This is a genomic window from Streptomyces sp. NPDC002309 (assembly GCF_053593375.1).
In genome coordinates this window covers 28,205-83,411 of the sequence record NZ_JBSFCI010000032.1, presented here as the reverse complement: position 1 = coordinate 83,411, position 55,207 = coordinate 28,205, and the positions used below count along the sequence as shown (strand labels likewise).

Annotated in this window: 52 protein-coding genes and 3 pseudogenes (1 of these 55 only partly in view); 24 read left to right on the top strand and 31 right to left on the bottom strand. The window is 72.0% G+C overall.

The window, feature by feature from the left end; genetic code table 11:
• Together ACWCPM_RS25250 and ACWCPM_RS25245 are read left to right on the top strand one after the other, a co-directional pair.
• A protein-coding gene (locus tag ACWCPM_RS25250; RefSeq protein ID WP_450978532.1) for an ATP-binding protein crosses the window boundary here: on the top strand, positions 1-479 show its 3' portion. The gene continues 982 nt to the left of window position 1, outside the view; the window shows 479 of its 1,461 coding nt (coding positions 983-1,461); its start codon lies beyond the left edge, outside the window; its stop codon occupies positions 477-479.
• Positions 476-832 carry a UBP-type zinc finger domain-containing protein gene (locus ACWCPM_RS25245; protein ID WP_450978531.1) on the top strand — a complete coding sequence of 119 codons (357 nt, stop codon included), beginning with the start codon at positions 476-478 and terminating at the stop codon, positions 830-832. The genes ACWCPM_RS25250 and ACWCPM_RS25245 overlap by 4 nt, the downstream gene beginning before the upstream one ends.
• 17 nt (positions 833-849) lie before the next feature.
• Here ACWCPM_RS25245 and ACWCPM_RS25240 read toward each other — a convergent pair whose 3' ends face one another.
• From ACWCPM_RS25240 to ACWCPM_RS25225, 4 genes are read right to left on the bottom strand one after another with little or no spacing between them, the layout of a single operon-like run.
• The gene (locus ACWCPM_RS25240; protein ID WP_450978552.1) at positions 850-2,037 is read right to left on the bottom strand and encodes an SGNH/GDSL hydrolase family protein; all 1,188 of its coding nucleotides are present in this window, start codon (positions 2,035-2,037) and stop codon (positions 850-852) included.
• A 44-nt stretch (positions 2,038-2,081) separates the two neighbouring features.
• Complete coding sequence (locus ACWCPM_RS25235; RefSeq protein ID WP_450978530.1) at positions 2,082-4,466, bottom strand: glycosyl hydrolase family 95 catalytic domain-containing protein; 2,385 nt, start codon at positions 4,464-4,466, stop codon at positions 2,082-2,084.
• A gap of 59 nt (positions 4,467-4,525) precedes the next feature.
• Positions 4,526-6,364 carry an alpha-galactosidase D gene (locus ACWCPM_RS25230; protein WP_450978529.1) on the bottom strand — a complete coding sequence of 613 codons (1,839 nt, stop codon included), beginning with the start codon at positions 6,362-6,364 and terminating at the stop codon, positions 4,526-4,528.
• 44 nt (positions 6,365-6,408) lie between these two features.
• On the bottom strand, positions 6,409-7,584 hold the full coding sequence (locus ACWCPM_RS25225; protein ID WP_450978528.1) for an ROK family protein: 1,176 nt from the start codon (positions 7,582-7,584) through the stop codon (positions 6,409-6,411).
• A gap of 249 nt (positions 7,585-7,833) precedes the next feature.
• On the opposite strand from ACWCPM_RS25225, the gene ACWCPM_RS25220 reads away from it, so the two are divergent.
• The 3 genes from ACWCPM_RS25220 (at position 7,834) to ACWCPM_RS25210 (ending at position 11,173) form a co-directional block, all read left to right on the top strand.
• Positions 7,834-8,511, top strand: coding sequence for an AIM24 family protein (locus ACWCPM_RS25220; protein WP_450978527.1), 678 nt, complete (start codon positions 7,834-7,836; stop codon positions 8,509-8,511).
• 211 nt (positions 8,512-8,722) lie between these two features.
• Positions 8,723-10,339: a serine/threonine protein kinase gene (locus tag ACWCPM_RS25215; RefSeq protein WP_450978526.1), complete on the top strand. Its 1,617-nt coding sequence runs from the start codon at positions 8,723-8,725 to the stop codon at positions 10,337-10,339.
• 168 nt (positions 10,340-10,507) lie between these two features.
• Positions 10,508-11,173, top strand: a complete 666-nt coding sequence (locus tag ACWCPM_RS25210) for a DUF2238 domain-containing protein (protein ID WP_450978525.1) — start codon at positions 10,508-10,510, stop codon at positions 11,171-11,173.
• A 4-nt stretch (positions 11,174-11,177) separates the two neighbouring features.
• On the opposite strand, the gene ACWCPM_RS25205 is transcribed toward ACWCPM_RS25210, so the two are convergent.
• From ACWCPM_RS25205 to ACWCPM_RS25195, 3 genes are all read right to left on the bottom strand, one after another.
• Positions 11,178-11,681 (bottom strand): DUF6328 family protein, encoded by a 504-nt coding sequence (locus ACWCPM_RS25205; RefSeq protein WP_450978524.1) that lies wholly within the window; start codon positions 11,679-11,681, stop codon positions 11,178-11,180.
• A 64-nt stretch (positions 11,682-11,745) separates the two neighbouring features.
• Positions 11,746-12,729: an aldo/keto reductase gene (locus tag ACWCPM_RS25200; RefSeq protein WP_450978523.1), complete on the bottom strand. Its 984-nt coding sequence runs from the start codon at positions 12,727-12,729 to the stop codon at positions 11,746-11,748.
• A 204-nt stretch (positions 12,730-12,933) separates the two neighbouring features.
• Complete coding sequence (locus ACWCPM_RS25195) at positions 12,934-14,136, bottom strand: FAD-dependent monooxygenase (protein ID WP_450978522.1); 1,203 nt, start codon at positions 14,134-14,136, stop codon at positions 12,934-12,936.
• A gap of 370 nt (positions 14,137-14,506) precedes the next feature.
• On the opposite strand from ACWCPM_RS25195, the gene melC1 reads away from it, so the two are divergent.
• Together melC1 and melC2 are read left to right on the top strand one after the other, a co-directional pair.
• A complete protein-coding gene (melC1, locus tag ACWCPM_RS25190) occupies positions 14,507-14,917 on the top strand; it encodes an apotyrosinase chaperone MelC1 (RefSeq protein ID WP_450978521.1) in 411 nt (136 codons plus the stop codon).
• Positions 14,918-14,949: 32 nt separating this feature from the next.
• Entirely contained in the window at positions 14,950-15,777 is an 828-nt protein-coding gene (melC2, locus tag ACWCPM_RS25185) for a tyrosinase MelC2 (protein WP_450978520.1), read from the top strand.
• A 55-nt stretch (positions 15,778-15,832) separates the two neighbouring features.
• Here melC2 and ACWCPM_RS25180 read toward each other — a convergent pair whose 3' ends face one another.
• Positions 15,833-17,824 (bottom strand): N-acetylmuramoyl-L-alanine amidase, encoded by a 1,992-nt coding sequence (locus tag ACWCPM_RS25180; protein WP_450978519.1) that lies wholly within the window; start codon positions 17,822-17,824, stop codon positions 15,833-15,835.
• A gap of 228 nt (positions 17,825-18,052) precedes the next feature.
• Entirely contained in the window at positions 18,053-19,618 is a 1,566-nt protein-coding gene (locus tag ACWCPM_RS25175) for a M1 family metallopeptidase (protein WP_450978518.1), read from the bottom strand.
• A 545-nt stretch (positions 19,619-20,163) separates the two neighbouring features.
• On the opposite strand from ACWCPM_RS25175, the gene ACWCPM_RS25170 reads away from it, so the two are divergent.
• Together ACWCPM_RS25170 and ACWCPM_RS25165 are read left to right on the top strand one after the other, a co-directional pair.
• Positions 20,164-20,862, top strand: a complete 699-nt coding sequence (locus ACWCPM_RS25170) for a CAP domain-containing protein (RefSeq protein WP_450978517.1) — start codon at positions 20,164-20,166, stop codon at positions 20,860-20,862.
• Positions 20,863-21,438: 576 nt separating this feature from the next.
• Positions 21,439-21,747 carry a hypothetical protein gene (locus ACWCPM_RS25165; protein WP_450978516.1) on the top strand — a complete coding sequence of 103 codons (309 nt, stop codon included), beginning with the start codon at positions 21,439-21,441 and terminating at the stop codon, positions 21,745-21,747.
• 78 nt (positions 21,748-21,825) lie between these two features.
• On the opposite strand, the gene ACWCPM_RS25160 is transcribed toward ACWCPM_RS25165, so the two are convergent.
• Positions 21,826-22,527 carry a ribonuclease H family protein gene (locus ACWCPM_RS25160; RefSeq protein WP_450978515.1) on the bottom strand — a complete coding sequence of 234 codons (702 nt, stop codon included), beginning with the start codon at positions 22,525-22,527 and terminating at the stop codon, positions 21,826-21,828.
• A 49-nt stretch (positions 22,528-22,576) separates the two neighbouring features.
• A complete protein-coding gene (locus ACWCPM_RS25155; RefSeq protein ID WP_450978514.1) occupies positions 22,577-23,377 on the bottom strand; it encodes a VOC family protein in 801 nt (266 codons plus the stop codon).
• 198 nt (positions 23,378-23,575) lie between these two features.
• Here ACWCPM_RS25155 and ACWCPM_RS25150 point away from each other — a divergent pair.
• Positions 23,576-23,773 (top strand): annotated as a pseudogene (locus ACWCPM_RS25150) (alcohol dehydrogenase catalytic domain-containing protein); the annotation flags it as partial.
• A gap of 168 nt (positions 23,774-23,941) precedes the next feature.
• Positions 23,942-24,889 carry an SGNH/GDSL hydrolase family protein gene (locus ACWCPM_RS25145; protein ID WP_450978551.1) on the top strand — a complete coding sequence of 316 codons (948 nt, stop codon included), beginning with the start codon at positions 23,942-23,944 and terminating at the stop codon, positions 24,887-24,889.
• 56 nt (positions 24,890-24,945) lie between these two features.
• Here ACWCPM_RS25145 and ACWCPM_RS25140 read toward each other — a convergent pair whose 3' ends face one another.
• Positions 24,946-25,428 (bottom strand): VOC family protein, encoded by a 483-nt coding sequence (locus ACWCPM_RS25140; RefSeq protein ID WP_450978513.1) that lies wholly within the window; start codon positions 25,426-25,428, stop codon positions 24,946-24,948.
• Between the two features lie 154 nt (positions 25,429-25,582).
• Here ACWCPM_RS25140 and ACWCPM_RS25135 point away from each other — a divergent pair, with 154 nt between their 5' ends.
• From ACWCPM_RS25135 to ACWCPM_RS25125, 3 genes are all read left to right on the top strand, one after another.
• On the top strand, positions 25,583-26,797 hold the full coding sequence (locus ACWCPM_RS25135; protein ID WP_450978512.1) for an epoxide hydrolase family protein: 1,215 nt from the start codon (positions 25,583-25,585) through the stop codon (positions 26,795-26,797).
• Between the two features lie 164 nt (positions 26,798-26,961).
• Entirely contained in the window at positions 26,962-27,603 is a 642-nt protein-coding gene (locus ACWCPM_RS25130) for an ATP-dependent Clp protease proteolytic subunit (RefSeq protein ID WP_450978511.1), read from the top strand.
• A gap of 2 nt (positions 27,604-27,605) precedes the next feature.
• The gene (locus ACWCPM_RS25125; protein ID WP_450978510.1) at positions 27,606-28,208 is read left to right on the top strand and encodes a ClpP family protease; all 603 of its coding nucleotides are present in this window, start codon (positions 27,606-27,608) and stop codon (positions 28,206-28,208) included.
• A 15-nt stretch (positions 28,209-28,223) separates the two neighbouring features.
• On the opposite strand, the gene ACWCPM_RS25120 is transcribed toward ACWCPM_RS25125, so the two are convergent.
• The gene (locus ACWCPM_RS25120; protein WP_450978509.1) at positions 28,224-28,601 is read right to left on the bottom strand and encodes a helix-turn-helix domain-containing protein; all 378 of its coding nucleotides are present in this window, start codon (positions 28,599-28,601) and stop codon (positions 28,224-28,226) included.
• A gap of 303 nt (positions 28,602-28,904) precedes the next feature.
• Here ACWCPM_RS25120 and ACWCPM_RS25115 point away from each other — a divergent pair, with 303 nt between their 5' ends.
• Positions 28,905-29,792: an RNA polymerase sigma factor SigF gene (locus ACWCPM_RS25115; protein ID WP_450978550.1), complete on the top strand. Its 888-nt coding sequence runs from the start codon at positions 28,905-28,907 to the stop codon at positions 29,790-29,792.
• Between the two features lie 61 nt (positions 29,793-29,853).
• Here ACWCPM_RS25115 and ACWCPM_RS25110 read toward each other — a convergent pair whose 3' ends face one another.
• On the bottom strand, positions 29,854-30,312 hold the full coding sequence (locus tag ACWCPM_RS25110; RefSeq protein WP_450978508.1) for an ATP-binding protein: 459 nt from the start codon (positions 30,310-30,312) through the stop codon (positions 29,854-29,856).
• A 276-nt stretch (positions 30,313-30,588) separates the two neighbouring features.
• On the opposite strand from ACWCPM_RS25110, the gene ACWCPM_RS25105 reads away from it, so the two are divergent.
• On the top strand, positions 30,589-31,848 hold the full coding sequence (locus ACWCPM_RS25105; protein ID WP_450978507.1) for a streptophobe family protein: 1,260 nt from the start codon (positions 30,589-30,591) through the stop codon (positions 31,846-31,848).
• Positions 31,849-31,972: 124 nt separating this feature from the next.
• On the opposite strand, the gene ACWCPM_RS25100 is transcribed toward ACWCPM_RS25105, so the two are convergent.
• Together ACWCPM_RS25100 and ACWCPM_RS25095 are read right to left on the bottom strand one after the other, a co-directional pair.
• Positions 31,973-33,901: a glycoside hydrolase family 5 protein gene (locus ACWCPM_RS25100; protein ID WP_450978506.1), complete on the bottom strand. Its 1,929-nt coding sequence runs from the start codon at positions 33,899-33,901 to the stop codon at positions 31,973-31,975.
• Between the two features lie 89 nt (positions 33,902-33,990).
• Positions 33,991-34,401 carry a hypothetical protein gene (locus ACWCPM_RS25095; RefSeq protein ID WP_450978505.1) on the bottom strand — a complete coding sequence of 137 codons (411 nt, stop codon included), beginning with the start codon at positions 34,399-34,401 and terminating at the stop codon, positions 33,991-33,993.
• A gap of 305 nt (positions 34,402-34,706) precedes the next feature.
• On the opposite strand from ACWCPM_RS25095, the gene ACWCPM_RS25090 reads away from it, so the two are divergent.
• On the top strand, positions 34,707-34,994 hold the full coding sequence (locus ACWCPM_RS25090; protein ID WP_450978504.1) for a DUF1905 domain-containing protein: 288 nt from the start codon (positions 34,707-34,709) through the stop codon (positions 34,992-34,994).
• Here the strand turns inward: ACWCPM_RS25090 and ACWCPM_RS25085 are convergent.
• Positions 34,971-35,618, bottom strand: a complete 648-nt coding sequence (locus tag ACWCPM_RS25085; protein ID WP_450978503.1) for a dihydrofolate reductase family protein — start codon at positions 35,616-35,618, stop codon at positions 34,971-34,973. The genes ACWCPM_RS25090 and ACWCPM_RS25085 overlap by 24 nt on opposite strands.
• A gap of 298 nt (positions 35,619-35,916) precedes the next feature.
• Complete coding sequence (gene mgrA / locus ACWCPM_RS25080; RefSeq protein ID WP_450978502.1) at positions 35,917-36,906, bottom strand: L-glyceraldehyde 3-phosphate reductase; 990 nt, start codon at positions 36,904-36,906, stop codon at positions 35,917-35,919.
• A 111-nt stretch (positions 36,907-37,017) separates the two neighbouring features.
• On the opposite strand from mgrA, the gene ACWCPM_RS25075 reads away from it, so the two are divergent.
• A complete protein-coding gene (locus ACWCPM_RS25075; RefSeq protein ID WP_450978501.1) occupies positions 37,018-37,905 on the top strand; it encodes a LysR substrate-binding domain-containing protein in 888 nt (295 codons plus the stop codon).
• Between the two features lie 186 nt (positions 37,906-38,091).
• Entirely contained in the window at positions 38,092-38,601 is a 510-nt protein-coding gene (locus ACWCPM_RS25070; RefSeq protein ID WP_450978549.1) for a mycothiol transferase, read from the top strand.
• On the opposite strand, the gene ACWCPM_RS25065 is transcribed toward ACWCPM_RS25070, so the two are convergent.
• The 7 genes from ACWCPM_RS25065 to ACWCPM_RS25035 form a co-directional block, all read right to left on the bottom strand.
• Positions 38,589-39,662 (bottom strand): adenosine deaminase, encoded by a 1,074-nt coding sequence (locus tag ACWCPM_RS25065; RefSeq protein WP_450978500.1) that lies wholly within the window; start codon positions 39,660-39,662, stop codon positions 38,589-38,591. The genes ACWCPM_RS25070 and ACWCPM_RS25065 overlap by 13 nt on opposite strands.
• Before the next feature lie 195 nt (positions 39,663-39,857).
• Positions 39,858-40,250, bottom strand: a complete 393-nt coding sequence (locus ACWCPM_RS25060) for a VOC family protein (RefSeq protein ID WP_450978499.1) — start codon at positions 40,248-40,250, stop codon at positions 39,858-39,860.
• Between the two features lie 96 nt (positions 40,251-40,346).
• Entirely contained in the window at positions 40,347-42,134 is a 1,788-nt protein-coding gene (locus tag ACWCPM_RS25055; RefSeq protein WP_450978498.1) for a SpoIIE family protein phosphatase, read from the bottom strand.
• 73 nt (positions 42,135-42,207) lie between these two features.
• Positions 42,208-44,442: a xanthine dehydrogenase family protein molybdopterin-binding subunit gene (locus ACWCPM_RS25050; RefSeq protein ID WP_450978497.1), complete on the bottom strand. Its 2,235-nt coding sequence runs from the start codon at positions 44,440-44,442 to the stop codon at positions 42,208-42,210.
• Positions 44,439-45,467, bottom strand: a complete 1,029-nt coding sequence (locus tag ACWCPM_RS25045) for an FAD binding domain-containing protein (protein WP_450978496.1) — start codon at positions 45,465-45,467, stop codon at positions 44,439-44,441. Before ACWCPM_RS25045 ends, ACWCPM_RS25050 begins: the two co-directional genes overlap by 4 nt.
• A gap of 34 nt (positions 45,468-45,501) precedes the next feature.
• Positions 45,502-46,026, bottom strand: coding sequence for a (2Fe-2S)-binding protein (locus tag ACWCPM_RS25040; RefSeq protein WP_450978495.1), 525 nt, complete (start codon positions 46,024-46,026; stop codon positions 45,502-45,504).
• 141 nt (positions 46,027-46,167) lie between these two features.
• Complete coding sequence (locus tag ACWCPM_RS25035; RefSeq protein WP_450978494.1) at positions 46,168-46,998, bottom strand: alpha/beta fold hydrolase; 831 nt, start codon at positions 46,996-46,998, stop codon at positions 46,168-46,170.
• Between the two features lie 268 nt (positions 46,999-47,266).
• On the opposite strand from ACWCPM_RS25035, the pseudogene ACWCPM_RS25030 reads away from it, so the two are divergent.
• Positions 47,267-47,395: pseudogene (locus ACWCPM_RS25030) on the top strand (sphingomyelin phosphodiesterase); the annotation flags it as partial.
• 84 nt (positions 47,396-47,479) lie between these two features.
• Here the strand turns inward: ACWCPM_RS25030 and ACWCPM_RS25025 are convergent.
• Both ACWCPM_RS25025 and ACWCPM_RS25020 read right to left on the bottom strand, forming a co-directional pair.
• On the bottom strand, positions 47,480-48,853 hold the full coding sequence (locus ACWCPM_RS25025; RefSeq protein ID WP_450978493.1) for a phospholipase: 1,374 nt from the start codon (positions 48,851-48,853) through the stop codon (positions 47,480-47,482).
• A gap of 74 nt (positions 48,854-48,927) precedes the next feature.
• Positions 48,928-49,623: a chitinase gene (locus ACWCPM_RS25020; protein WP_450978492.1), complete on the bottom strand. Its 696-nt coding sequence runs from the start codon at positions 49,621-49,623 to the stop codon at positions 48,928-48,930.
• 242 nt (positions 49,624-49,865) lie between these two features.
• Here ACWCPM_RS25020 and ACWCPM_RS25015 point away from each other — a divergent pair.
• A pseudogene (locus ACWCPM_RS25015) lies at positions 49,866-49,985 on the top strand (urea ABC transporter permease subunit UrtB); the annotation flags it as partial.
• Between the two features lie 82 nt (positions 49,986-50,067).
• On the top strand, positions 50,068-51,099 hold the full coding sequence (locus tag ACWCPM_RS25010) for an acyl-CoA dehydrogenase family protein (protein WP_450978491.1): 1,032 nt from the start codon (positions 50,068-50,070) through the stop codon (positions 51,097-51,099).
• 94 nt (positions 51,100-51,193) lie between these two features.
• On the opposite strand, the gene ssuE is transcribed toward ACWCPM_RS25010, so the two are convergent.
• The 3 genes from ssuE to ACWCPM_RS24995 form a co-directional block, all read right to left on the bottom strand.
• Positions 51,194-51,748, bottom strand: a complete 555-nt coding sequence (gene ssuE, locus ACWCPM_RS25005; protein WP_450978490.1) for an NADPH-dependent FMN reductase — start codon at positions 51,746-51,748, stop codon at positions 51,194-51,196.
• Positions 51,749-52,087: 339 nt separating this feature from the next.
• A complete protein-coding gene (locus ACWCPM_RS25000) occupies positions 52,088-52,165 on the bottom strand; it encodes a putative leader peptide (protein WP_351405193.1) in 78 nt (25 codons plus the stop codon).
• A gap of 305 nt (positions 52,166-52,470) precedes the next feature.
• Positions 52,471-52,638 (bottom strand): hypothetical protein, encoded by a 168-nt coding sequence (locus ACWCPM_RS24995; protein WP_399900578.1) that lies wholly within the window; start codon positions 52,636-52,638, stop codon positions 52,471-52,473.
• Positions 52,639-53,100: 462 nt separating this feature from the next.
• Between ACWCPM_RS24995 and ACWCPM_RS24990 the strand changes: the two genes are divergently transcribed.
• Entirely contained in the window at positions 53,101-53,541 is a 441-nt protein-coding gene (locus ACWCPM_RS24990) for an SPW repeat protein (protein ID WP_450978489.1), read from the top strand.
• Between the two features lie 79 nt (positions 53,542-53,620).
• On the opposite strand, the gene ACWCPM_RS24985 is transcribed toward ACWCPM_RS24990, so the two are convergent.
• The gene (locus ACWCPM_RS24985) at positions 53,621-54,388 is read right to left on the bottom strand and encodes an ArsR/SmtB family transcription factor (protein WP_450978548.1); all 768 of its coding nucleotides are present in this window, start codon (positions 54,386-54,388) and stop codon (positions 53,621-53,623) included.
• A 158-nt stretch (positions 54,389-54,546) separates the two neighbouring features.
• On the opposite strand from ACWCPM_RS24985, the gene ACWCPM_RS24980 reads away from it, so the two are divergent.
• A complete protein-coding gene (locus ACWCPM_RS24980) occupies positions 54,547-55,029 on the top strand; it encodes a nucleoside deaminase (protein ID WP_450978488.1) in 483 nt (160 codons plus the stop codon).
• Positions 55,030-55,207 lie beyond the last annotated feature (178 nt).

Below are 55,207 nucleotides of genomic sequence, written 5' to 3'. Positions count from 1 at the left end.
CCGACGTGCACGAACTGCTCGACAGCACACTGCTGATGCTGTCGGGCAAGATCGGCCCGCAGATCAAGGTCGTCAAGGACTACGACCGTGCGCTCCCGACGGTCCCCGCCTATCCGGCCGAGCTCAACCAGGTGTGGACCAACCTGATCGACAACGCGGTCGCCGCGATCAACGGGGAGGGTGGCGAAGGGGCGTTGACGGTGCGGACGGCGCGCGACCACGACCGTCTGCTGGTGGAGTTCCGGGACACCGGTCCAGGGGTGCCGCCGGAGATCCGGGACCGTATCTTCGACCCCTTCTTCACCACCAAGCCCGTCGGCGAGGGCACCGGGCTCGGCCTGGACATCTCCTGGAGGATCGTGGTCAACAAGCACCACGGCACGCTCCGGGTGGAGTCCGTACCGGGCGACACCCGGTTCCAGGTGCTGCTTCCGCTCACCGCCACAGAGGACGAGACGGCCCCCGAGGAGTCGGCATGACCAGTGACATCAGCGGCATCGACCCGAGTGTCCCGCCCAGCGGAACGGGGTGCGGGGAGTGCGACGAGGTCGGGGGGTGGTGGTTCCATCTGCGGCGCTGCGCGCAGTGCGGGCACATCGGCTGCTGCGACTCCTCTCCCGCCCAGCACGCCACCGCCCACTACGAGGCGACGGGGCACCCGGTGATGCGCAGCTTCGAACCGGGCGAGGCGTGGTTCTGGAACTTCGCGACGGAGGAGGCGTACGACGCCGGGCCCGAGCTGGCGCCTCCGGTGAGCCATCCCGCCGACCAGCCGACGCCGGGCCCCGCCGGGCGGGTGCCCGCGGACTGGGCAGGCGCGTTGCGGCAGTAGGGGCCCGGCCCCGGTCGTCACCTCTCGGTCGTCGAGGCCCCCTTGCCTGGCCCCGCGGCGCATTCGAGGCTCTTGAGGTCCACGGCGTCGGCGAGCGCCTGCATTCCCTTGTCGTTGGGGTGCAGATGGTCGCCGTTGTCGAAGAACGGCATGATCCGCTCGGGATCGTAGGGGTTGCGCAGGATGCGGTCGAAGTCGGTGACGGCGTCGAACGTGCCGCTGTCCCTGATGAAGGCGTTGACCTCCTGCCGTACGGCCTCGGCCTCGGGATCCCACTCCGACCAGCCCTTGAAGGGGCCCACGGTGGCGCCGACGACGCACTTGCCCGCCGCGTGCGCCCGCTCGGCGATCTCCCGGTAGCCGGTGATGAGGTCCCCGGCCGTGACGCCGGTGTGGGCCTTGATGTCGTTGACGCCCTCGAACACGAGGACGGTACGGACACCCGGATGGGACAGCACGTCCCGCTCCAGCCGGTTCAGGGCGCTCTGCCCGGCCCCGTCGGCCAGCACCTTGTTGCCCGAGATGCCCTCGTTGGCCACGCCCCGCACCGTCGCCCCGGGGGCCGCCGCGAGCCTGCGGGCGAGGTAGTCGGGCCAGCGGCGGTTCAGGTCGGTGCTGGACTCCCAGCCGTCGGTGATGGAGTCACCGAGGGCCGCCACGGCGCCTGTCGCGGCGGACGTGCGCACGGTGACGGCGTCGAGATAGAACCAGGAGCCGACGGTGCCGGTGAAGGCGCCGGCGCTCTCCTCGGCCGCGTGGTCGCCCTCAGCCGTGTACGACGTCTGCATGGCCATGCCGTGGCCGGTCGCGGGACCCGCCGCGTCGGGACTGTGCAGGCTGATCACGAGGTTCAGGCCGGCGGCGGCCCTGCCGGGCAGCGGGTCGCTCAGGACCGTGGCGCCCGCGGGGACGGTGACGGACCGCGCGCCGCCGAAGGTGAGCGGGCGGTTGCTGCCGGGGACCAGCGCGGCACCCACCCGCTGGACGCCGGCGTGCACGCTGTCGAAGGTCACCGGCCGGTCGCCGAAGGCGTTGGAGAGTCTGATCCGCAGGTTGTCTCCCCCGACGCTGGTGCGCACCACCAGCCGGTGGCTGCGGTCGGCGACTGCCTCGCCCACGCGGTCGGCGCTCGCGCCCCACGTGACGACGTCGTGCCTGGCCGGCGCCGCCTGTGCCGTCAGAGGGACCTGCGGCACCGACGCCATCAGCAGGACGCCGATCACGCGCCCCAGCCGTGCGGTACGGCGGCTCACCCGCCGAGGTCCTTCAGCGTGACGGACTCGCCCGGCTTCAGCGTGACCGTCCGGGAGGTGCCCCCGAACGCCACGGCCGTGGCCCGGCCGCCGACGCTGCGCAGCCGGACCGACGTCGGCTTCCCGTCGCGCCAGTGGAGGTCCACGACGAAGCCGCCGCGCGCGGCGACGCCCTTGACGTGGCCGGACGCGGCCCAGGCGGCGGGCAGGGCCGGGAGGACCTCCAGGTGGCCGGGGCGGGAGTAGAGCAGCATCTCGCTCAGGGCGGCCGGGGTGCCGAAGTTCGCGTCGATCTGGAAGATGCCCCTGCCCTGCTCGACCTCGTAGATGTCGAACAGGTTGAAGGCGGTGCCGTTGGTACCGCCGGTGGACGGACGCAGATTGTTCACAATGAGCTGGTAGGCCTTATCGGCGTTCTTCAAACGGGCCCAGCACAGCGCGCGCCAGGCGTTGGCCCAGCCGAAGCTGTTCATACCGCGCGCGGTGAGCTGCGCGGTGGCGCCGTCGACGACGTCCTTCGGGGTGGAGCCGTCGGGGCGGATGCGGTCGCCCGGGAACAGCCCGACCAGTCCGGACAGGTGCCGGTGGGTCGTCTCGCCCAGGTTGTCCGGGGACATCCACTCCTGCAGCCAGCCGGTCTTCGGGCTGACCTCGGGCAGGTACAGCTTCCTGCGCAGGCCCGCGACGGTCTCGGCGTAGCCGGAGTCCTTGTCCAGCCGGGCGGACGCGGCGCAGTAGTTCCCGAAGAGCGCCCAGACCAGCTCCTGGGCGTAGGTGATGCCCTTGGCGTCGAGCGGTCCGTGCTCGGGCGACCAGTCGCTGTCCGCGATCAGCACCTCACGGGTGGTGCCGGGGAGGGTGGTGGTCAGCAGCCGGGCCGCCCAGAACTCGCAGGCGCCCTTGAGCAGCGGGTAGATCCTGGCCAGGTAGTCGCGGGACTGGGTGTACTCGTAGTGCTCGAACAGGCTGTTGCACAGCCAGGCGTTGCCCGCGGGGTGCCACCACCAGCCGTTGCCGCCGTGCGGGTTGGTGGAGATGGCCACGGTCCAGCCGGCGATCTTCCCGGTGGAGTTGCGGTAGCGGTTGCGCGGGTCGTTGAAGAGCTGGTGCGTGAGCTCCGTCCAGGAGGGGAGCTGGGCGAGGCAGTAGTCGGCGAGCGCGTCGAAGCACGGGGACAGACCGGTGCGGTCGGCCATCCAGTAGTTCATCTGGATGTTGACGTCGGTGTGGTAATCGCCCATCCAGTCCGGGTCGTTGCCGTCGAGCCACAGGCCCTGGAGGTTCAGGGGCAGGCTGTCGCGGGAGCCTGAGATCATCAGGTAGCGGCCGTACTGGAGGTAGGCCGCCTCGAGTTCCGGGTCGGGCACCTCGTCGCGGGTGCGCGCCTTCAGCCGCTCCCAGGTGTCCAGCGCGCGCTGCTCGGCGGTCGACTCGCCGAGGGAGAGGTCCATGCGGCCGTACAGCTCGCGGTAGTCGGCGACATGGGTGCGCAGGAGCGTGCCGGCCGGGTGGGCGGCGGCGTCGCGCGCCTTCGTGCGGGCCAGCCGCTCGGGGTCGAGGGACGGATCGCGGTAGCCGGTGGCGGCGGTGGGCGCATAGTTGGTTCCCGCGCCGACCACCACCGTGAGTTCCCTGCACCCGGCGAAGTCGATCCGGTCGCCGCTCACGGTGACGCGGCCGCCGCTGCCCCGGGCGGTGACGGCGGCGCCGTAGCGCAGCCCGTTCGGCAGGGCCGCCCCGAAGGACTCCGCGCCCGGCTTCTCGCCGTGGGTGCCGTCGAGCCTGACGGTGCCGGTGTAGCGGCCGCCGCCGCTCTGGGTGAAGTGCAGGACGATCACGTCGTCGGGCCGGCTCGCGAAGACCTGCCGTCGGTAGGTCACCTTGGAGCGGACGTACGAGCAGGCCACGACGCCCTGGGCCAGGTCGAGGGTGCGGCGGTAGTCGGTGACGGCCGACAGGTCGTGGTCGGGGATGTCGACGGTGAGCCGGGCCAGCAGCGTGAAGGAGCCGAAGTCCGCGCGGCCGTAGGGGAACTGGCCGTCGCCGTCGAGGGTGTCGTTGAGGCCGCCGGTCCACATCGTGGCGTCGGTCAGGAGCAGCAGTTCGCGGCCGGGGTCGTTGCTCGCGAGGGCGCCGATGCGGCCGTTGCCGACGGGGAGGCCCTGCTCGATCATCGAGTGGGCGTCGCCCGGGGCCCGCCACCACAGGGTCTCGCGTGCGGTGCCGGTGGGGAGCGGGGCGTCGGCGGCGGGGAGCGGGGCGTCGGCGGCGGGGCGCCGGGGCGCGGCGGACGCGGTGAAGACGGGCAGGCCGGCGAGGGCGGTGGCGAGGCCGGCCGTCGTGGCGGCGGAGAGCAGGGTTCTTCTGCTGGCTTCGGGCATACGGGCGGCTCCGGGGACGAAAGGGAGAGGGACCCGGCAGGTGCCGGGTCCCTCGGGTTTCAGAGCGACTTCGGTACGTCGATCCGGTCGATGTCCGGCGCGTAGCCGGAACCGCTGTCGAGTGTGATGGTGTTGGCGCCCGCCTTCAGCTTCACGGGCACGCTGACGGTGTCGGCGATCCCCCAGCCACCGGTGGAGGCGAAGGTGTGGCGCACGGCTCCGGCTCCGTTGGCCGAGACGTCGAGGGTGCGCGGGTCACCGCTGATGTAGGCGATCCTGACCTGGTAGGTGCCGGCCTTGGCGACGACCACGTCGTTGACGGTGAGCTTGCCGCCGAGGTAGAGGTTGCCGACCTTGCGCTCGCCGGAGCAGGCGGAGCAGTCGGCCACGGAGGCGTTGCCGCCCAGGGTGTTGGCCGGGGACTCGGCCTCGTAGCCGGTCGTGGCGACGGCGGTGCCGCGCGGGGTGACGGTGAACAGGCGCGAGCCGTGGGCGGGCAGGGCCTGGGTGATGCCGCCCCGGTGGGAGCCGAGGTTCTCGCGGTTCCACAGGTCGCGCACATCGGCCTTGCCGGTGAAGCCGAGCATGCCCCAGTCGGCGGTGACGGCGGCCGGCGCGTCACCGAGGTTGAACAGGGCGACGGTGTAGGTGCCGTCGGGGTTCTTCGCGGCCCACACCTGCTGCGGGTCGGACGGCGTGAGGAGCCTCGCGGCCGGCGCGGCGGCCTGGTTGACGGCGATGACCTCGCGGTTGGTCAGCAGGGAGAGACCGTAGGAGTCGAGCCGGGTCAGGTCGTCGCCGCTGAACAACGGGGACTTGGCGATGGCCCACAGGGTGGCCTGGCTCTGCCGCTCGGCCTTCGTCAGGCCGCCCATCTCGCCGTTGCCGACGACCAGCGCGTCGAGGTCGTTCCAGCCGCCCGGGCCCGCGTGCCGGGACCACGCGGGGGCGTCGTACCAGCGGTCGACGACGCTGTTCTCCCAGGTGGCGAGGGTGTTGCAGTAGCACTCGACATCGGTGTCGATACGCCAGCCGTTGGAGTACTTCTTCCAGTCCCCGACGTGCCCGATGTCCAGCGACCAGGACAGTTCGAGGTGGATCGGCCGGCCGGCGGTGGCGATGGCCTTCTTCCAGGCGGCCACGTCGGCCACGTTGTCGTAGTTCTCACCGCTCTTGAAGGAGCCGGGGCCGACGCCGTCGAGCTTGAGGAAGTCGTAGCCCCAGTCGGCGAAGAGCTGTGCCTGGGAGTCGATGTACTTCTGCGCGCAGGGGTCGGAGAAGTCGATCTTGTAGGCGCTGTCCCAGCCGTTGGTGGTGCGCAGGTCGTCGTGGACGATGTCGGCGGTGGTGCAGCCCTCGGCGTTCCAGATCGGCACCTCGCCCTCGCCGTACGCCTCCTTCTCCAGGCCGACGGGGAGGTAGATCCCCGCCTTGAGCCCCTTGGCGTGGATGTGGTCGGCGACGGCCTTCATGCCCCGGGGGAAGCGGTCCGGGTCGGCCTTCTGCCGGCCGTTCTCGTCGAACCAGGGCTTCCACGCCTTGTCACGCCACCAGCCGGCGTCGATGTTGACGTACTCGTAGCCGTACCGCTTCAGCTTCGAGGCCATGGCGTCCGTCTGCTTCAGGACGTTCGCCTCGGTGAGATAGCTGTAGTCGCCGTCGGGGTTGAGGCCCGGGTACTTCGACGACTGCATGCTCCAACTCGACCAGCCCATGTAGGGCTTGGCGGCGAGAGCCGGGGCGGTGGTGGCTGCCGCGGCCCGGTCCGGGGCGGTGGTACCGGCGGGTGTCTGGGCCTGGGCCACCGGCACCGCGGTGGCCAGCCCCGCCGTCAGGGCGAGGACGACGACGGCCCTCAGGCCGCGTGCGGGCAGGACGGAATGCGAGGGTGACCGCATGGGTCGTGTCTCCTGGGCTCGGTACAACTGCGGTTGGGTCGTGGTCAGTTCTGGTCCGTGGTGATGAAGCTCTGGATCGCCGTCGCGGCGGCGCCGCGCGCCCATTCCTCGAAGGGCAGCGGGCGGGTCCGTACGGTGCAGCGGGCGGCCGAGCCGAAGGCGGCGGCCGCGAACGTGTCGCGGATCTGCTCGGCGAACAGGTCGTAGGCGGCCAGCCCCTCGCCGGAGATGGTCACCAGCTCGGGTCCGAAGAGGTTGGCCACGGTGGCGATGCCGCGCCCGATGGCCTCACCGGCGCGGGCGTACACCGCGCGTGCCCCGGCGTCGCCCCGGTGGGCGAGGGCCAGGGCCTCGGCGGCGTCGGCGACCCTCACGCCCGTCGCCTCCCTGACGCCGGCGACGATCGCCTCCTCCCCGGCGACGGCCTCGACGCAGCCCCTGTTGCCGCAGTGGCACAGCGGGCCCGCCGGGTCGATCACCACGTGCCCGATCTCGCCGGCCACCCCGTGCGCCCCGGCGACGACCCGCCCGTGCACGACGAGGCCGCAGCCGATGCCGGCGCCGACGGTCACCACGGCGAAGTCGGACAGGCCCACCCCGGCGCCGAACCACTGCTCGGCGACGGTCAGGGCGCGGACATCGTTGTCGACGGTGACCGGCAACCCGGTGGTCTTGGCGGCGAGTTCGGCGAGCGGCACGTCGTGCCACTCCAGGAAGGGCGAGTAGCGCACGGCTCCCGCCGCGCGGTCGACGTCACCGGAGACCGCGAGTCCGATGCCCCGCACCAGGACGCCGAAGCCGTCGGCCTCGGTGAGCAACTCGCGGACCAGTTCGGTGATCTGCGCGAGAACCGGCTCGGGGCGACGGTCGGGCAGCGGCAGGCGGCGGGCGACGCGGATACGGCAGCACAGGTCGGTGAGGACGCCGATGAGCTCGTCCCCCGTCACCTTGACCCCGATGAACAGCGCGCGTCCGCCGTCCACCCGCACCGGGTTCGCCGGCCTGCCGAGCGCGCGGCGCGCCTCGTCGTCCGCGTCCTCCACCAGATAGCCGGCCTCGATGAGGGGCCGGACCGCCTTGGTCACCGCGGCGGCGGACAGCCCGGTCCGCCCGGCCATCTCCGAGCGGGTGAGGGGACCGTGGGACAGGACGGTGGTGAAGATCTGCGAGGCGGCCGGCGTCGGGACCGGGAACACCTCGACAGGGGAGGTCGAGGGCATGGCGGGAACCTAGGCGCCTTATTTTCCGCTGTCAATGAAAGAAGCAGGAATCAACAGGAGATTGAGGCAGGCCGTCACCACACTTTCAATTGCAAGATACATATGGGCGGTTGTGCGCTGATCGAAGGGCTCTTCGCCATCGGCAACCCCCTTGCCGACCGAACCCGTTCCCCGCGACGGCGACGACGACGGCTCCGGGAACCGACGGCCGCTGTTGGCAGAACGGCGTGGTCCGGTCAGGATGCCCGCATGAAGGGTGACCTCTTTTCCAGCGAGCACATGGTCCAGCCCGCCCAGGCGCCGGGCATGACCGTCGAGAACGCCAAGTGCATCAGATACGCCGTCGACGGCGAGATGCTGGCCCGGCAGGGCGCGATGATCGCCTACCGCGGCAACCTCGCCTTCGAGCGCAAGAGCCAGGGCATGGGAGGGATGCTCAAGCGCGCGGTCACGGGTGAGGGACTGCCTCTCATGGCGGTGCGCGGCCAGGGCGAGGCATGGTTCGCGAACGAGGCGCGGAACTGCTTCGTCGTCGACGTCGAACCGGGCGACGAGTTCACCGTCAACGGCCGCAACGTCCTCTGCTTCGACTCCACCCTGGCCTACCGGATCGCCACGGTGAAGGGCGCGGGCATCGCGGGCGGCGGCCTGTTCAACAGCGTCTTCAGCGGCCAGGGCCGACTCGGCCTGGTGTGTGACGGAAGCCCCCTGGTGATCCCCGTCTCGGGGCAGCACCCGGTGTACGTCGACACGGACGCGGTGGTCGGCTGGACCGCCGGCCTGCAGACGTCTCTGCACCGCTCGCAGTCCATCGGCTCGATGCTGCGCGGCGGTTCGGGCGAGGCCGTCCAGCTGATGCTGCGGGGCGAGGGGTATGTCGTCGTGCGGCCCAGCGAGGCGTCGCCCCACAATCCCCAGCAGCACTGAGGCGACCGGGGCCCGGACGAGAGCCCCGGTGAGCCTGCGTGCGGGAGGCGGAGAAAGCCACGACGAAAAGGGGCGAAGGGCACGAAAGCTCACTGACGGAACGTCAAAGATGTGATCTGGCTCGAATACGGTCCCGTGGCGTTGAACACACTCCGCGGCATCCCGCGTACCTCTGGGAAAGGTGAGAGCCAGCGCGTTCAGAGGGATGGCCATGAGCAAGGCGTACGTCTCCGCACAGCAGTTGGTCGCCGGGAGGTACCGGCTTCTGGAGACTGTCCATCACGAGTCGAACCGCGTCAGCTGGTACGGGGAGGACGTCGAGTCCGGGCGCCCCTGCCTGCTGGCGCAGGTCGGACTGCCGCACGGCCTCGACGGGGACGCCGCGCGCAGGACCGTGGGCCGCATCATGCGCACATCGGAGACGATGGGCCGGCTGCGCCCCGGCCGGGTCGCGACCGTGGTCGACGCGTTCACGGAGGACGGCGCGCTGTGGACGGTGACGGAGTGGCTCGGCGGCACTGCGCTCGGGGAACTCCTCGCCGGGCAGGCGTCGTTCAACTATGTGCGCGCGGCCCGCGTCGGGCTGGAGCTGCTCGACGTGCTCGAGGCCGCGCACGGTGAGGGCATCACACACGGCGAGCTGAGCCCCGGCCAGATCCTCGTGCGGGAGGACGGCCCGGCCGTCGTGGCGGGCTTCGGGCTGGCGGGGGCGACGCTGGCCCCCCGGCTCACGGCTCTGTCGTACGCCTCGCCCGAGCAGGCCCGCGACGAGCGCATCGGGCCCGCCGCCGATCTGTGGGCGCTGGGCGCGATCCTCTACACCATGGTCGAGGGACGCCCGCCGTTCCGGGAGCGGGACCGGCCGGAGTCGACGCTGAAGAGCGTGGACCGCCTTCCGTTGCGCACACCGCTGCGCGCGGGACCGCTCTCGCAGGTCGTTCAGGGCCTGCTGCGCAAGGACGGCCGGGAACGCCTCACCCGGCCCGTGGTGCGCGAGGTGCTCACCCGGGTGGTCAGCGAGGACGCCGACGCCGCCCCGCCCGCCGCGCCGGTCCCCCGGCTGCGCCGCGCGTACGCCACCGCCCTGCACGTCACCGACCCGGGCTGGAGCAGACGGACGATGATCGGCGGGACGGCGCTGGCCGTCGTCACGGTCGCGATCGCGGTCCTCGCGGTGACACGTGACCTGCCGGGCACGGACACGTCCGCGACCGCCGGTGAGCCGCGACCGCCGGTCTCCGCCGGCGCGCCGGACCCGAACCCGCCGTCCACGCCCGTGCCGACACCGACCCGGCCGGCCCCGAGCACCCCGGCCGAGCCGCCCGCCGGGGTCTCCCCGTCGCCCTCGGCTCCCACGCTGCCGCCTGGCTTCCGCACCTACAACTCCCCCGAGGGCTTCTCCATCGCCGTCCCCGAGGGCTGGAAGCCGCTGAGCACGACCCGGGCGTCCGACCTCGCCTACCGCGTGGTGCTCGGCTCCCCCGGCGACGCGCGCACACTGGCGGTGACGTACACCGAGCGCGTCGGCCCGGACCCGGTCGCGGTCTGGCGCGACGACGTCGAACCGGGACTGAAACAGACCGCCGAGAGCTACCGGCGGATCGGGGACATCCGTGCGACGACCTACCGGGGCCGGGCGGCCGCCGACATGGAGTGGCTGGCCGACGTCGAGGGCAACCGGGTGCGGACGCTGGGCCGCGGCTTCCTGATCGGCGACGGGCGCGGCTACTCGCTGCGCTGGACGACCCCGGCCGAGGTGTGGGACGTCCCGGGCAACCGCCAGGCCCTGGAGACGTTCCTGAGCACCTTCCGTCCGGCCGAGGCGTGAGCGCGTCATGCCCCGCACGCCGGGTGGGGACAGGCCGAGACGGGCGGCTTCCCGGGCGAGGTGGTTGACGACGGCTGAGCGTGCGCACGGCGGCAGTTGAGTAGCCGTACTCATGCCCGCGCCGATCGGCGCCGACACGATGGGGCTCCCACGAAGAGGAGTGCGCCGATGTCCGCTGTCAGTCCCGGCCCCAGCCCGATCTCCCCGCCGTACGCCACCCGCTCCCGCCGGCTCCTGCCGCCCCTGCTCGCCGGGCTGGTCGTCGTCGCGCTGGCGGTGTCCGCGTGGGAGCCGCACGACCGGGCGACCTGGTTCCTGGAGACGGTGTGGGTGATCGTCGGACTGCCGCTGCTGTTCCTGACCTGGCGCCGGTTCCCGATGACGGACCTGCTGTGCTGCCTGCTCGCCGCGCACGCGCTGGTCCTGGTACTCGGCGGCCACTACACGTACGCGCAGGTCCCCCTCGGCGACTGGGTGCGCGACACCTTCGACCTGGACCGCAACCCCTACGACCGCTTCGGTCACCTCATGCAGGGCTTCGTGCCGGCCGTCCTGGTGCGTGAGTTGCTGGTGCGCACCTCACCGTTGCGCGACAGCCGTTGGCTGGCGCCGCTCGCCGTGTGCGCCTGTCTCGCCTTCAGCGCGGTCTTCGAGATGCTGGAGTGGGCGGCGGCCGTGATCGGCGGCGAGGCGGCGGACGCGTTCCTGGCGACACAGGGCGATGTCTGGGACACGCAGTGGGACATGTTCTGCGCCCTGGTCGGCGCCACCGTCTCGCTGCTCCTGCTGAGCCGCCTCCACGACCGGCAGCTGAGCGCACCGACCCGTCGGTGACCTGTCAGCCGCCGTCGCCCGAGTACCGGTACCGGGTCCACATCGGCAGGGCGAACCAGCACAGCACGTACCAGACGACGATGCCGATCACGATCCACGGCACGTAAGGGTCGTGGGTCGCGACGCGCAGTATCAGCAGCAGCGCGCAGACCATGGTGACGAGCAGCAGGACCAGGCCGACGACCGTCAGCCGGGAGGCCCAGGTGACCGCCTGCGGCTTCACCCGGCGGCCGGACACCAGGCGGTGCAGCGAGACCGGGCCAATCAGCGCGCCGGTCGCCGCGGCGCCGGCGACCACGGTCACGATGTAGATCCGCCGGTCGGTGTCCGACAGGTCGGCGAAGGTCGGGGCGAAGACCACGGTCAGCAGGAAACCGAACAGGATCTGCACGCCCGTCTGCGCGACGCGGACCTCCTGGATGAGGTCCGCCCATCGGCGGTCGGCCCGCTCTTCCTCGGTCTCGTCGCGCCCCGCGTCCCGGTGCGCGCTGCCTTTCGCGGTGGTCACGGGTTCCTCCCGGTGGCAAGGGTCCGCAGACTCCTCTCCACCGGGTTCCCCGTGACCGGCTCCGCTACCAGCGGCTCTCGACCTGGTCCTTGATCCGCGCGGTGTAGAGGTCCTGGACCGCCGCCAGTGTGGCGTCGGACAGGGCCGGAAGGTGGGCGGTGGCCGCGTTGGCGCGAGCCTGCTCGGCGGAGCGGGCGCCGGGGATCACCGTGGTGACACCGGGCTGCTGGACGATCCAGCGCAGGGCGAGCTGAGCCGGGGTGTATCCCTCGGGGGCGAGGGCGGCGAACTCGGCGGCGGCCTCGACCCCGGTGGCGTAGTCGACGCCGGAGAAGGTCTCGCCCTGGTCGAAGGACTCGCCGTGCCGGTTGTACGTGCGGTGGTCGTTGTCCGGGAAGACGGTGTCCTTGGTGTACTTGCCGGACAGCAGGCCCGAGGCGAGCGGCACCCGGGCGATGATGCCGACCCCGGCGTCCCGGGCGACGGGCAGCAACTCGCGCAGCGGCTTCATCCGGAACGGGTTGAGGATGATCTGCACGCTCGCCACGTTCGGCCGGGCGATCGCGGTCAGGGCCTCGGCACAGGTCTCCACGCTCACCCCGTAGGCGGCGATGCGCTCCTCCTCGACCAGGGTGTCGAGGGCGTCGAAGACCTCCCCCGAGGAGTACACGGGCGTGGGCGGGCAGTGCAGCTGCACCAGGTCGACGCGGTCGACGCCGAGGTTGCGGCGGGACCGGTCGTTCCAGGCGCGGAAGCTGTCCAGGACGTAGTTCTCGGGGATCTGCTCGACCCGCCGGCCCATCTTCGTCGCGACCAGCACGTGCAGGTCCGGCCGGCTGCTCAGGAACGTGGCGATGGTCTGCTCGCTGCGTCCGTCGCCGTAGACGTCGGCGGTGTCGAAGAACGTCACCCCCGACTCGGCCGCCGCCTCCAGCACCGTGAGGGCTTCCTTGTCGTCGACGTCTCCCCAGTCGGCGCCCAGCTGCCAGGTGCCGAGACCGACGACCGACGCATGCTGACCCGACCTGGCGAATTCACGCTCTTCCATGAACGCCAGTCTGTCACCCGCCACCGCGGTGCACGCGGGCGGTCTCCCCCGGCACGCCGCCCGCGCCTCCCGCACCGGCACAGGTGAGGCGGGACGGCGGTGCCCATGCGGGGCTTGCGGGGCGGGCGGCCGGAGCCCTGGACCGGCCCGCCCCGCACCATGTGTGCGACGGCCTCCCACTGCGGCCGCGGGGCCAGGGCGGGGCTACTTCGGTGTGCGACCGTGGGCCGTGCGGGCGAGCCTGGGACCCAGCCAGCGCTTGAGCCGGCGAAGGGCCTCCGACTGCCCGGCCGCGCGGTCGAGCCGGTAGTACAACTGCGGCGGGACGTACGGCAGCAGGGGCGAGTGGCGCTGGCCCAGCAGGGCGAACATGCGCTCGGGCGGCAGCCGGATGTAGCGCGGCAGGTTCTCGTACCACTGGGCGCTGTGGCGGGCGGCGCTCTGTGCGGGCAGCAGGGCCGCCTTGCGCTCCCGCTCGTAGCGGGCGAGGGCCTGCGGGAGACCGGCGTGCTCGCGGAGCGCCGCCGCCAGCGCGATCGCGTCCTGCAGGGCGAGGGTCGTGCCGGCGCCGATGGAGTAGTGCGTGGTGTGGGCGGCGTCACCGATCAGGACGAGGTTGTCGCGGTACCAGGTGCGGTTGGTGAGGGTACGGAAGTTCAGCCACTGGGCGCTGCCGCGCGCGGAGGAGCGGGCGATCAGCGGGTGGCCGTCGAGGACGGCGGCGAAGAGTTTCTCCAGCAGGGCCGGTCCGTCCGCCTCCCCCGCGCCGTCGAGGCCGAGGCCGGCCAAGGTCTCGGGGGCGCACTCGACGACGCACGTGCTGTGCCCGTCGTCGAAGGGGTAGCCGTAGCACCAGATCCAGCCGTGCGCGGTCTCGACGAAGGCGAAGGTGAAGGAGTCGAAGACCTTGGTGGTGCCGAGCCAGATGTAGGAGTTCCGGCCCGCCGTGACCTCCGTGCCGAAGTGTCCGGCGTGCCGGGTGCGCAGGGCGCTGCGGACGCCGTCGGCGGCCACCACCAGGTCGGCGTCGGGCAGTCGGCCGGGGTGGGTCTCGTGCTCGTACTCCACGCGGACGCCCAGGGCGCGGGCCCGGGCGGCGAGGATCTCCAGCAGACGGTGGCGGCCGATGCCGAAGCCCTGGTCGCCGGGGTGACGGGTGGTCAGGTCCCGTACGTGTGCGACGCCCTCGTTCCAGCGGACGGAGTGCGCGTCGAGGGCACGGGCCGACTCGGGGTCGTGCTCGTGCAGCGTGTCGAGCAGACCGCGCCAGTAGGTGACCCCCCAGCCGTAGGTCGAACCCTCCGGGTCGCGTTCGTGCACGGTGATGTCATGGGACGGGTCCTGCCGCTTGAGCAGGATCGACAGATACAGGCCGGCGGGCCCGCCGCCGACGCAGGCGACCTTCACGCACACCCCTAGGAATTACCCAAAGCGATCATTTCGCGACGCAGGGTAGCAGGCCGCATGAGGTGCGACCGGTCTCTCGAAATCGCGTCATCTCCACGGGGTGAGCCAGGCCACGCGATGGACGGGAGCGGGCGAAGGATTGCCGCGGTACTGGCGACAGCGGGAAGGAATTGCCCCTTCCGGGCCGTCCGGGCGGCCGGGTCGGCAAGATCGACTTGATTCAACCTTGTACGGGATATGGGGAGTTGTCCGGATCGGAGCCCACCACGTACGAGGGATTTCACCCGTTCCCGGGAGTCCCGATAGGCATGCGGGGTCGTCCATCGAACGACCTGCCGAAAGCAGAGTCCACCGAGATCTGGAGGTCCGCATGCCGGAACTCAGCCGTCGCCGTGCGCTCACCGCCGCGGCCGCCCTCGCCGCGACCGCCGGCGCCACCGCGGTCGTCACCTCCGCCGCAGGGGCCGACGCCGGCGCCTGGCCCGCGACGCCCCCGGTGCCCGGGCACCAGCACGGCCACCGCACGCCCGCGCCCTTCGACGAGGTCCACAAGGGCCGCCGGATACAGGGCCATCCGGTCGCCAAGGCCGGTCACGAACATCACGGCGCCGGCTACGCCGTGTTCGTCGACGGCGCCGAACTGCATGTGATGCGCAACGCCGACGGCACCTGGATCAGTGTGGTCAGCCACTACGACCCGGTGCCGTCCCCACGTGCCGCCGCGCGCGCGGCGGTCGAGGAGCTGCGGGGCGCCCGGCTCGTCCCGTTCCCCGCCAACTGATCCTCCCCGCACCGACACTGGAGTCCTCGCACATGACCGTCCGCAAGAACCAAGCGAGCCTGTCCGCCGACGACAAGCGGCGTTTCGTCGCCGCGCTGGTGGAGCTCAAGCGCAGCGGCCGCTACGACGAGTTCGTCACGACGCACAACGCCTTCATCCTCGGTGACACCGACAACGGCACGCGCACGGGGCACCGTTCACCGTCGTTCCTGCCCTGGCACCGCAGATACCTCCTCGAATGCGAAAGGGCGTTGCAGTCGGTGGACGCGTCGGTGGCGCTGCCCTACTGGGACTGGACCGCCGACCGTTCCGTGCGCTCCTCGCTGTGGGGTCCGGACTTCCTCGGCGGCACGGGGCGGGCCCGGGACGGGCGGGTGTCGGACGGGCCGTTCTCCGAGGCGAGCGGCGACTGGCCGATCAACGTGCGGGTCGACGGGCGGACGTTCCTGCGCCGGTCACTGGGCACCGCAGTGCGGGAGCTGCCGACCCGGGCCGAGGTGGACTCGGTCCTCGCCATGGCGACGTACGACATGGCGCCGTGGAACAGCGCCTCGGACGGCTTCCGCAACCACCTGGAGGGCTGGCGCGGGGTGAACCTGCACAACCGGGTCCACGTCTGGGTCGGCGGCCAGATGGGCACCGGGGTCTCCCCCAACGACCCGGTGTTCTGGCTGCACCACGCCTTCGTCGACAAGCTGTGGGCCGAGTGGCGGCGCCGACACCCTGCCTCCGGCTACCTCCCGGCCGCCGGGACGCCGGACGTGGTCGACCTGAACGAGCCGATGAAGCCGTGGAACGACGTGACCCCGGCGGAGCTGCTGGACCACACCGCGCACTACACCTTCGACACGGACGCCTGAGCGCCGGCGGACGCCCGGCGCCCTGGTGGACGGGGAGCGCGGGGGCGAGCCGGGATCACTTGAGCGACCCCGAGGGCGCTCCCGCCGCGGCGGACCCGTTCACGACGTCCACGTCGCTCGCGCGGACGTAGGCGAGCCGGTGACCGAACTGGATCTCGTAGTACTCGTCGTCGCCCTTCACCACCCGGAAGGCGCTGTCGGAGCCCGACTTCTCGACATAGGTACCGGCGACGCGGTCCTGCGTCACATAGCGCTGGCCGGCGAGGAGGCGGTACGGGAGCGGCGAGTCGTCCGGCACCGGCACGTCGTCCGGATAGGCGTCCGGTTCCGGGTAGGCGCGCCCGTACACCGGGATCTCGCTCAGCCCCGCCTTCGGCGTCACCATGCGGCCGGTCGTCCCGACGGCCGTGGGGCGGATCCTGGGGTTCTTGAACCATGCCCGGTTGCCCTGGTACCAGATGGCCGTCCAGTCGTCCTTGCGCCCGGCGACCGCGAAGACCTGGCCCGTGGAGACCCGCGACCCCAGGTCGTTGACGTCCTCCGTCGAGGGGTCGCCTTCCGGGCGCCGGCCCGGGTCCTGGACGAGCGGGGCGTCGTCGCGCGGCTCGGTGTGGAGCCGGACCGCGCTGGAGCCGTGGGGCGCGCACGGCACACCGCTCGTCCTGCACCCCGTGAACAGCGGCTTGTGCGTGCCGTAGTCGGGCAGCACGACCATCATGTCGCTGTCCCGTCCGGCCCTGCCGCGCAGCGGGGCGCCGAGCAGGTCGAAGTAGTGCTCCCAGTCCCAGTAGGGGCCCGGGTCGTCGTGCATGTCGGGAATGGTCACACCCACCGGGGACGGCACGTTGTCGTGACCGAAGATGTGCTGCCGGTCGAGCGGGACGTCGTACTTCTTGGCCAGGTAGCGCACCAGACGGGCCGACGCCTGGTACATCTGCTCGGTGTACCAGGTGTCGGGCTGGGCGAGGATTCCCTCGTGCTCGATGCCGATCGAGCGGGCGTTGATGTACTGGCTGCCGGAGTGCCGGGCCGCGTCCTTGGTCTTCACGTGCTGGACGACATGGCCGTCGGTGGAGCGTACCGAGTAGTGCCACGAGACCTCGTTCGGGTCCTGGACCGTCTGGAGCATGGCCGGAAGGGGGCCCTCGGTGTCGTGGATGACGATGTACTCGACCTTCTGGTCGTGGGGCCGGTCGGCCGCGTCGTAGTTGCCGTACTCGCCGTCTCCGACCTCGACGTGCGGCGCCCGGACCCATGTGCAGGACAGCTCGGTCGGGCACTCGATGTCCCGCGGCCGCTTCGGATCGTGCGGCCTGGCCTTCACCCCGGGGCTGGCGGGGAGGGTGATCCGCTGCCCCGCGTCGGTGGTGCGGTCCGCGCCGCGCCGGATCACGGTGAAGACGTCGCTCGCGAACGTGTTCGCCGACACCGCGTCACCCATGCCCGGGAAGCGGGCCACCGCCTCCCACCAGTCCGACGGGTCGGCACTGAGCGGCTTGCCGAGCTCGCGCTGCATCGCCGCCAGCAGTGCCGCGCCACCACGCACGTTGGCGGCCGGGTCGGTTCGCAGCTGCTCCACCGGCACCCCGACCAGGCGCGCGGCGCGTTGCAGGTCTGCGGGCTGCACGGAGCGGCTGCCCCGGGTGTTCCGCTTGTCCGGCCCGGACTGCGGACCGGCGAGCGCGCGGCCGCCCGCTCCCGGCAGCGCGCCCTGGACGTGCGGCCGGTCCACCAGGTGCATCGGTCCGTAGCCGCCGGCGACGCTGGGCGCGCCGAGGTGGGAGTCCCATCGCGACTGCTGGTAGGACACGCCCATCAGCACACTGGGCGGCACGCCGTACTCGGCCGCGGCGGCCGTGAAGACGTCCTGCAGCGGCCGGTCCTTGGTCGCGCTGTTCTCGACCTCCGGGCCGCGGTCGGAATGCGGCAGGCTCAGCAGCGTGACGAGCAGCGGAACCTGGAGCGCCACCGACGCGGTCACGCAGACGACCCGTCGGCGGCGGCGCCGTACCGCGTCGGGGACACGAGGGGTGGCGGGTTCTGTCATTGCAAGGGCCTCCGGTGATGCTCGGCGCTACCACGACAGCGGAGTCGCTCTCCACGTCACCCCTCGTACGCTTCCGTGCCCGAAGCGCCACGTCGCGCCAAGCGTCACCGAGCTGGACCAGCCGCCCGCCTCAGGCCACCCGGTCAGCGGCAGTCCGCCCCGTCCGGGTGGCGCAAGCCCTCGGCCCGCTCGCCGATCGGTACGGCCCGGTGCCCCGCGCACCCCTTCTCAGCCCTCGACCGGGTCCACCTCCCAGTCCGGACGACCCGGCATGGGCGGGGTCCGCTCCCCGTACAGCCAGGACGTCAGGAACGGCGCCAGGTCCTCGCCGGCCACCTCGGAGGCGAGGGCGACGAAGTCCCGGGTGCCGGCGACGCGGCCGCGGTACTTCGTCACCCAGGACCGCTCGATCCTGTCGAACGTCTCTTCGCCGACCCTCTCCCGCAGCGCGTAGAGGACCAGCGCCGAGCCGTCGTAACGCATCACCTTGAACAGGGTCGGCTCGGTGGGTTCGGCCGGGGCGCCGTCGTCGTGGCGCCACTGGTCGTGCTGGGCGTACGCCGCCCGCATCGCCTCCTCCATGCCGACGCCGCCGTGCGCGTCGGAGTAGAGCCGCTCGTAGAAGCGGGCGTGTCCCTCGCTCAGCCAGAGATCGGACCAGCGCCGGATGGCGACGCTGTTGCCGGTCCACTGGTGGGCCAGTTCGTGCACGAGATCACGTTCGGCGTCGACCCGGTCGCCCAGCAGTTCGCCCTTCGGCACCACGGACAGCGACTGCGTCTCCAGCGCCACCGGCAGATCGGTGTCCCCCACCAGCACGCCGTAGCGCCGGAACGGGTACGGGCCGAGCCGCTCCTCCAGCCAGGCCAGATGGTCGGAGGTGAGCGCGCGATGGTCCTCGGTGTCCGCGACCAGGCCCTCGGGGACCACGTCCCGCACGGGCAACCCCCGGGGGCCGGTGCTGTCGACGAACGAGAACTTCCCGATCGCGAGCTGGATCAGCTGCGCCGCGACCGGGTGCTCGGAGTCGTACGTCCACCGGACCCGGCCGTCTGGGCGCCGGTCGCGCTCGACGAGCCGGCCGTTGGCCACCGCGCTCAGGCCCGGCGGGGTGGTGATGTGGAAGGTGACCGGCGCCCGCAGGCTGGGGTGGTCGTTCACCGGGAAGATCATCTTGGCGCCGTTGGGCTGGGCGCAGACCACCGTGCCGTCCGGGGTGGGCACCCAGCCGTACGTCCGGATCGCGTCGCCGCGCTCTCGTTGCCGGGTCGGGTCGGCGGTGTAGGAGACCCGCACGGTGAAGGCGGCGCCCTCGGGGATCGGCTTGGCGGGAGTGACGACCAGTTCGTCCCCGTCGCGTTCCGTCCTGGCCGGCGTGCCGTCGACGGTGACCGCGTGCAGCGTGTTGCCGGCGAAGTCGAGGTCGAAGCGGGACAGCGCCTGGGTGGCGGTGGCGCTGACGGTGGTCCGGGCGGGGAAGGGCGTGCGCGGGGCACGCCAGTCGAAGGCCAGCGTGTAGCGGCGGACCGTGTACCCGCCGTTTCCGTCGAGGGGCAGGAGCGGATCGCCGACGCCCGGTGCGCCGGGGGCCGGGGCGGGGCCCGACGGGACGGACGGGCCGGCGGCGGGGGCGTCGCGCCGCGCGGGCGGCCGTTGATCACCGAAGGGGAACACTCCGGCGAGGGCGGCGACGGCCGTGATGCCGGCGGCGCCGGTCAGGGCGAGCGCGAGCACCGCGGGCGAGCGCCGCTTCCCGGGCGGTTCCTCCTGGGGGCGCGAGAGCGGCCCCTTCACGGGTGCAACCGTCGGGCGTCCCGGCAGCCGGCAGTCGTGTTCTTCATGGGCGCACTATGCCAGCAGGATGTCCTTAAATCTGTTGATATGCGCACGCCTTCCATCCGTGCGGGCTACACGCCGCCACGGAAATGGTTGCAGCGGCACACAGTGACATCCCTCACGCGACCGTCGGGCACCAACGCGTCCCGGTAGTACAAGAGCCGCGGGCGATATAGACGGACTTGCCATCCGTAAACAGACAAACGGCGCGCGCGGCGCGGACGCACAGGGCCGTCCAGCCCCTTTCGCGCCACCCGCACGGCGCACGCGGCCCCTTGATGGGGCGTCAGACGGCACCTGGCATGCGGCGAGCCGGGGTGCACATCCGTGCGCCGCGTTCAAGCGCCTTCGGCGCCTACGAGGCCGGGTAGTAGTGATGCTCGTTGCCCCCTTCTCACGCCCCTTTTAACAATGACGGCCCCACCAGGCGTCCCCGCAGGTCAGGCACAGCACCCACGCCGTGCCCGTCCCGGAGGCGACCAGCGACGACCGAGCGAGGTCCCATGAGGAAGCACCGCAGGAAGACGCGCCATCGGCATATAGCCGTCGCAGCCGTCGCCCTCACCGCACTGGCAGTACCGACGGCCGCCATGGCCTGCCTGAACGACGGACGCGCCGAGGCGAGTGAGGACCCCAGGCACCAAGGTCACTGGCAGAACTGGGAGAAGTGGCGGAACTGGGAGAACGCCTCCCAGCAGCAGGGAGCGACCACACCCCAGGGCGGCACCGCGCCCCAGGGCGGCAGCACCGCGCCGGGCACGACGGCGCCCGGGGGCGCACCCTCGGCCACGCCGCCGAGCGGCTCCGGCACGCCGGCCTCCGCGTCCAGCGCCGCGAAGCGCATCGTGACCCTGGTCAACGGCGAGCGCAGCAAAGCCGGTTGCTCCCCGGTGAAGCTCAACGCGAAGCTCACCGACGCGGCCCAGGACCACAGCGCCGACATGGCGAGCCACGGGAACATGTCGCACACGGGCTCCGACGGCTCGGACCCGGGCCGGCGGATCACGAAGGCCGGCTACGACTGGAGGACGTACGGCGAGAACGTCGCCTACGGCTACAGCTCCCCCGAGAAGGTCATGGACGGCTGGATGTCCAGCCCCGGCCACAAGAAGAACATTCTGAACTGCGCCTTCAAGGAGATCGGCGTCGGGCTCGCCCAGCCCGGCAACTACTGGACGCAGGACTTCGGCACCGCTCGCTGACGCGTTCGGCCGCCGAGAACGATCGCCCGCCGCCGCCCCTGGACTGGTTCCCGGGGGCGGCGGCGGTACATCGATGACACATCGTCACCCTCCGGACACCCACCGCACCCGATCCGGCCGGCGTGACGGGATGACAACCTTGTCCGACCCGCCATCAGGCCGCGAATCCCCCATAAATGCAGCTCGATACGGGCACTTGCACGGCTATGCACGCAATTTGAACGATTTCAAAAAATAGGCCGTTTCAAGATGCCGCAGTGCGCATGCGGGACTAACGTCTGTGATGAAAGCCGCAAACCGGGGCACATCCCGGTCGGCAAGGTTCCTGCACAACGAGGACCGTGACCGTAGCGCCGCCCGCCTGACACAGTGCGGAAGCTGACATCGGCGCCGGCGGCCGAGAGGTGCTTCTTCATCATTCTTGCGGCAACGCCCATGACCGTGCCGCTCGCTTCATTGCTGGGCGCGGCCATCCATCTCGTGCTGGGTACTGCGCGAGTCGATGGAAGGATAGGTACAACCATGCGATCACTTCGCGCGAGGCGTCTCATCGCGGCGTCTGCCACCACCGTGTTGATGGCGGGCGGCGCAGCGATCGGCGCGGCGGGCACGGCCTCCGCCGCTGTCCCGACCGAGAACTCGTACAGCAACTCCTACGACGACAACTCGTGGGACGACGATGACGACGACTGGGGCAACGGCGGCGGCTGGGGCAACGGCGACGGCAATGGCTACGGCAACGGCGGTGGCTATGGCGGCGGCGGTCACGGCAACGGCGGTGGCGGCGGTCACGGCGGCGGCGGTGGCGGTCACGGCGGCGGTGGCGGTGGCCACGGCGGCGGCGGTGGCGGTCACGGCGGCGGTGGCGGCGGTGGCGGTCGCTGACAGGCGTAGCCGGTCGTAGTGCTCCCTAGGCGGTGCGCGGCTCCCTCGTGGAGTCGCGCACCGCAGCGTTCCCGGGGGTCATGCCGAGTCAGCTGTCCGGCACTGCGGGTGGCCCCAGCCCTGGGCGTTCTTGGCGATCTGCTCGCCCGCCGCGTAGGGCCGGCCACAGAGACAACGGCCGGGAAACTTCGCCTTGATCGTGCGGGCGGAACCCCCGCCCTTCCGCGTGGTCGCGCCCGTCGCCGGCCTGCGGCGCACGGCGGTCGGCGGGGTGTCCGGCGAGGCGGGCGGCTCCGGTGAGCCGAGCCCGCTGCCCGCGGGCTCCTGCGCCGTCGCGGCCTGGCTGGCGGCGCGGTCGGCGAAGTCGTTCAGCCGGTCGCCGTCGACCTGATGGGCCGGAACGTAGCGGAACTCGACGGCACGTCCGTCGAGGAGTTCGTCGATGCGCACGACGAGGTCCTGGTTGGCCACCGGCTTTCCCGCGGAGGTCTTCCAGCCGTTGCGCTTCCAGCCGGGCAGCCAGGTGGTGACGGCCTTCATGGCGTACTGGGAGTCCATCCGGATCTCCAGCGGTACGTCCGGGTCGGTCGCCGCCAGCAGCCGCTCCAGCGCGGTCAGTTCGGCGACGTTGTTGGTGGCCCTGCCCAGCGGCCCGGCCTCCCAGCGTGCGGGGGTCTCGCTCTCGTCGGCGACCACCCAGGCCCAGCCCGCCGGTCCGGGGTTTCCCTTGGAAGCACCGTCGCACGCGGCCACCACTCGTTCACGCATGCGTCCGATCATGCCACGAGCGGACCGGGCCCCTGGTCGCGGAGTCGCTCACAGGGGGCGCTCAGATGGGGGCGCTCAGGTCGGGCATCTCCCCGACGGTCGTCGTGGTGTCGATCACGGAGAAGTTCGCGCCCTGCGGATCGCTGAGCGCCGCGAACCGGCCGAACGGGCTGTCCATCGGCCCGAACCGCAGTACGCCGCCGAGCGCGGTGGCCCGGGCGACGGCGTCGTCGCAGTCGGCGACGGCGAAGTAGACGTTGATGTAGTGCGGCACCTCGGGCGGGAACTCGTCGGTCATCTTCATCCGGCCCAGGACGGGGCCGGACTCCAGGTTGAAGATCCGGAAGTCGATGCCGTCGTCCTCCATCTGCTGGGCCGTGTAGGGGAAGACGGCGGAGAAGAAGGTGTCCGACTTCTCGGGCTCACGGGTGAAGACCTCCGCCCAGCAGTACGCGCCCGGCTGGTCCATGGGGGCCTCGAACCCCTCGTGCGTACCCGGCTGCCACACCCCGAAGACGACTCCGCTCGGGTCACTGGCCAAGCACATGCTGCCGAAGTCGCCGACCTGCATCGGCTCCATCAGCACCTGGCCGCCGTTCTCCCTGATCCGGCCGGCCGTCGCCGCGGCGTCCGGCGACGCGAGGTACAGACACCACTGCGACTGGCCCTCCTGGCCGGGCATCGGGGGCACCACGGCCGCGACCGCCTTGCCCTGGGAGTACGCCTGCGTGTAGCTGCCGAATTCCGACGACGCCTCACCGAAGGTCCAGCCGAGGACGTCGCCGTAGAAGGTCTTGGCTCCCTCGACGTCAGCGAACATCGCGTCAGCCCAGACAGGGGTTCCCTCGGGTTTCCCAGCCATGACCGTGCCCCTTCCGAAGTGATGGAATTGTCTGGTTTCTCACGCTAGTCACCGAAAACTTCACCTGCGCGCCGAACACTCGCTTCCGGCCCAGACTGGAAGAGGGCCCGCTGGACGGGCGGCCGGAGACCGTCGCCGCGGGCGGGTCCGCGGGGAGACGGGGCGCGTCCTGACGGTGGCGGACGGCACGATGCGGGCGTGGTCGGTGGTGGCGCCGGGCCCGGTGGTGGCGGGCGGCCGGTGGAACGGCCGGTGCCGGTGCCCGGCGCGGACGAGTTGCTCGTGCGGGTGCGGGCGTGCGGGGTGTGCCGCACCGACCTGCATGTGACCGAGGGGGACCTGCCCGTGCACCGGCGGGGAGTGGTGCCGGGGCACGAGGTGGCCGGCGTCGTGGCCGGGGCCGGTGCCCAGGTGCGCGGCTTCGTGAACGGCGACCGGGTGGGCGTGGCCTGGCTGCGCCGCACCGACGGCGGTCGCGGCTTCGCTGTCCGGCGCATGTCTTCCCCCCGACGCCCGGCTGTGCTTGCCTGGGTGGCCTTGTCGGTGGCGGGGCGGGAGTTGCGTATGGGCGGACGGTGGACGGCCGGGGTGCTGCTGGCCTGCGCCGTGCTGCTCGGGGCCTGCGGCGATCCGGCGCCCGGACCGGGGGCGGCCCCACCCGTGCCCTCCGTGCCCGAGGCGCCGACCACCACGCAGCAGCGCGCGCCACGCCCGCCCGCGAAGGCGCCGAGCACCACCCGGCGGCCTGCGCCGCGCGTGCCCTCGAAGGCGCCGACCGTGCTGTACCTCGGGGACTCGCTGGCGACGGAGAACCACGAGGCGCTCGGCAGGGAACTCCGCCGGGACCTGCGCGCGGCGTACAAGAGCGCCCCCTACTCCGGCACCACGCTGTGCGACTACCTGGAGGGCACCGGAGTGCGGTCTCTGGTCCCGGACGAGGACAAGGCGGCGGCCCTGGTGCGGTCGGTGCGGCCGGACTTCGTGGTCCTGCAGTTCTGGGGCAACGCCTGGGACTACACCCCGTGCATGGACGGCATCACGTACGACGCCGACGAGAGCCGCTACCTGGAGCGGTACGCCGCCGACGCGCGGCGTCTGGCCGAACAGATCGACGCGGCCGGCCGTGACCGGCGGACACGTGTCGTCTGGGTGCTGCAGGGCCCGGACCCGATCACCCCCGGCCGGGTCCGGCGCGTCAACGCCGTGTACGAGGAACGGGCCGCGGTCGCCGGAGACCTGGTCGCCGACGCGGGGCGGGTGGTGAGCGCGCCGGGCGCCCGCTACTCGTGGACGCAGTACCTGCCCTGCACCGCGTACGAGCGGGCCCGTCCCGACTACTGCACCCAGCCCGCCGGCGACCGCACCGCGCTCCACCGCGATGACGACTACCTGCACTTCTGTCTGGCGCCCACGACGTCCACCCCGAGACCGTGCCCGGTGCGCTCGCCGGGCGTCCTGCGGATGGCGCGGGAGATCACGCGGGCCGTCGGGGAAGCCGCCCGCTCCGGCTGACGTCGCTGCTCCGGCCGCCGGCCTGGTCGGCCGGCGCCCGTCCCCCGGCGCATAGGTCACCCGCCCGCGTGCGCCCTGCGCACCACCTCGATGTCGATCTTGCCCATCGACATCATGGCCCGGGTGGCACGGGCGGCCTTCTCCGGGTCCGCGTCGGTGACCAGCTCGATCAGCCCCTCCGGGACGACCTGCCAGGAGAGGCCGTACTTGTCCTTCAGCCAGCCGCAGGGTCCGGGCTCGCCGCCGTCCTCGGTGAGCCCGGCCCAGTAGTGGTCGACCTCCGCCTGGTCCGCGCAGGGAATCTGGAAGGAGACGGCCTCGCTGAACTTGAACTCGGGTCCGCCGTTGAGCGCGACGAACTTCTGGCCGCCCGCGGTGAACTCCACGGTCATCACCGAGCCGGCGGGCCGGGGGGCTCCCTCGCCGTAGCGGGCGATCCGGCCGATGCCGGAGTTCTTGAAGGTCGAGACGTAGAAGTGGGCGGCTTCCTCGGCCTGGTCCTCGAACCACAGACATGTGGTGAATCCGTCGGTGGCCATGGGCACCTCCTGTGCGGGGAACGCGGTCAGCTGTGTCGACCCCCCGGGCCCGCGCAACTCATCGGTCGCGCACAGTTTCCTTCCGAGGGCCGCGGCACGTCTGCGGGGCCGCGTCTGCGGCGTGATCCGCGTCACACGTCCTAGCATCGCGACCATGACGACGTCCTCGCCCGCAGACGGCATCCGGCCCTTCCGGCTCGACATCCCGCAGAGCGACCTCGACGACCTCCACGACCGCCTCGACCGCACCCGGTGGCCCGAGGAGCTGCCCGGCGTCGGCTGGGCGTACGGCGTACCCGGTGACTATCTGCGCGAGCTGGCCCGGTACTGGCGGCACACCTACGACTGGCGTGCGGCCGAGGCGCAGCTCAACGCGTGGCCGCAGTTCACGACCACGATCGACGGGGCGGACGTCCACTTCGTCCACGTCCGCTCCCCCGAGCCGGACGCGACGCCGCTGATCATGACGCACGGCTGGCCCGGCTCGATCGTGGAGTTCCTGGACGTCGTGGGTCCACTGGCCGACCCGGCGGCGCACGGCGGGGATCCCGACGACGCGTTCCACGTCGTGCTGCCGAGCATCCCCGGCTTCGGGCTGTCCGGGCCGACGCGGGACACCGGCTGGGAGGCGGGCCGCGTCGCGGACGCGTGGGCGGAGCTGATGAGCCGGCTGGGCTACGACCGCTTCGGGGCGCAGGGCGGTGACTGGGGCTCGGCGATCTCCCGCGAGCTGGGCCGCGCCCATCCCGGCCGGGTGATCGGCGTCCATCTCAACCTGCTGCCCGGCGCGTCGGCGTCGGCCGAGCCGACGGGTGAGGAGCTGGCGGGGCTGAGCACCGAGGAGCGCGAGCGGACGCTCGCCTCGTGGCGCCGCAGGAGCGCGTGGTCACGGGAGGGCACGGGGTACGCCGCGGTGCAGTCCACCCGGCCGCAGACCCTGTCGTACGCGCTGACCGATTCGCCGGTCGGTCAACTGGCCTGGATCGTCGAGAAGTTCTCCGAGTGGACGGACTCCCGGGAGCTGCCCGAGGAGGCGGTCGACCGGGACAGGCTGCTCACCGACGTGATGCTGTACTGGCTGACCGGGACGGCCGGCTCGTCGGCCCGCATCTACTACGAGCGGATGCACGTGCCCGACGGAGCGCGCAGCGCCGAACCGGGTGAGCCGTCGTCCGTGCCGACCGGGGTCGCCGTGTTCCCGGCCGAGATCCAGATCCCTCTGCGGCACAGGGCGGCCCGCACCGACAACATCGTGCGCTGGACGACGTTCGACCGGGGCGGGCACTTCGCGGCGATGGAGGAGCCGGACCTGATGGTGGAGGACGTCCGGGCGTTCTTCCGGCAACTGCGGGAGGACGGGGGCCGGTGAGGCCGGGGCGCGGACCGGGCGGACGCGCTCCGCGCGCGTCCGCGCCGGGCGCCTCTGCCGTGGGCGAATCTGCCACGGGCAGAGAAACCCGCCCCCCGCGGGCTCCCGGGCCGAGAGTGGACGGCGCACCACCCGCTTTCCCTTCCCCGATCCGAGGAGCGCGCATGCCCGCACCCACCGCCCCGCCGCCGACCCTGGCCGAGGAGGCCGGCACCCCGCCCATCCGTTTCGACGACCACCTGGCCGCCCAGTTGCTCGGGCAGCGGATCGTGCTGCTGGGCACCCAGGTGGACGAGGTCTCCGCGAATCGGGTCTGCACGCAGCTGCTGATCCTTTCGGCGGAGGACCCGCGCACCGACATCAGCCTGTTCATCAACAGCCCCGGCGGCTCGGTGCACGCGGGGCTCGCCATCTACGACACCATGCGGATGATCCCCAACGACGTCTCCACGCTCGCGATGGGCTTCGCCGCCAGCATGGGGCAGTTCCTGCTGGGCGTGGGCACGTCCGGGAAACGGTTCGCGCTGCCGAACGCGCGGATCATGATGCACCAGCCGTCGGCCGGGATCGGCGGCACCACCGCCGACATCGAGATCCAGGCGGACAACCTGGAGTTCACCAAGCGGACCATCGAGCGGATCACCGCCGAGCACACCGGGCAGAGCCCCGAGACCATCGCGCGCGACGGCGACCGGGACCGCTGGTTCACGGCCGAACAGGCCAGGGAGTACGGGATCGTGGACCGGGTCGTGGAGTCGTTCACCGACGTCCGCCCGGCGGGCGCACGGCGACGGACGGGGCTGTAGTCATGGGGACGTACACGATTCCGAGCGTGGTGGAGCGCACCCCGCAGGGCGAGCGGTCGTACGACGTTTTCAGCCGGCTGCTGTCGGAGCGGATCGTCTTCCTCGGCACCGGGATCGACGACGGCGTGGCCAACGTCGTCATCGCACAGCTGCTGCACCTGGAGTCGGCGGCGCCGGAGACCGAGATCGCGCTCTACATCAACTCCCCCGGCGGATCGATCACCTCGCTGATGGCGATCTACGACACGATGACGTTCGTTCAGGCGCCGATCTCGACGTTCTGTGTCGGGCAGGCGGCCTCCACCGCCGCGGTGCTGCTGGCCGGCGGTGACCCGGGGCGGCGGTTCGTGCTGGAGCACGCGCGCGTGCTGCTCGGCCAGCCGGCGAGTGGCGGTCGGCAGGGCACGGTGACCGATCTCGCCCTGCAGGCCAAGGAGATGGTGCGGATCCGCTCCCAGGTCGAGGAGGTGCTGGCCCGGCACACCCACCACGACCTGCCTACGCTGCGCGCCGACATGGACCGCGACAAGGTGTTCACCGCGCGGGAGGCCGTGGCGTACGGGCTGGCCGACGAGGTGCTGAGCCGGCGTCACCTGAGGACCTGACGCGCCGGTCCGGCGTCAGGCGGCCAGGCAGAGGCCGTTGTCGCGAGGCGTGGCGGACGTGGCACGGGGACGCGTGTGCGGGTGCCGGGCGAGGTCGCTGTGCACCCGGGCCAGCAGATCGGCGAGGCCCAGCCCGAGGGCGCGGGCGGCGGCCGCGAGCACCTCCGACGAGGCCTCCTTGCGGCCCCGCTCCAGCTCCGACAGATACGGCATCGAGATCCGGGCGGCGTCGGCGACGTCCCTCAACGTCCGCTCCTGCGCGAGCCGCTCCCGGCGCAGCACGTCACCGACGAGATCCCGCCAGAGCGGCTCCTTGCCCGACGGCTGCGGGCGCAGCGGGGTGACGCGGGCCTGCTTCGGTGTCGTCCGCCTCTTGGGCGCTCGGTCGGTCACCACTTCAGCCTAGGCACGCGCGCCGTCAGGGGAAGTCCACGGCGTTCCGCTCTCGGTGGAACCGGACGAAACGGCGGGGTCCGGGAACACGGGGCCGAGCCGGAGGAGTTGACCCGGCCGGCGCGGCGGCGGCCGCTTCGCGCCACGCCCCCGATCGGGAGGCATGGGCGGGGAAAGCCCGGGTACACGCAGGTGTACGTCTTCGTGTCCCGGGACACCCACCGGGTCATGACGACGGGTACCGCCGAGGACAACAGAAGCCGAAGAGGCAGACGTCGCACCATGACTTTCGTGGGAGAGGTAATGGACACCGCCGTGACCGGGTCGCAGACACAGGCCGTCGAGGACAGCCCCGTGGCCAGGACGGGCGAGGGGTCGACGCCGGAAGTCGTGGACCCCCGCGCCGTGGCTCCGCGCGACGCCAGGGAGCTGTCGCGCCAGTTCTTCGCGCGCCTGACCGAACTCGAGGAAGGCACACACGAACACCAGTACGCCCGCAACACGCTCATCGAGATGAACATGTCGCTGGTGCGGTTCGCCGCCGGCCGGTTCCGCAACCGCGGCGACGACATGGAGGACATCGTCCAGACGGGGATGATCGGCCTGATCAAGGCCATCGACCGGTTCGAGATCTCCCGCGAGGTCGAGTTCACGTCGTTCGCGCTGCCCTACATCGTCGGTGAGATCAAGCGGTTCTTCCGTGACACCACCTGGGCCGTGCACGTCCCTCGTCGTCTGCAGGAGCTCCGCGTCGAACTGGCCAAGGCCCGCGAGGAGCTGGCCAGCCGTCTGGACCGGGATCCCACGGTGGCGGAACTCGCCACGCTGATGAACATCCCCGAGAACGAGGTGATCGAAGGCCAGATCGCCTCCAACGGCTACAACTCGGCCTCCCTGGACGCCGCCCTGACCGGTGACGGCCCGGAGAACGGAGAGTCGGTCCTCGCCGACTTCATCGGCGTCGAGGAGCACGGGCTGCGGCTCGTCGAGGACTTCCAGTCGCTCGCCCCGCTCATGGCCGAACTGGACGAACGGGACCGGCGGATCCTGCATCTGCGGTTCGTCGAGGAGGCCACGCAGGCCGAGATCGGTGAGCGGCTCGGCTGCTCCCAGATGCATGTGTCCCGACTGCTCAAGCGGATCATCGTGCGGCTGCGCCGGGGCATGCTCGGAGAGCTGGGCTGCGCCTGACGCTCCGGGCCCGCCGCGCAAGGCGGACCCGCGGGTGAGTCCCTGGCTGCGCGTCAGGGGCTCACTCCGTGTCGTCCAGCGGGACGAGCGCACGCACCCGCTTGCCCACCGGAACGCGCTCGACGGTCACCTCGGCCGCCAGCGCGTGCACGATCTCCAGACCGTGCCGGCCGACGCGGTCCGGGTCGCGCGGGAACCGCCTGGGCAGGGCGGCGCTGCTGTCGTACACGGACACGGCCAGAGCGCTGTCCGTTCCCTCCAGCTCCAGGATGTACGGCCCGTTGCTGTGCCGGTCCGCGTTGGTGACCAGTTCGCTCACCACGAGGAGCACCGCTCCTTCGACGCGGTCGTCGATCCCGGCGCACCACTCGGTCCTGAGCTGCTCGACGAAGCGGGCGGCCAGGGAGCGCGCCTCGGCGATGCATCCCGGCTCGCCCGTGTAGTGCGCCGCCCGCCGTAGTGGCTCCACGGGCACGTCGAAACCGGCCGGTACGACGACCCCGTCCCCGTGTTCGATCATGCGTGTCTCTCTCCGAAGCCGGCCGTGCCGGACGCTGCTGCACCAGTCCTCGTACCCCGAGCCGCGCGCCACAGTCCATAGTGCCGGACACGTCACACCGCCGGAGCGTTTGCGGGGTATTCGGGGGCGTGCACGCGCGCGCGAAACGCTCCTCACCGGCGGCGGCCCGGCCCCGGGTCGGGAAACCCGGTGGTCCGCGCGATGCCGCCCTCCTCACGCGTACGCGGACGGACCTCCCGGCGCGCGCCCGGCTCCCGCGCTGCTTAGCGTGGCGGTGTGAGCGTGCGAACCCCCTCCGGTCAGGCACTGGCCCGTCCCGGCTGGGTGCGGGCCGTGGCCGTGGTGCTGGCCGCGCTGGCCGCCATGGGGGTCACCGCCGCGCTGGGGCTGTGGGCGGCGGGGGCGGCCGATCTGCCGGACGGGGCCTTCCCCCGGGTGGTCGCGGCGACCGTCGTCACCGCCGTGGGCGGTGTCGTCGAGTTCTCCGGAGATGCCGGAGGACTCGCCGAGACGACGGCGGGGCTCACCGTGATCCCGCTCTCCGTGACGCTGACCGGAGCCCTGGTGATCGCCGCGGGCTTCCTGCGGCCACTGCGGCACCGGGCAGCGGTGAGCGCCCGGGACCTGGGCGTGTGGGCCGCCGAGGTGGCGGTGCTGTGGTTGCTGGGGCTGCTCGGACTGGCTCTCGGGGCCCGGCAGACGTTCCGGATCTCGCTCGGCGAGGGCGCGATCGGTGACCTCGGCGACCTGTTCGGTCTCACTCCGGAGGTCGGTTTCGCGACGGACGTGCCGCTGTCCCTGTTCTTCGGACTCCTGTGGCTCGCGGGCGTGCTGGTGCTGGCCCTGCTGGTCTCCCGGGGCGCTCCGCTACCGGGACGCCTGCTCGGCCTGCGCGAGTCGGTGCGTCCGGTGGCGTACGCGATGGTCGCCCTGCTCCTCGTCTGTGTCCTTGTGGGCCTGGTCGTCGGTCTGGTCGCTGCGGGGACCCGTGGACATCCCGCCGAGACCTTCGCGACGCTGCTGCTCGGACTGCCGAACCTGGCGTGGCTCGGGTTCACCCTCGGCCTGGGGGCCACCTGGGACGGCCGGGTGGAGGGGCCGTTCAGCCTGCCGATGCCCCATGTGCTCGACCAGGTGCTGCGCTCCGAGGACGTCCAGGCCCTGAACGTCGCCACGCTGTCCCGGCACGACGGCCGGGTGTGGTGGCTGGTGGTCGCGTCGGCGGTGCTGGTGCTCGCGGCCGCGTTCACGGCGGCGGCACGCTCGCCCGCCCGGGTGCCGCTCTGGCAGCACGCCGTGCGTATGGCCGTCGCCCTGGCACTGACCGTGCTGGTGATCTGCCTGGTCGGTCACGTCTCCGCGTCCTACGGCCTGTCCGTCCTCGGCATCGGCGACCTGGGCGGTGGGCTCGCCGGGGAGCTGTTCCTCCGGCCGCGCGTCTGGAGCGCGCTGGGCCTCGCCGCGCTGTGGGGCCTGGTCGCCGGCGTCCTCGGCGCGCTCTTGGCCAGGGCGGTGCGGCGGCGCACTCGGTCCTAGACGCTCGGAGCTAGACGCACGGTCCTGGGTTTCGCTGTCCGGCGGGAACACGCCACGGAGAGGCGGGGCCGGCCCCGCACGTTCCCCGCGGCACGACCCGCCGGACAGGCCCTGGCCCCGGCGGCTACGCCAGCTTCCGGCAGTACAGCGCGGCCGGCGTCCGCGACGAACCCACGCGTCCCGTGTAGGCGATCCCGGCCGCGTACTCGTCGTCCGCGCACTGCCCCTTGTAGCGCCCGACCGCGAAGTCGCCGCCCTTGGGCGCCGGTCCCCGGTCGTCGCCGCGGTCGAACCAGACGGTACGGCCGGCGGTGCCGAGTTCTCCCGCGGGCGCGGCAGTGCACAGCGCCGAGGAGACGGCCGAGCCACGGACGCCGTAGCCGCTCAGGTAGTGGCCGGGGGCGCACTGGAGCTTGGTGTAGCCGGACGCCCAGTCGTCGCCCGCCGTGACGTGCCGCTCGTCGCGGACGACCTCGTGGCCACCGGGTGGCGTCCACGGGGCGGACACGTCCGAGCACAGACCCCGGTTGCCGGTGTGGGCGAGGCCGAGCAGACGCTGACCGTCGGGGCAGGCGGCCTTGCGGGCGCCGGAGTCCCAGTCGGGCAGGGCGCGCATCCGGCGCGACTGGACGAAGTCGCCGTGGTCGGGGCTGAGCTGGGACCACTCCGTGGCTGGCTCCACCGGACCGGTGCGGCCCGCGGCGCCGACGAGCCTCGCCCAGGCGGCGGCCCGCCAGTCGTCGCCGTCGTACACGCCCATGCGCCGGCCCGCCGCGTCCCAGTGGAGCAGCGCCCAGCCGTTGCCCTTGCGGTTGTCGTGCCAGCCGACGAGCGGCCAGTACGCGAAGTCGGCGTCGGTGCGGATCAGATGGTCGACGAAGTTCTCGAACCAGGCACGCTGCCCGGCTCCGGTCTCGTCCCGGCCGCCGACGCCGAACTCGCTGATCCAGACCGGCGCGGTGAAGTGCCGGTCCTGCTCGGCGGTGACGAAGAACGCCTGGCGGTTCAGCACGTCGATCAGCTCGGACGGGCTGAAGTCGCGGTAGCGGGGGTCGGTGGTCTCGCCCGTCCCGGTGGCGCCGCTGTGGTTCGGGCCGGTGTAGTCGTAGAAGTGGGCGGAGTACACGAGCTTGCCGGAGTCGACCAGGGTGTGCGAGAGGCCCCGCACCGGCTCCAGGGTGGGGCGTTCGTGCGGGAATCCGTCGACGGGGATGCCGGTCCAGTTGATGCCCTCGACCACGATCAGGAGATCGGGGTTGGCCTCCGTCAGGATGCGGTCCGCGACCCGCTGCGAGGCGGCGAACCAGTCGTGGTTGTCGCCGAGCCCCCAGTTGGGGTCGTCCCACACGTTGCGGCGCACCTCGTTGTAGAGGTCGGCGCCGACGACCCGCTTGTCGTCCTTGTACCGGCGGGCCATGAACAGCCAGTCGTTCTCCCATTCCCCGGTCGAACGGCTCGCGTTCCAGCGTTCGTTGCCGTCGACCCCGCAGCACCAGCGGGTGGTGTTGGTGTGGTTGTTGAGGATCACCGCGAGCCCGGCGGAGGTCAGTTCGCGGACCACGGCGTCGTAGACCTGGAGCGGGGTCCTGCCGCGCAGGGCGGGATTGGCGGCGACGGCGTCGTCCGTGACGGGCGCGGTGTCGTGGATCATCTCGTTGGAGAAGGGCAGCCGGATGCTGTTCACGCCGATCTCCTGGAACCCGGCGATGATCTCGGCCATGGGGGCGCGGTCGAGCCCGAGCGGGATCCTGCCGGAGTTCTCGCCGGCGTGGTGGTTGGCGTCGTCGGCCGTGCTGCCGGAGCCGTTCCAGGTGCCGCTGGCTCCGTGCCAGTTGCCCGAGCGCAGCTTGAAGCGGTCGCCGTCGGCGTCCACGATCCAGCGTCCGCGTGTGCTGAGGGGCGCCGTCCAGTCGGCGGCCTCGGACCGGGGGACCGCCTCGGCCCGAGGAGCGTCCTCGGGCCCGGCGTCGGCCCGTGGGGCATACGCCAAGGGCAGCAGGAGGACTACGGAGGCCAATGTGGCCCTGACGACGACTGCGCGCACGGTCACCATCCCGATGAGTTTGTCATGGCGGCGTCATCATGGTGGAGGCCGCGCCAGTGGTCCAGTCCCGCTCGGCCGGTGATCGCCGATGGCACGTGTCACGCGACGGGAACCACAAGCGCCGGGACGGTGCGCTGCATCCGCAGGGCGTCGACCGACTCGGCGAGCAGCTCGTACTCGGTGGTGTCGTCGCTGGTGGCGATCCTGACCAGCCGCCCCGCCGCCAACTGGTCGGCGATCAGCTCCTGCTGACCGTCGTCGGCACACCAGGCGCGCAGCAGCGACGGCACGTCGGCCACGCCGGCGCCGACCGGGATCAGCGCGTTCGGCGGATACGGTGCGTCACCGGGCCGGGGATCGAGCCGCTCCGCGATCCAATGGGCGCGATCGCGCAGCCACCACAACGCGAGGGCCAGAGTCGGCGCCCGGTAGCTACCGAGAGGTACGCCGATCCGCCGGCCGCCGCAGGTGCCGTACGCCGTTACATGGCACAGGAATTCGTCGTGCACGTCCGCCTCCCCCGTCGCGTTGCCCGTCGCGGGGATATCCCGCCTCCGGTGCGGCTCCTGTGCGGTGAGAACAGTCCCTGTACGTTCGAGTATCTTTACTTTTGAATCACTGTCACCATGCCTTTCCGGCCAGTCTCCTGGCATATTCACCGCGCGTATTGGCCGGAACGCCATGGGTGAGGGCCGCAGGCCGGACGGTACGGATCTTGCCCCGTGGGCGGAGCGGGAGCTTCCGCGATGAGTTCTTCCTGTTTAAGCGGTCTGATGAGTGAGGCATTTCGCGATCACGGACGAAGGAGGCAGTCATGGGGACGACCGGAAACCTCGACGCGGAATTCACCGCCGTCCTGCGCAAGAGCCCGAGCAACGGCGGATGGACGTATGTCGTGTGGCCCGAATCCGTCGCTTTCTTCGGCACCCGTGGCCTCGTCAAGATCCGCGGGACCGTTGACGGCCATCCTTTCCGGAGCTCGTTCATGGCCCTGGGCGACGGTACCCACAAGCTGCCCGTCAAGGCCGAGGTGCGCAGGGCGATCGGCAAGGAGGAGGGCGACTCGGTGACGGTGCGTCTACAGGAGCGGCTCGGCACCTGAGCGCGCCGCTTCCGCCGAGGCCCCTGGGCGGCCGGGCGTGAGGGACCTGGTGCGCGGGACCCGGAAGCGCAGATGAGTGACGAGCGGCGAGGCGAGGATCCTGGTCCGCTCCAGCTCGATGTGTTCCGTTCCCAGGTGCTCGAACAGCCGGCGTCCGTCTCCCATCACCACCGGCGCGAGCTGGAGGTTGATCTCGTCGAGGAGTCCCGCGCCGAGCGCCTGCTGGGCGATGTCCGCCCCCATCAGGGCGACGTCCTTGCCGTCCGCCACCGCTTCCGCCCGCCGGAGCGCGCTTTCCAGGCCGTCGGTGACGAAGGCGAAGGTCCCGCTCTTCATGGCGCGGCGGCCCAGAGCGTGGTGCGTGAGCACGAAGCACGGCACCGGGAAAGGGGTGTCCTGCCAGACCTCGACACCGACGTCGTACGTCCTTCTGCCGAGCACGACGGCACCTGTCGAGACGGAGATCTCCCGCGTCACCGCGACATCGGTGTCGTCGGCCGGTGTCTTCAGGATCCAGTCGTGCAGACGCAGCCCGCCCCGGCCCATGGGGTGTCCGACGCCGATGTCCGGACCTGCCATGAAGCCGTCGAGCGACATCGTGACGTGCAGGACCACCTTGCTCATGTGGCATCCACCTTCCGCGCGGTCGTGGTGAGGGGGTTCCACGATCAGACCGCGCGGCGACGAGAACCTCATCGGTCCGGCGCCCGCGGGTCCCGTGTTCACCGGGACCCGGGCGGAGAACTCCCGCGCCCGCCGGCGCGGCCACGGAGAGGTCCGGGCACCCGGCACCCCGAAGGGGGCCGGCCCGCTGCCGCCATGAGAAGACGCGTGCCCCGGAGGGGAAGACTCACCTCCGGGGCGGGGCGGCCGTGGACGGAGGTGGCTCACCCCCAGGGTCACGGCCGTGGACGCGGCGCGGTCAGACCCGCGCGAGTGCGTCGATGCGCGAGAGCTCGTCCGCGTCGAAGTCGAGGTTGCGGATCGCGGCGACGCTGTCCTCCAGCTGGTGCGGGCTGCTCGCGCCGACCAGGGCGGAGGTCACCCGGCCGCCGCGCAGCACCCAGGCGAGCGCCATCTGGGCCAGCGTCTGACCGCGCGACTTGGCGATGTCGTTCAGGCCGCGCAGCCGCTCCACCAGCTCCTCGTTCAGCGCGTCGGACTTCAGGAACGGGCTGTCGCCCGCCGCCCGCGAGTCCGCCGGGATGCCGTCCAGGTAGCGGCCGGTGAGCAGGCCCTGGTCGAGCGGCGAGTAGGCGATGGAACCGACCTCCAGCTCGTCGAGCGCGTCCAGCAGGCCCTCTTCGGGGAGCCGGGAGAGCATGGAGTAGCGCGGCTGGTGGATCAGGAGCGGGGTGCCCAGCTCGCCCAGGATGCGGGCGGCCTCGCGGGTCTGCTCCGGCGAGTAGTTGGAGACGCCGACGTAGAGCGCCTTGCCCTGCTGGACCGCCGTGTGCAGGGCGCCCATCGTCTCCTCCAGCGGAGTCTCCGGGTCCGGGCGGTGCGAGTAGAAGATGTCGACGTACTCCAGGCCCATCCGGTGCAGGCTCTGGTCCAGCGACGACAGCAGGTACTTGCGCGAGCCCCACTCGCCGTACGGCCCGGGCCACATCAGATAGCCCGCCTTGGTGGAGACCACCAGTTCGTCGCGGTAGGGCGCGAAGTCCGCCTTGAGGGCCTCGCCGAACGCGGACTCGGCGGCGCCGGGCGGCGGGCCGTAGTTGTTGGCCAGGTCGAAGTGGGTGATGCCGAGGTCGAAGGCGCGGCGCAGGATCGCGCGCTGGGTCTGGACCGGCCGGTCGGGGCCGAAGTTGTGCCACAGGCCGAGCGACAGCGCGGGGAGCTTGAGGCCGCTGCGGCCTGTGCGCCGGTAGGGCATGTCCGCGTAGCGGTCGGGGTGTGCCGTGTACAACGCGACTCCAGGGGGGTGGGCAGGATGGATTGCACTCCCACTCTGCCGTGACCTGCGGGCAGTGGTCCAACAGAAGAATCAGATGGAATTCAGCGACTACGCTTCTCAGTCATGGAACTGCGTCATCTCCAGCACTTCGTGGCGGTCGCCGAGGACCAGCATTTCACCCGGGCGGCCGAACGGCTCATGGTCTCCCAGTCGGGCCTGTCCGCCTCGATCCGGGCACTGGAGCGCGAGTTGCAGACCCCGCTGTTCGTGCGGACCACCCGACGGGTGACGCTCACCCCGGCCGGGCGGGCGCTGCTGGGCGAGGCGGAGCGCATCCTGGCCCAGGTGCGGTCGGCCCACGAGGCGGTGGCCGCGGTGCAGGGCGTGCTGCGCGGCACCCTCGCGCTCGGCACCGAGCAGTGCATCGCGGGGGTGAACGTGGCGCGACTGCTCGCGGCGTTCCGGCACCGCCATCCGGACGTGGAGATCTGTCTGCGGCAGGCCGGCTCGGGCGCGCTGACGGAGGAGGTCGCCGCGGGCCGCCTGGACCTGGCCTTCGCGGTGCGCACCGAGGAGGACACCGAGCAGTTGCGCACGGTGTCCCTGACCGACGAGCCGATGACCGTCCTGTGCCATCCGACGCACCGTCTCGCCGCGGCCGGCGCGGCCGTCACGCCCCAGGACCTCGGCGGCGAGGTCTTCGTCGACTTCCATCCCGACTGGGGGCCCCGCCGCGCCACCGACGCCGCGTTCGCCAAGGCGGGCGTCCGGCGGACCGTGGACCTGGAGGTGAACGACGTGCACAGCCTGCTCGACCTGCTGGACGAGAACCTGGGCATCGCCGTGGTGCCGCACCACTTCCGCCACAAGCGCGCCTCACTGGCCGCTCTCCCGCTCAAGGGCACCGGCGAGGCCGCGTACGAGACGGTCGCCCTGCTGCCGTCCCCGGAGGCGACGAGCCCTGCGGCCCGTGCCCTCATGGCACTCCTCGACGCGCACCCGGGCGACTGAGGCGGGCCGGGCCACGACCCGGCATCCGGGCGGCTGACACGGGACGCACCTCGACGCCGGAACCCGGGCTACTGAGGCACGCCGGGCCACGACGCCGGAACCCGGGCGGCTCAGGCGGGCCGGCGTCGCGCCCTCGCGCGCCGCTCGCCGTCGTGGGCGGCGCGTGGATGCGCCATGGTGGGACGTATGCATGCCAAGGACATCCTCAGCGACGGTTACAGCCGCATCCGGGAAGAGGTCCACGCCGCCGTCGACGGCCTCACCGACGACGACCTCAACGCCCGCCCCGGGCCCGGCGCCAACTCCGTCAGCTGGCTGATCTGGCACCTCAGCCGCGTGCAGGACGACCATGTCGCCGACGCCGCCGGGCTCGACCAGGTCTGGCTCGCCCAGGGCTGGGAGAAGCGCTTCGGCCTCGGCCTGCCCCGTCACGACACGGGGTACGGGCACGGCTCGACGCAGGTGGCGAAGGTTCGGGTCGACTCCCCCGACCTGCTGACCGGCTACTACGACGCGGTGCACGAGCAGACCCTGCGCTTCCTGGGCGAGCTGACCGCCAAGGACCTCGAACGGGTCGTCGACGAGCGCTGGGACCCTCCGGTCACACTCGGCGTACGGCTGGTGAGCGTCCTGTCCGACGACCTTCAGCACGTCGGACAGGCCGCATACGTACGCGGGCTGCTTCAGACCTCGTAGCCCGGCAGGATCACATCGCGGATCAGGGCATTGCGCTCGTCGAAGGGTATGAACGCGCTCTTGACGGCGTTCACCGTCACGGTGCGCAGATCCTCGACCGTCCAGCCCGCCTCCTCGACCAGCAGCGACATCTCGCGGGTCATGGTCGTACCGGAGACCAGGCGGTTGTCGGTGTTGAGCGTGACGCGGAAGCCGAGGTCCTTGAGCGCCGTGATCGGGTGCTCGGCGATCGAGTCGGCGGCGCCGGTCTGGAGGTTGGAGGTCGGGCACATCTCCAGCGCGATCCGGCGGTCACGGACCCACCCGGCGAGCCGGCCGAGCTTGCCCGCCGCGAGGTCGGGGATGTCGTCGATGATCCGCACGCCGTGCCCGATGCGCTGGGCGCCGCACGTCTGGAGCGCCTGGTGGATGCTGGGCAGCCCGTGCGCCTCACCGGCGTGGACGGTGAACGGCACGTTCTCCTGGCGCAGGTGCTCGAAGGCGGCCAGGTGGTCGGCGGGCGGGAAGCCGTCCTCCGCGCCGGCGATGTCGAAGCCGACGACACCGGCGTCCCGGAAGGCCACCGTGAGGTCGGCGATCTCCCGGCTCCGGTCGAACATCCGCATGCCGCACAGCAGCGTCCCCACCCGGACCGGCGTACCGGCGGCGGCCGCCTTGGCCATGCCCGCCGCGAGGCCCTCCTGCACGGTCTCGACGACCTCGGGCAGGGCCAGCCCGCCGGCGACCATCAGCTCGGGCGCGTAGCGGACCTCGCCGTACACGACGCCGTCCGCCGCGAGGTCGAGGACGTACTCCTCGGCGGTGCGCAGCAGGCCCTCACGGGTCTGCATCACGGCGAGGGTGTGCTCGAAGGTGGCGATGTAGCGGACCAGGTCGCCGGAGTTGGCGGCGTCGTAGTACCAGGCGGCGAGCGCTTCGGGGTCGGTCGTGGGCAGGGTGTGACCGACCGCCTCCGCCAGCTCGACGACGGTGGCGGGGCGCAGGCCGCCGTCGAGGTGGTCGTGCAGGACGGCCTTGGGAAGGCGCCGGAGGGTCTCGATGTCTACGCGCGTAGCTGTCATGGTGCGCCTTTCCTCGGTCAGGGCGTGCGGAGCGGGTGGTCGGCGGCGGAGCGGGTGGGCCGGCTCCGGAGCCGGTGGGTCGGCAGCGGAGCCGGGGCTGGTGCGTTCGGCAGGGGCCGGGCGCGTACAGCGGGGGGCCGGCGCGTACCGCAGAGGGCTGGTGGCGACGGCGTTTCCGCCGGGCGCCGGCGTCGGTCAGCCGGCGGGCTGGAGCAGATCCCACCGGTTGCCGTAGAGGTCCTGGAAGACGGCGACCGTGCCGTACGGCTCGTGCCGCGGCTCCTCCAGGAAGGTCACCCCCGCGGCGAGCGCCCTGGCGTGGTCGCGGGCGAAGTCGTCGGTGTGCAGGAAGAAACCGACGCGACCGCCGGTCTGGTCACCGACCCGGGCCCGCTGCGCCTCGCCCTTGGCGCGGGCGAGCAGCAGGGCGGTGCCGGCGCCCTCGGTCCCGGGTTCCACGACGACCCAGCGGGAGCCGTCGGGGCGGGGCGCGTCCTCGGCGAGCCGGAACCCGAGGGCCTCGGTGTAGAAGCGGACGGCCTCGTCGTAGTCGTCGACGACGAGGGTGACCAGGGCGATGCGTGCCATCGGGACCTTCCGGGAGGGCTGATTAGCGGGAGAGGTTATACGTAAAACCTCACAGGCGCCAGTCGCCGCCGGACCGGCCCGTAGCCGGGCTGCGGCTCACAGGGCTCGGGCGAGCAGCAGGGTGACGTCGTCGGCCGGGGTCGGGGTCGGCAGCGTGCCGACCACCGCCGTGCACAGCTCCTCCAGCGACGGGGCGCCCCGGGAGAGCGCGCGGGCGACGCGTTCCATGCCGACGTCGATGTCCTGATGACGCTCCTCGACGAGCCCGTCGCTGTACAGGGCGATCACGCTGCCCGCGGGGAGCTCGATCCGGGCGGGCGGGAAGGGCAGCATGCCGACCCCCAGTGGGGGGCCGTGGGGCAGGTCGGGATACGAGACGACACCGTCCGGGCGGACGACGGCGGGCGGCGGATGCCCGGCCAGCGCCAGCGTGCACAGCGAGGTCGCCGGATCGTGGACCGCGTAGACGCAGGTGGCGCCCATGGACGGGACGTCGGCGCCGGCCGCGACCTCGTCCTCGGTCAGCCGGATGAACGTCCGGTCCAGCCTGGTGAGCAGCTCGTCCGGGGGCAGATCGAGATCGGCGAGGGTACGGATCGACGTGCGCAGCCGGCCCATGGTCGCGGCGGCGTCGATGCCGTGCCCGACCACGTCGCCCAGGACGAGCGCCAGTCGCCCGCCGGGCAGGCCGATGACGTCGTACCAGTCACCGCCGACACTGTCGCCGGGCGCGGCCGGCAGATAGCGGGCGGCCACCTCCATGGCGGTTCCGCCGTCCAGCCGGCGGGGCAGCAGACTGCGTTGGAGCACGAGGGCCGCCGTGCGCTCACGGGTGTAGCGGCGGGCGTTGTCCAGGCTCAGCGCGGCGCGGGAGACCAGTTCCTCGGCGAGCAGCTGATCGGTCTCGTCGAAGGGCGCCGGGGTGTCCGTCCGCACGAAGACCGCCACGCCCAGGATCACGCCGCGCGCGAGGATCGGGACCACCAGCAGGGAGTGCATGTGGAACTCCCGGATCTTCGCGGCCCGCTCCGGATCCTGTTCCAGCCAGGTGCCGGCGGACGTGTCGATCCTGGGTTGCAGCACGGCGTGGCCGGACGCCAGGGCCCTCATGAACGGCGACGTCTCGGGGACGTAGACCACCTCACCCTCCGCCCAGAGGGCTTCGGGCACGCCGGCGTGGATCGAGGCCCGGCCCGCTCGCCGGAACTTGGGAAGGCTCCCCTGCGAGGGGCCGAGCCGGTCCAGCGGCTCCTGACCGAGGCGCACCGCCTCCGTCAGGTCGACGGTCACATAGTCGGCGAGCGACGGCACGGTGAAGTCGGCCAGTTCCTGAGCCGTGCGCATGACGTCCAGCGTGGTCCCGATGCGGGCGCCCGCCTCGTTGACCATGGCCAGGCGATTCCCCGCCCATCGCCGGTCCTTGATCACCAGCGTCACCATGCAGACACCCAGCGTGCGGCCCTCGGCGTCGTCCAGGCGCAGGAAGGAGGCCGAGTGGACACGGTCACGGTCCCGCCCCGCGAGCGTCGCGGGCCGGTACTCGCGTCCGGTGACGCACACCCCGGTCTCCAGCACCCGGGCCGCGACCGTGTCCAGCTCCGCGGCGTCCCCGCTCAGGGCCTCGCGCGGCCTACGGCCCAAGCGCCGGTCGCGGGCGATTCCGTCGATGCCTTCGAGGGCGTCGTTGACCCAGACGCAGCGCAGGTCGGTGTCCCAGACCGCGAGGCCGACGACCGACGCGGTCAGCAGGGCGCGCAGTGCCGCCGCCGCCTCGCCCCCCACGTCCGCGACCAGGGCTCCCAGGGCGTCCACGCCGCCGGTGTCGCCCGAGCCGCCCGCCGCGGGTGTCCCGTCCGTTCCGCCGGTGGGCTCCGGTGCTCCCATGGGTGTAAGACCTTCAGCCGTGTCGTGACGGGGACGGGCGCCGGCGCGCGCCTGCGGGCGGCCGGCGCGAGGTTCACAACAGGTCCTCGATCATGATCGGCAGTTTGCGCACCCGCCGCCCGGTGGCGTGGTGCACGGCATTGGCGATCGCGGCCGCCACACCCACCTGGCCGATCTCACCGACCCCCTTGACGCCCAGGGGGTTGACGATGTCGTCCTCGACCTCGACGAGTTCGATGTCGACGTCGGGAGCGTCCGCGTTGACGGGGACGAGGTACTCCCCGAGGCTCGTGCTGACCCAGCGCCCGGTGTCCGGCTGCATGTGGTTGGCCTCCAGGAGGGCCTGGCCGAGGCCCCAGAGCATGCCGCCCATCAGCTGGCTGCGGGCCGTCCTCGCATTGAGGACCCGGCCGGGCGCGAAGGCCCCGGTCATACGCCGCACCCGGACGAGGCCGAGCTCCGCGTCGACGGCGACCTCGGCGAACTGGGCGCCGAAGGTCATCATCGCGTAAGGGATGTCGTGGGGCGGGTTCCACTGCCCGACGGCCTCGGCGTCCGGCCTGAGGTTGCGGCGCAGCAGATCGCCGTACGACTCAAAGGCGGTGCCGGCGGTCATGATCCCGTCCTGGACGACCACGTCGACGAGGTCCGCGCCGTGCAGCGGCGAACCGGGATCGCCCACGGCGCTCATGATCAGCTGCCCGCGCAGTGCGGTGGCGGCACTGTGCACGGCCGCGCTGATCATCCCGGCGCCGGACGATCCCACCGCGGCGGCGATGCCGGGCAGGTCGGTGTCCCCGAACTCGAAGCGGCACCTGTCCGTGCGCATGCCGAGGCCGACCGCGGCGACCTGGGTCATGGCCGTGGCGACACCGGTGCCGAACTCGGGGGTCGCGGCCTGGACGACCGCCGTGCCGTCGGCGTAGACGCGGGCCCGGGCGCGCTGCGGGTTGGCCGGCGTGGCGACCGGGTAGACCGCGGTGGCCATGCCGGTGCCGAGCAGCCAGTTCCCTTCCCGGCGCACACGGGGCCGGGGATCGCGTCCGGACCAGCCGAAGCGCCGTGCCCCGCGCTCGTAGCACTCCCGCAGGCCGCTGCTGGACCAGGGCCGCCCCGACATCGCGTCGACGTCGGTGTGGTTGCGCAGGCGCAACTCGATGGGGTCGATGCCCAGTTCGTGGGCGAGTTCGTCCATGGAGCACTCCAGCGCGAACATGCCGCTCGCCTCTCCGGGTGCCCGCATGAAGGTGGGGGTCGCGGTGTTGGCGCGGAACAGCCGGTACTCGCCCTCGAACGCGGGACAGGCGTAGATCTGCGAGGAGGTGCCTACGGAGGGTTCGGCCCAGTCGTCGAAGGGGGAGGTCGGGGACAGCTTGTGGTGCCTGATCCCGGTCAGCCGGCCCTCACGGGTCGCACCGAGGGTGACGCGCTGCTCCTGCTCCTCGCGGTGGCCCACGGAGGTGAACATCTGCTCCCGGGTCAGGGCGAGTTTGACCGGCCGGCCGATCTCGCGGGCCGCCATCGCGGCGAGCGCCGCGTGGGCATGGATCATCGCCTTGCACCCGAAGCTGCCGCCGACGTAGTGGCTGATGACCCTGATCCTCGACATCGGCACGCCCAGCAGCCGGGCGACGGTCATCTGCGTGGCGTTGACCCCCTGTGTGGAGTCGAACAGCAGCAGTTCGTCGCCGTCCCACTGAGCCGTGGTGCAGGAAGGTTCGATCGGGTTGTGGTGGTTCGCGGCGTAGGTGTAGGTGCCGTCCAGCCGGACGTCCGCGTCCTGGAGGGCGGCCTCGACGTCCCCGCGCTCCAGGTGGCCCGGGACGAAACCGCCGAAGATCCGCTCGGGCACGTACGACCGGTCACGGCCCTGGTCGAGGGTGGTGACCGGCGGGGTCTCCTCGTAGGTGACACGGACCAGCCGCGCTCCGTGCTGGGCCCGTTCCCAGGTGTCGGCGAGGACGAGCGCGATCTGCTGGCCCGCGTAGTGCACGGTGTCGTCCTGCATCGGGAAGAAGGTCTGGGCGGGGGCGGCCGTCCCGGCGAGCGAGGGGATGAGCGGCGGCTGCTCCGCGATCCTCGGGAGCGTCCTGTGGGTGAGGACCGCGAGGACGCCCTCCTCGGCCAGCGCGGCGCTCGTGTCGATCTCCGTGACCCGCCCGGCGGCGACGCGGGAGCCGACCACGCAGGCGTACGCCATGTCCGGGAGGGGGATCTCGGTGGAGTAGCGCGCGGTTCCGCCGACCTTGGCCAGGCCGTCCACCCGGTCGAGCGGCTGTCCGAGGGCGGACGGGACGGTGGCGGTCATGAGGGGCTCCCGGTCCCGGGCCGGGCCGCCGGACCGGCTCCCGTTCCGTCGCTGAGCGTGTCGAGGGCGCGGACGATCGCGCGCTGGGCGAGTTCGACCTTGAAGGAGTTCATGGCGGTGGGCCTGGCGTCGGCCAGTTCCACGCGGCCGGCCAGGGCGAAGTTCTCCCGGTTCACGGCCGCGCCGATCAGGAAGTCCTCGGCGCGCCGGGCCCGCCAGGGCTTGGTGGCCACGCCGCCCAGCGCCATCCGCACGTCGGCGACGGTGCCGTCCACGACGGACAGCGCGGCCGCGACCGAGACCAGCGCGAACTCGTAGGACTCGCGGTCCCTGACCTTCAGGTAGAGGGAGTGCCGCGCCAGTGGTGCGGGGGGCACCTCGATGCCGGTGATCAGCTCACCGTGCTCCATGGGGTGCTCGTGGTGCGGGGAGTCGCCGGGGAGGAGGAAGAAGTCGTCGATCGCACAGGTCCGTTCGCCGTCCGGGCCCACCGTGTGCACGCGTGCGTCCAGCGCGACCAGGGCGACGGCCACGTCGGAGGGGTGGGTGGCGATGCAGTGTTCGCTGGTGCCGAGCACCGCGTGGCCGCGGCTGAAGCCCTCGACGGCCGGGCAACCGGTGCCGGGGTCACGCTTGTTGCACGGGGACTGCGCGTCGCGGAAGTAGGAACAGCGCACGCGTTGCAGCAGGTTGCCCCCCATGGAGGCCATGTTGCGCAGTTGCGCGGAGGCTCCCAGCTCCAGCGCCTGCGCGAGCAGCGGGAATCGTTCGCGTACGACGGGGGCCGCCGCGACCTCGCTCATCCGCGCCAGCGCGCCGATGCGCAGCCCGCCTCCCGGCGTGCCTTCGACGCGGGCCAGGGGCAGCCCGTTGATGTCGACGAGACGACGGGGGTTCAGCACGTTCTGCCGGAGCAGGTCCACCTCGGTGGTGCCCCCGGCGAGGAAGTCGCTGGTGGGGTCCGCGCTGACGGCGGCGACGGCGGTCGCCGCGTCGGTCGCGCGGAGGTAGGTGATGGGCCGCACGAGGGGCCTCCCGCGTCTTGCTCCGTGTCGGGTCCTACGTCTGGTCGCGGACGGAGCGGATCGCGGCCCGGATGTGCGGATAGGCGGCGCAGCGGCAGATGTTGCCGCTCATCCACTCCTTGATCTCGCTGTCGTCCCCGGCGTGTCCTTCCTCGATGAGCGCCACGGCGGACATGATCTGGCCGGGAGTGCAGTAGCCGCACTGGAACGCGTCCTGCTCGATGAACGCCTGCTGCATCGGGTGCGGCGCTCCCTGCGCGGCGAGTCCCTCGATGGTGGTGATCTCGTGGTCTTCGCAGGTCATCGCGAGCGTGAGGCAGGCCAGCACCCGCCGTCCGTCGACCCACACCGTGCAGGCTCCGCAGGTGCCCTGATCGCAGCCCTTCTTGGCGCCCGTGAGGTCGAGACGCTCCCGGAGCGCGTCCAGCAGGCTCACACGCGGCTCGATGTCCAGGGTGTGCGCGGTGCCGTTGATCGACAGTCGCACCCGGGCCGGACCGGGGCCGCGCTCCCCCCGTGCGGTGCCCGCAGCGGTCGCTGCCTGGCCGGGAGTGGACATGGCACACCTCCAGGGAATGCACCCTTCATTCTCTTACCGACACACAGGGGCCGCAAAAGGTGGGTCCCCGATCGGGACCGGCAGGTGCGTGTCCACGACCCCGAAGGGGACGGCCGGGAGCCGCCCCCTGGCGCGGGGACGCTACGACTTCACGAACTCCAGGATGTCGGGGTTGAGGACCTCCGGATGCGTCGTGAGCATGCCGTGCGGGTAGCCCTCGTACGACTTCAGGGTGCCGTGCGGCAGGAGTTCGGCCGAGAGCGGGCCCGCGTCCGCGTAGGGCACGACCTGGTCGTCGGTGCCGTGCATCACCAGCACCGGGACGTCGATCTTCTTCAGGTCCTCGGTGAAGTCGGTCTCGGAGAACGCCTTGATGCACTCGTAGTGGGCGTTGGCGGCGCCCATCATGCCCTGCCGCCACCAGTTGTGGACCATGCCCTCGTTCACCTCGGCGCCGTCCCGGTTGAACCCGTAGAACGGTCCCGACGGCACGTCGATGTAGAACTGGGAGCGGTTGGCCGCGAGGGCGGCACGGAACTCGTCGAAGACCTCCATCGGTGTACCGCCCGGGTTGGACTCGGACTTGAGCATCACCGGTGGGACGGCGCCGGCGAGTACCGCCTTGGCGACCCGGCCGGGCTTGGCGCGCGCGACGTAGTGCGCGACCTCACCGCCGCCGGTCGAGTGCCCGATGTGCACGGCGCCCTGGAGGTCGAGCGCGTCGGTCACCGCCGCGACGTCGGCGGCATAGGTGTCCATCTCGTGGCCGGTCGAGGACTGGCTGGACCGGCCGTGTCCCCGCCGGTCATGGGCGATCACGCGGTAGCCGTGGGAGAGGAAGAACAGCATCTGGTTGTCCCAGTCGTCCGCGCTGAGCGGCCAGCCGTGGTGGAAGACGATCGGCTGAGCGTCACGCGGACCCCAGTCCTTGTAGAAGATGGTCGTTCCGTCGGAGGTGGTGACCGTGCCCATTGCTGATCCTTCCGCTGGAAAGGAGTGGAGAGACAGAGGCTGAGGCGGCTGGGTCGCGCGACGGCCGCCGGCACACCGTGGCCGGAACCCAGCCATGGGGGAGCGCCGGACCCGCGGGCCGCGGCCGGACCCATAGAGCCACGTTACGCCCGCGTCCGGAATACCTCATTTTCTGGACTTTCCACGCGCCGGCGGCCTGTGCCGGCGCTCCGGACAGGGGCATTCGGGCTTCCGCCACCCCTGGCACGCAAGGGTGTTACCTGGAAGTATCCCGGCGGACGAGCAGGTGCTGGTCGCCGGTGACCTGAACGTCGACTCCCGCGACGCCGAGCACGCGTCGATGCTCTCGGACGCCGGGCTCGTGGACGGCACCGCGCGCACCGACCACCCGTACACCGATCTGTCCGACCACTACCCGGTGCTCGGGTACTGACGGAGGCGGGCCCCGGGTGAATGGGGCCCGCCTCGCCGCGCCTTCGGTCTACGGGTACGTGTAGGTGTTCAGGGTGTTCACGGCGGACATGGTGTCGCCGAGTTCGTAGCGGTCCACCGCGAGGAAGTTGGGCTTCTTGCGGGCGGCCGGCTCGCAGAAACGGCGGGCGCGGTCGGCGAGTTTGGTGTTGTCCGTGCGGACCGTGCCGGTGATCGGGACGTCACGGAAGTGGTTCATCACGAACAGCGGGCGGAAGCGGGATTCGGTACGGGTCAGCGGCAGGTCGGTGTGCGCGTCGTACCACCGGCTGTAGCAGGACCAGTCGGAGGAGCCGAGGCCGGAGCCCATGGACCAGTAGTTCTCGACGGTCCACTCGCGCTGGTACATCACGCCGAAGCTGTCCCGTGTCAGGCCCGCGGACTGGTCGGCGGAGCGGCTGCGGTCGGTGAAGATGAGCAGCCTGTCGTCGGCGGCGACCAGATCGGCGAGCCGGGGCCAGCCGTTGTCGCGGACCCCCGTCCGGTCGGGGCGGTAGAGGACGTCGTCCAGGCCGTTCACCCGGGCGAGTTCGGAGCGCAGGACGCCCGGGTCGACGTAGTCCTCCAGGAAGACCGTCACGAACTGGTCGGGGTGCGTGCGGAGGAAGTCCACGATGCGCTGGAGGTCGACCCACAGGGCGACCGGCCGGCTGACCAGGGTGCAGCTGTTGTGGCAGAGGATCGCGCCGTCGGGTGTCTGGTGGATGTCCAGCATGAAGCCACGGACACCGTCGGCGAGTTGCTGGGAGAGGCCGCGCGACTGGTTCGGGGCGAGGTTCACGAAGGGCGGGGCGAAGCCGCCGTCGACGCCGTTGGCGTAGGCGTTGTGCGAGGTGAGGAACGTGACCTGGTCCAGGGTGCGCCGGTCCTGGGGCGGCATGGGCGTGGTGGCCGGTGTGACGGGGGTGAGGTACCAGGAGGCGAGGGCGCCCGGGGCGCCGATCGCCAGCGGGGCGGGGTGGTTGGCGCCGGAGGGCTTGGGGGCGAGCGTGAGATGGCGGTCCGTGCCCGGCGCCTTGAGGGTGTACTGGTCGGCACCGGTGGGTGTGATCTCCCAGGCCGCGTCGGCGCTCGTACAGGCGACGGTGCGCGCCTGGTCGCCCGCGCGGCCGAGGCAACTGCCCGCGGCCTCGGTGTTCTCGAGGACGTGGGAGGCGCCGCTCGGGCGGAGGTTCCACTGCTGGCGGTCCTCGTTGCCCTTGGGTCTGTGCTGTTCGACGGCGCCCTGGCTGTCGGCCGCGTTGAGGCCGGTGATGGCGCTCTGCACGTAGTACGTGCCGGAGGCCGGGGCCGCCGCCGCGGCCCCGGCCGGGGGTGCGGGGGCCACGACCGCCGCGACCAGCGCGGCGGTCGTGGCGAGCAGGGCGTGGGGGGTGCGACGCATGACGTTGCCCTTCGTTTCGCGAAGCTGCGGTCAGCTATGGTCAGGTGCATGACACCATGCCTCGCGGGCCCGCGTCAGCAGTAGAGGTTGCCACCCGGTGAAACCCCGAGGATCTGGGTGAACCGCTGGTAGTTGTTCACCCGGCTCTGGACCTGGGCCGGGTTCTTGCCGTCGCACTCCAGGGAGCCGTTGATGCTGCGGATCGTCTGGCCGAAGCCGGCACCGTTGACCATGGCGTTGTGCGGGGTCATGGTGCCGGGGCCGGACTGGGTGTTCCAGTACCACAGGCCGGTCTTCCAGGCCACGGACGCGTTGTTCTGCACGAGCCAGGGGTTGTTGAGCAGGTCGATGCCGAGCGAGTCGCCCGCGGCCTTGTAGTTGAAGTTCCAGCTCAGCTGGATGGGACCGCGCCCGTAGTAGGCGGCCTGGCCGGCCGGGCAGCCGTACCACTGGCTCCGGTCGCAGTAGTGCGGGTAGTTGGCCTGGTTCTGCTCGACGACGTGGACGAGACCGCCGGTCTCGTGGCTCACATTGGCGAGGAAGGCCGCCGCCTCCTGCTTCTTCACGGTGTCACTGCCGGTGTTGGCGAAGCCGGGATACGCGCTGAGCGCGGCGGTGAGACCTCCGTAGGTGTAGAAGGAGTTCCGGCCCGGGAACATCTGGTTGAACTGCGCCTCACTGACCACGAATCCGGCGGCTGAAGCGGTGGGGGCCGGTTGGAGGGCCAGGGCCGCGCCCGCGAGTGCGAGCGAGCCCAGGAGTGCGGACATGCGGATACGACGCCTCGACACAGGTTCGGCTCCTTTGCGGAACACGGCCGCTCCCGGGAAGGAGACGTCGGGGGCGGCCGTGGTGGGGGGTTGGTCCGACACTCAACCGCGTTGGTCTGTACCAGTCAAGGGTGTAGACCAGTCAAACGGCGGACGAGGTTCCGGGAGTCACCCGGGCTCACGACGTACACGCGCACCCGCCCGGCCACGGGGTGACGGCCTGAGGTCCGCGGACGCTCTCCGCGCGCGACGTCGTCTTCGGCGCGCCGAACGTGCAGACCCGCGCGCCGGACTGGCTCACCGGGAACGTCACCCTGATCGGCGGCGCCGATCCGCTGACGGTCGCCGGCAGCCGGCTGTTCAGCGGGCGCGGCCGGCCGTGCCCCCCGGACACGGCGGCCCCGGAATCGACATCCCGCGCCACCGCGGCGGAAGATCTTTGCCATGACCACCACACCGCACCCGCTCGTCACCAGCGCCCGGCAGCTGGCGGACAATCTGCTCGCCCCGCAGGCCGAGACGGTGGACCGGACCGAGGTACCCGCGGGGCACATCGAGGCCGTCAAGCGGTCGGGGCTGCTGGGGCTCGGTGCGCCCAGGGAGTACGGCGGATCGGCCGCGCCCGCCGCGGTGGCCCGGGAGACGGCGGAGATCCTGTCGGGGGCCTGCTGCTCGACCTGGTTCGTCCAGACGCAGCACCACACGCCGGTCGCGACGCTGGTGGCGTGCGCGGCGCCGGTGCGGGAGCGGCTGCTGGGCCCGCTGGCCCGGGGTGAGCTGCTGTCCGGCGTCGCCTACGCGCATCTGCGGGCCTACCCGAGAACGCCGGTGCGGGTAGAGCGGGAGCGGGGAGGGTGGCGCTTCGAGGGGACCGTCCCCTGGTACACGGGCTGGGGCCTCAACGACGTGATGCTGCTCGCCGGGATCACCGGCGGCGGTGAGGCGCTGTTCGCGTTCACGGAGGCGCGGGAGCAGCCGGGGCTGCGTGCCTCGCCGCCGATGCGGCTCGCGGCGCTCACCGCCGCGCGCACCGTGTCGCTGGAGCTGGACGGGTTGTGGCTGCCCGAGGAGGCGGTCGCGGCGCGGACTCCGTACGAGCGGTGGGCCGCCGGGGACCGCCCGAAGACGCTGGCCGCCTCCCCCGCGGTCTTCGGTGTCACCGAGGCCGCCCTCGGCCTGCTGGACGACGACGTCGCGGGCCCGCTGCGCACCCGTCTGGCCGAGATCCGCGGCCGCGCCTACGCGCTGGCCGACGAGGCGGCGCCGCACGAGCACCTGGAGGAGCGGCTGGCGCTCAGGCTGCGGTCGTACGAGCTGCTGCGCGCGGCGACCACGGCGGCCGTGGTGTCCGGCGGCGGCCGGTCGATGGCACTGACCAGCAAGGCCCAGCGGCTCGCCCGCGAGGCCCTGTTCCTGCTGGTCCAGGGCCAGACCGCCACGTCCCGCCGCGCGCACCTGGACGCCCTGGCCTCATGAGGCCGACGGCAGCCGCGGCGGCGGCATCACGGGTCACGGCGGGCAGGGACACCCGGTGAGGCCACCGGGTCTCCTCGCGGGACGGGCATCGCGTTCAGCCCGCCGCCGCCAGCAGCGGGGTGCGGCCCAGGGCGGCCGAGAACTGGTCGACCACCTGGCCGAGTGCCTCCGCGGCGGCCGGCGCGACGGCGAGCGTGCCGTCGTCGTGCACGGTGAGGTCCTTGTCCAGGGTGAACCAGCCCTGCACGATGTGGGCCGCCCCCATCGAGGACAGCACGGGACGCAGTGCGTAGTCGATGGCGAGGACGTGGGCGGCGGTGCCGCCGGTGGCGAGCGGCAGCACCGTCTTGCCGGTCAGGGCGTACTGCGGCAGCAGGTCGAGGAGCGCCTTGAGGACGCCCGAGTACGACGCCTTGTAGACAGGCGTGCCGATGACGACCCCCTCGGCGCGGGCGAACAGTTCGGTGGCGCGCACGATCGCCGGGTTCCGTACGTCGGCGCCGAACAGGGCCTCGGCCGGGACGGTGCGGATGTCGAGCGGGACGACGTCGTGGCCCTGCGCGGCCAATCGCTGGTCGAGTCGGCGCAGCAGCCGGTCGGTTCGGGAGGAGGCGGAGGGACTGCCGGAGACGGACAGAACGGTGGCCATGGTCTCACTTTCCGGGCGGGTCGGAGGGGTCCGGAGGTGGGGCGGACGCGGACGACCACCGGGTGGGCTCGGGCAGTTCGCCCAGCGGCGACCATCGCCCCGCCTCCCGGCGGGAGTCGTGCTGCGAGCGGAGGCCGGCCGGCGGGCCGCCGAGTCCGGCGCGGACTCCGCGGGCGGCGTTCGCGAGGAGCGCGGACAGCCCGAGTCGCGGACGGCCGCGCGATGACGCCGGTCACCGAGGCGGGCGGAGCGCGTGCGCCGGGCGGACGAAGGCCCGGAGGTACGGGCGGGGCCCAACTGCCGGACGGCGGCCGCGGAGTGGCGCGATCGCGGCTGTGATCAGGCGGCGGCGCGACAGGAGGCGCTGGAGACACGCGCGAGGTCGACATGGCGTCGCCGCGTGAGGTCCAGTCGCATCATCATGCCGTCGATCGTGGCAGCCGCCGTTCGGAACCGTCAAGGAGTACCCGACCGGTCTCGTATCGCGGACCGGCGAACTGCGGGCGACCCGCGCTTCGCACACCCCGCCGACCGTGCCGGGACGGGCGTGCCGATCGCCGCGGAGGGTCCCGGGGTGTCCGCGCCGCCGGACTTCGGCGTCATCGACGGCTCCCTGGAACCGCGGCGGCGCGGGTACGGGGCCGTGCCGCGGGTGGCCCGGGCCCTGCACGAGGTGTGCGTCCGTGGAGCCCGGGAGCCTCCGGGGGCCCGGCCGCCTGCCGTCAGTCCTCGTCGCGGGCGGGGACCACCACGAGGAACGCGTCCTGCCGCAGGTCCATCACGACCGTCGCCGGCTCTCCCTCGGCGCGCAGGGCGGCGGCGTACTCCTCCGCCGGCCACGAACCGCGCGGAGCACCGGCGGGAAATCGCTCCATCACCTTCGCACCCATAGCCGCGGACACCTCCCACGTCCTCCGCCGAAGTCCCGGCGGACACGGGCAACTCCCGTACGGTCCGCCTGCCCTCGATCCTCGCGGTCATGTATGCCGGCCATGTCGGCGGGACCGCGCGCGACCACCCGCCCCGTTCGGCGGGCCTCCAGGAAGCGGGCCGCGAGGGCGAGTTCGGGCCGTGGACGGGCGGCGCGGGCCTGGCGCGGAGGGGCGGCCCGGCGTCGTCGCGGCCGCGCTCCGGACCGCGCGGACACCGGCGCGGGGGGAGATGCCCTTGAGGTCGACGCTCCCGGCCCCGGAGAGCCGCCGGGAACGGGTCCGTGCTCACGATCGGTTCCCCTCGGGATGATCAGAACAGTGACCTCTACACATAAAGGAGAAATAAGAGCAGAATGGACATAACGCGGCGCTTACCGCACCAGACGTGGTCTGGCCAGCGAAGCCAGAAGGAGACGAGTCATGGCCAACGTCCAACCGACCAGAGGTGACATAACCAGCCACCCCGATGCCTTCGAGATGCGGGAGCGCTACGCCCGCATGCTCGGCGGCCGCGATGTGGCACTCGTGGACGGACCGGTGTTCCTGCTCGGTCTGTACTGTGCCGTATCCCCCTGGGTGGTCCACTACGCCACCGGCCAGCCCGCACTCGCGACCCACAACCTGATCATCGGGGTCGCGATCGCCCTGCTGGCACTCGGGTTCACCCGCGCACCCGAACGCATGTACGGCCTCAGCTGGGCCATGTGCGCGCTGGGCGTGTGGATGATCATCTCGCCGTGGATCGTCGGCAGAGGCCCGGACGCGGGGCCCATCTGGAACAACATCATCATCGGCGCCCTGGCTCTGATCCTGGGCCTGGTGTGCGCCGGTACGGCAGCGAAGAGCGTCCCCAAGCCGTAGGTGTCCCCGACAGGAAGGGAGTCCATGGACAGCAGCGAGGCCGGCCCGCCATGCCTGGCGGACCGGCCGTTGCGCCGCCTCAGGGGCCGGGCACCAGCCAGGGCTCCTCGGGCAGCGGACTGCCGGTCTCCAGCAGCGACTTGAGGTTGGAGAGCACCGCCGCCCAGCCGGACGCCACGTCGGCGCGCTCCCCCTCGTCGGCGAGGTCCTCGTGGGTGACGGTGAGACGGACGATGTCGCCGTGCGGCCGGATGTCGAAGGTGACACGGGAGTGCCTGGCGGCGTCCCCCTCGTCCTCGGGCGCGGCCCAGGTGGTGACCAGCCGGGTCGGACGCTCACTCTCCGCGACGGTCCCGACCACGTCGGCCACGCCGGAGCCGTCGGTGCGCACATGCGCCCAGCGTGACCCCGGCTTCCAGTCGGAGACGTTGCTGTGCCCCCAGTAGGCGGCGGTGAGGTCGGCGTCGGTCAGCGCGTCCCAGACCTTCTCCGGGGTGCTCGCGATGTAGGTGACGTAGACGAAATCGGGCTTGTCGTTCATGGTTTCCTCGGCTTGTCGCTTCACGGCGGCGAGCACGCGCAGCCGCGGGCGCTCGAACTTGTCGATCCACCGCTCCTGGATCTCATGGAGCGGCACCGGATTGAGGTAGTGCAACTTGGTCCGGCCCCGTCGCACCGTGCTGACCAGACGGGCGTCCTCCAGGACGGCCAGATGCTGGGTCACCGACTGGCGGGTCATCTCGATGCGCTCGCACAGCTCGCCGAGCGTCTGACCGTTCTCCTCGCGCAGCCGGTCCAGCAGGCGTATGCGGGTCTCGTCGGCCAGGGCCTTGAAGACCTTGTCCATCCGGAAGTCGTCGTCCTCTGATCGCACACTCCAAGTTATGCAGGCAATTGCCTGCATGTCAATCCCGGGCCACCCCGGGAGGCCGTCGCTCCGAGACCGGGTGTGGACTGGACACGCCGATGTCACCGACGGAAGAGACGGAAGAGGAGACCGAACGCATGGTGAGCGAAGCCGAACTGCCGTATCTGCGCCGCTGTGTCGAGCTGGCCGCCGAGGCGCTGGAGGCCGGGGACGAGCCGTTCGGCTCGGTGCTGGTGGGCGCGGACGGCGCGGTGCTCGCGGAGGACCACAACCGCGTGGCCTCGGGCGACCGCACCCGGCATCCGGAGTTCGAGCTGGCCCGCTGGGCGGCGGAGCACCTGTCCCCGCGGCAGCGGGCGGCGGCGACGGTGTACACGTCCGGCGAACACTGCCCGATGTGCGCCGCCGCGCACGCCTGGGTGGGCCTCGGCCGCATCGTCTACGTGGCGTCGTCCGAGCAGCTGGCCGCATGGCTGGCGGAGCTGGGGGTACCGGCGCCTCCCGTCCGGACGCTGCCGGTGAACGAGGTGGCGCCCGGCGTGACCGTGGAGGGGCCGGTCCCCGAGCTCACCGCCGAGATCCGGGAGCTGCACCGCCGCTCCCACCGCGCACGCGGCTGAGCAACCAGGTGATGCAGGACGTCGGGGTCCGTACACCGCTCCCACCGCATACGCGGCCGAGCAACCAGGTGATGCAGGGCGCTGGGGTCCGTACACCGCTCCCACCGCATACGCGGCCGAGCAACCAGGTGATGCAGGGCGCTGGGGTCCGTACACCGCTCCCACCGCATACGCGGCC

Bases quoted from the DNA above. Each gene is read 5' to 3' on its own strand.
- ACWCPM_RS25020 (WP_450978492.1), bottom strand. From the start codon at position 49,623: ATGTCCGCACTCCTGGGCTCGCTCGCACTCGCGGGCGCGGCCCTGGCC.
- melC2 (WP_450978520.1), top strand. From the start codon at position 14,950: ATGACCGTCCGCAAGAACCAAGCGAGCCTGTCCGCCGACGACAAGCGG.
- ACWCPM_RS25235 (WP_450978530.1), bottom strand. From the start codon at position 4,466: ATGCCCGAAGCCAGCAGAAGAACCCTGCTCTCCGCCGCCACGACGGCC.
- ACWCPM_RS25130 (WP_450978511.1), top strand. From the start codon at position 26,962: ATGCCCGCACCCACCGCCCCGCCGCCGACCCTGGCCGAGGAGGCCGGC.
- ACWCPM_RS25070 (WP_450978549.1), top strand. From the start codon at position 38,092: ATGCATGCCAAGGACATCCTCAGCGACGGTTACAGCCGCATCCGGGAA.
- ACWCPM_RS25245 (WP_450978531.1), top strand. From the start codon at position 476: ATGACCAGTGACATCAGCGGCATCGACCCGAGTGTCCCGCCCAGCGGA.
- ACWCPM_RS25145 (WP_450978551.1), top strand. From the start codon at position 23,942: ATGGGCGGACGGTGGACGGCCGGGGTGCTGCTGGCCTGCGCCGTGCTG.
- ACWCPM_RS25085 (WP_450978503.1), bottom strand. From the start codon at position 35,618: ATGAGCAAGGTGGTCCTGCACGTCACGATGTCGCTCGACGGCTTCATG.
- ACWCPM_RS24990 (WP_450978489.1), top strand. From the start codon at position 53,101: ATGGCCAACGTCCAACCGACCAGAGGTGACATAACCAGCCACCCCGAT.
- ACWCPM_RS25210 (WP_450978525.1), top strand. From the start codon at position 10,508: ATGTCCGCTGTCAGTCCCGGCCCCAGCCCGATCTCCCCGCCGTACGCC.
- ACWCPM_RS25165 (WP_450978516.1), top strand. From the start codon at position 21,439: ATGGCGGGCGGCGCAGCGATCGGCGCGGCGGGCACGGCCTCCGCCGCT.
- ACWCPM_RS25155 (WP_450978514.1), bottom strand. From the start codon at position 23,377: ATGGCTGGGAAACCCGAGGGAACCCCTGTCTGGGCTGACGCGATGTTC.
- ACWCPM_RS25040 (WP_450978495.1), bottom strand. From the start codon at position 46,026: ATGTCCACTCCCGGCCAGGCAGCGACCGCTGCGGGCACCGCACGGGGG.
- ACWCPM_RS25065 (WP_450978500.1), bottom strand. From the start codon at position 39,662: ATGACAGCTACGCGCGTAGACATCGAGACCCTCCGGCGCCTTCCCAAG.
- ACWCPM_RS25060 (WP_450978499.1), bottom strand. From the start codon at position 40,250: ATGGCACGCATCGCCCTGGTCACCCTCGTCGTCGACGACTACGACGAG.
- ssuE (WP_450978490.1), bottom strand. From the start codon at position 51,748: ATGGCCACCGTTCTGTCCGTCTCCGGCAGTCCCTCCGCCTCCTCCCGA.
- ACWCPM_RS25125 (WP_450978510.1), top strand. From the start codon at position 27,606: ATGGGGACGTACACGATTCCGAGCGTGGTGGAGCGCACCCCGCAGGGC.
- ACWCPM_RS25215 (WP_450978526.1), top strand. From the start codon at position 8,723: ATGAGCAAGGCGTACGTCTCCGCACAGCAGTTGGTCGCCGGGAGGTAC.
- ACWCPM_RS25075 (WP_450978501.1), top strand. From the start codon at position 37,018: ATGGAACTGCGTCATCTCCAGCACTTCGTGGCGGTCGCCGAGGACCAG.
- ACWCPM_RS25110 (WP_450978508.1), bottom strand. From the start codon at position 30,312: ATGATCGAACACGGGGACGGGGTCGTCGTACCGGCCGGTTTCGACGTG.
- ACWCPM_RS25135 (WP_450978512.1), top strand. From the start codon at position 25,583: ATGACGACGTCCTCGCCCGCAGACGGCATCCGGCCCTTCCGGCTCGAC.
- ACWCPM_RS25090 (WP_450978504.1), top strand. From the start codon at position 34,707: ATGGGGACGACCGGAAACCTCGACGCGGAATTCACCGCCGTCCTGCGC.
- ACWCPM_RS24995 (WP_399900578.1), bottom strand. From the start codon at position 52,638: ATGGGTGCGAAGGTGATGGAGCGATTTCCCGCCGGTGCTCCGCGCGGT.
- ACWCPM_RS25055 (WP_450978498.1), bottom strand. From the start codon at position 42,134: ATGGGAGCACCGGAGCCCACCGGCGGAACGGACGGGACACCCGCGGCG.
- ACWCPM_RS25200 (WP_450978523.1), bottom strand. From the start codon at position 12,729: ATGGAAGAGCGTGAATTCGCCAGGTCGGGTCAGCATGCGTCGGTCGTC.
- ACWCPM_RS25050 (WP_450978497.1), bottom strand. From the start codon at position 44,442: ATGACCGCCACCGTCCCGTCCGCCCTCGGACAGCCGCTCGACCGGGTG.
- ACWCPM_RS25240 (WP_450978552.1), bottom strand. From the start codon at position 2,037: ATGGCGTCGGTGCCGCAGGTCCCTCTGACGGCACAGGCGGCGCCGGCC.
- ACWCPM_RS25010 (WP_450978491.1), top strand. From the start codon at position 50,068: ATGACCACCACACCGCACCCGCTCGTCACCAGCGCCCGGCAGCTGGCG.
- ACWCPM_RS24980 (WP_450978488.1), top strand. From the start codon at position 54,547: ATGGTGAGCGAAGCCGAACTGCCGTATCTGCGCCGCTGTGTCGAGCTG.
- ACWCPM_RS25115 (WP_450978550.1), top strand. From the start codon at position 28,905: ATGGACACCGCCGTGACCGGGTCGCAGACACAGGCCGTCGAGGACAGC.
- ACWCPM_RS25170 (WP_450978517.1), top strand. From the start codon at position 20,164: ATGAGGAAGCACCGCAGGAAGACGCGCCATCGGCATATAGCCGTCGCA.
- ACWCPM_RS25100 (WP_450978506.1), bottom strand. From the start codon at position 33,901: ATGGTGACCGTGCGCGCAGTCGTCGTCAGGGCCACATTGGCCTCCGTA.
- ACWCPM_RS24985 (WP_450978548.1), bottom strand. From the start codon at position 54,388: ATGGACAAGGTCTTCAAGGCCCTGGCCGACGAGACCCGCATACGCCTG.
- ACWCPM_RS25000 (WP_351405193.1), bottom strand. From the start codon at position 52,165: ATGCGACTGGACCTCACGCGGCGACGCCATGTCGACCTCGCGCGTGTC.
- ACWCPM_RS25225 (WP_450978528.1), bottom strand. From the start codon at position 7,584: ATGCCCTCGACCTCCCCTGTCGAGGTGTTCCCGGTCCCGACGCCGGCC.
- ACWCPM_RS25160 (WP_450978515.1), bottom strand. From the start codon at position 22,527: ATGATCGGACGCATGCGTGAACGAGTGGTGGCCGCGTGCGACGGTGCT.
- ACWCPM_RS25140 (WP_450978513.1), bottom strand. From the start codon at position 25,428: ATGGCCACCGACGGATTCACCACATGTCTGTGGTTCGAGGACCAGGCC.
- ACWCPM_RS25230 (WP_450978529.1), bottom strand. From the start codon at position 6,364: ATGCGGTCACCCTCGCATTCCGTCCTGCCCGCACGCGGCCTGAGGGCC.
- ACWCPM_RS25025 (WP_450978493.1), bottom strand. From the start codon at position 48,853: ATGCGTCGCACCCCCCACGCCCTGCTCGCCACGACCGCCGCGCTGGTC.
- ACWCPM_RS25180 (WP_450978519.1), bottom strand. From the start codon at position 17,824: ATGACAGAACCCGCCACCCCTCGTGTCCCCGACGCGGTACGGCGCCGC.
- ACWCPM_RS25220 (WP_450978527.1), top strand. From the start codon at position 7,834: ATGAAGGGTGACCTCTTTTCCAGCGAGCACATGGTCCAGCCCGCCCAG.
- melC1 (WP_450978521.1), top strand. From the start codon at position 14,507: ATGCCGGAACTCAGCCGTCGCCGTGCGCTCACCGCCGCGGCCGCCCTC.
- ACWCPM_RS25035 (WP_450978494.1), bottom strand. From the start codon at position 46,998: ATGGGCACGGTCACCACCTCCGACGGAACGACCATCTTCTACAAGGAC.